This is a genomic window from Siccibacter turicensis LMG 23730 (assembly GCF_000463155.2).
GTDB classification, from domain to species: Bacteria; Pseudomonadota; Gammaproteobacteria; order Enterobacterales; family Enterobacteriaceae; genus Siccibacter; species Siccibacter turicensis.
The window spans coordinates 115,343-173,013 of the sequence record NZ_AWFZ01000017.1 but is presented as its reverse complement, the minus strand read 5'-3'; the positions used below and the strand labels follow the sequence as shown (position 1 = coordinate 173,013).

At 59.2% G+C, this 57,671-nt stretch carries 48 protein-coding genes and 1 riboswitch (2 of these 49 running past the window's edge); of the genes, 27 read left to right on the top strand and 21 right to left on the bottom strand.

The genetic code is table 11. The annotated features are described in order from the left end of the window. The 5 genes from carB to folA all read left to right on the top strand — a co-directional run. Positions 1 to 1,306, top strand: partial view of a carbamoyl-phosphate synthase large subunit gene (gene carB / locus DW58_RS02625; protein WP_024550450.1) — the 3' portion only. Its footprint begins 1,919 nt before the window's first position; only the last 1,306 of its 3,225 coding nucleotides appear in the window; its start codon lies off the left edge, out of view; its stop codon occupies positions 1,304 to 1,306. A 151-nt stretch (positions 1,307 to 1,457) separates the two neighbouring features. Next, entirely contained in the window at positions 1,458 to 1,691 is a 234-nt protein-coding gene (locus tag DW58_RS02620; protein WP_024550449.1) for a YgdI/YgdR family lipoprotein, read from the top strand. 132 nt (positions 1,692 to 1,823) lie between these two features. After that, positions 1,824 to 2,354: a glutathione-regulated potassium-efflux system oxidoreductase KefF gene (gene kefF / locus DW58_RS02615; RefSeq protein ID WP_024550448.1), complete on the top strand. Its 531-nt coding sequence runs from the start codon at positions 1,824 to 1,826 to the stop codon at positions 2,352 to 2,354. Further along, positions 2,347 to 4,212 (top strand): glutathione-regulated potassium-efflux system protein KefC, encoded by a 1,866-nt coding sequence (kefC, locus tag DW58_RS02610; RefSeq protein ID WP_024550447.1) that lies wholly within the window; start codon positions 2,347 to 2,349, stop codon positions 4,210 to 4,212. Before kefF ends, kefC begins: the two co-directional genes overlap by 8 nt. A gap of 155 nt (positions 4,213 to 4,367) precedes the next feature. Continuing rightward, entirely contained in the window at positions 4,368 to 4,847 is a 480-nt protein-coding gene (gene folA, locus DW58_RS02605) for a type 3 dihydrofolate reductase (RefSeq protein ID WP_024550446.1), read from the top strand. Between the two features lie 51 nt (positions 4,848 to 4,898). Here the strand turns inward: folA and apaH are convergent, their stop codons facing one another. From apaH to lptD, 6 genes are read right to left on the bottom strand one after another with little or no spacing between them, the layout of a single operon-like run. Next, complete coding sequence (apaH, locus tag DW58_RS02600; protein ID WP_029592376.1) at positions 4,899 to 5,744, bottom strand: bis(5'-nucleosyl)-tetraphosphatase (symmetrical) ApaH; 846 nt, start codon at positions 5,742 to 5,744, stop codon at positions 4,899 to 4,901. 4 nt (positions 5,745 to 5,748) lie between these two features. Beyond that, positions 5,749 to 6,126 (bottom strand): Co2+/Mg2+ efflux protein ApaG, encoded by a 378-nt coding sequence (gene apaG, locus DW58_RS02595; RefSeq protein WP_024550855.1) that lies wholly within the window; start codon positions 6,124 to 6,126, stop codon positions 5,749 to 5,751. Between the two features lie 3 nt (positions 6,127 to 6,129). Beyond that, positions 6,130 to 6,951, bottom strand: coding sequence for a 16S rRNA (adenine(1518)-N(6)/adenine(1519)-N(6))-dimethyltransferase RsmA (gene rsmA / locus DW58_RS02590; RefSeq protein WP_024550854.1), 822 nt, complete (start codon positions 6,949 to 6,951; stop codon positions 6,130 to 6,132). After that, the gene (gene pdxA / locus DW58_RS02585) at positions 6,948 to 7,937 is read right to left on the bottom strand and encodes a 4-hydroxythreonine-4-phosphate dehydrogenase PdxA (protein WP_024550853.1); all 990 of its coding nucleotides are present in this window, start codon (positions 7,935 to 7,937) and stop codon (positions 6,948 to 6,950) included. The genes rsmA and pdxA overlap by 4 nt, the downstream gene beginning before the upstream one ends. After that, positions 7,937 to 9,223 carry a peptidylprolyl isomerase SurA gene (surA, locus tag DW58_RS02580; protein WP_024550852.1) on the bottom strand — a complete coding sequence of 429 codons (1,287 nt, stop codon included), beginning with the start codon at positions 9,221 to 9,223 and terminating at the stop codon, positions 7,937 to 7,939. The genes pdxA and surA overlap by 1 nt, the downstream gene beginning before the upstream one ends. Positions 9,224 to 9,273: 50 nt before the next feature. Beyond that, positions 9,274 to 11,634 carry an LPS assembly protein LptD gene (lptD, locus tag DW58_RS02575; protein WP_024550851.1) on the bottom strand — a complete coding sequence of 787 codons (2,361 nt, stop codon included), beginning with the start codon at positions 11,632 to 11,634 and terminating at the stop codon, positions 9,274 to 9,276. Positions 11,635 to 11,818: 184 nt separating this feature from the next. Between lptD and djlA the strand changes: the two genes are divergently transcribed. Beyond that, complete coding sequence (gene djlA / locus DW58_RS02570; protein WP_024550850.1) at positions 11,819 to 12,631, top strand: co-chaperone DjlA; 813 nt, start codon at positions 11,819 to 11,821, stop codon at positions 12,629 to 12,631. Between the two features lie 72 nt (positions 12,632 to 12,703). On the opposite strand, the gene rluA is transcribed toward djlA, so the two are convergent. The 7 genes from rluA to araB all read right to left on the bottom strand — a co-directional run bounded on the left by rluA (position 12,704) and on the right by araB (position 24,054). Beyond that, complete coding sequence (rluA, locus tag DW58_RS02565; protein WP_024550849.1) at positions 12,704 to 13,363, bottom strand: bifunctional tRNA pseudouridine(32) synthase/23S rRNA pseudouridine(746) synthase RluA; 660 nt, start codon at positions 13,361 to 13,363, stop codon at positions 12,704 to 12,706. A gap of 12 nt (positions 13,364 to 13,375) precedes the next feature. After that, positions 13,376 to 16,282: an RNA polymerase-associated protein RapA gene (rapA, locus tag DW58_RS02560; protein WP_024550848.1), complete on the bottom strand. Its 2,907-nt coding sequence runs from the start codon at positions 16,280 to 16,282 to the stop codon at positions 13,376 to 13,378. A 132-nt stretch (positions 16,283 to 16,414) separates the two neighbouring features. Then, entirely contained in the window at positions 16,415 to 18,775 is a 2,361-nt protein-coding gene (gene polB, locus DW58_RS02555; RefSeq protein WP_029592359.1) for a DNA polymerase II, read from the bottom strand. Positions 18,776 to 18,846: 71 nt separating this feature from the next. Continuing rightward, positions 18,847 to 19,914 (bottom strand): type I restriction endonuclease, encoded by a 1,068-nt coding sequence (locus DW58_RS02550; protein ID WP_024548826.1) that lies wholly within the window; start codon positions 19,912 to 19,914, stop codon positions 18,847 to 18,849. Positions 19,915 to 20,073: 159 nt separating this feature from the next. Beyond that, positions 20,074 to 20,769, bottom strand: a complete 696-nt coding sequence (araD, locus tag DW58_RS02545; protein ID WP_024548827.1) for an L-ribulose-5-phosphate 4-epimerase — start codon at positions 20,767 to 20,769, stop codon at positions 20,074 to 20,076. Positions 20,770 to 20,834: 65 nt separating this feature from the next. After that, entirely contained in the window at positions 20,835 to 22,337 is a 1,503-nt protein-coding gene (gene araA, locus DW58_RS02540) for an L-arabinose isomerase (protein WP_024548828.1), read from the bottom strand. A 10-nt stretch (positions 22,338 to 22,347) separates the two neighbouring features. Further along, a complete protein-coding gene (gene araB, locus DW58_RS02535) occupies positions 22,348 to 24,054 on the bottom strand; it encodes a ribulokinase (protein ID WP_024548829.1) in 1,707 nt (568 codons plus the stop codon). A gap of 339 nt (positions 24,055 to 24,393) precedes the next feature. On the opposite strand from araB, the gene araC reads away from it, so the two are divergent. Both araC and DW58_RS02525 read left to right on the top strand, forming a co-directional pair. Continuing rightward, positions 24,394 to 25,245 (top strand): arabinose operon transcriptional regulator AraC, encoded by an 852-nt coding sequence (gene araC / locus DW58_RS02530; RefSeq protein WP_024548830.1) that lies wholly within the window; start codon positions 24,394 to 24,396, stop codon positions 25,243 to 25,245. Between the two features lie 121 nt (positions 25,246 to 25,366). After that, entirely contained in the window at positions 25,367 to 26,140 is a 774-nt protein-coding gene (locus DW58_RS02525; protein ID WP_024548831.1) for a DedA family protein, read from the top strand. Here the strand turns inward: DW58_RS02525 and thiQ are convergent. The 4 genes from thiQ to sgrR all read right to left on the bottom strand — a co-directional run bounded on the left by thiQ (position 26,134) and on the right by sgrR (position 31,249). Beyond that, on the bottom strand, positions 26,134 to 26,835 hold the full coding sequence (gene thiQ, locus DW58_RS02520; RefSeq protein WP_024548832.1) for a thiamine ABC transporter ATP-binding protein ThiQ: 702 nt from the start codon (positions 26,833 to 26,835) through the stop codon (positions 26,134 to 26,136). The two genes, DW58_RS02525 and thiQ, sit on opposite strands and share 7 nt — an antisense overlap. Further along, entirely contained in the window at positions 26,819 to 28,429 is a 1,611-nt protein-coding gene (gene thiP / locus DW58_RS02515) for a thiamine/thiamine pyrophosphate ABC transporter permease ThiP (protein ID WP_024548833.1), read from the bottom strand. The genes thiQ and thiP overlap by 17 nt, the downstream gene beginning before the upstream one ends. Further along, a complete protein-coding gene (thiB, locus tag DW58_RS02510) occupies positions 28,405 to 29,388 on the bottom strand; it encodes a thiamine ABC transporter substrate binding subunit (RefSeq protein WP_024548834.1) in 984 nt (327 codons plus the stop codon). The genes thiP and thiB overlap by 25 nt, the downstream gene beginning before the upstream one ends. Positions 29,389 to 29,419: 31 nt before the next feature. Beyond that, positions 29,420 to 29,521, bottom strand: a riboswitch (TPP riboswitch). A 69-nt stretch (positions 29,522 to 29,590) separates the two neighbouring features. After that, on the bottom strand, positions 29,591 to 31,249 hold the full coding sequence (sgrR, locus tag DW58_RS02505) for an HTH-type transcriptional regulator SgrR (RefSeq protein WP_024548835.1): 1,659 nt from the start codon (positions 31,247 to 31,249) through the stop codon (positions 29,591 to 29,593). Between the two features lie 89 nt (positions 31,250 to 31,338). Between sgrR and sgrT the strand changes: the two genes are divergently transcribed. After that, on the top strand, positions 31,339 to 31,518 hold the full coding sequence (gene sgrT, locus DW58_RS02500) for a glucose uptake inhibitor SgrT (RefSeq protein WP_024548836.1): 180 nt from the start codon (positions 31,339 to 31,341) through the stop codon (positions 31,516 to 31,518). A gap of 102 nt (positions 31,519 to 31,620) precedes the next feature. Continuing rightward, positions 31,621 to 32,799 carry a sugar efflux transporter gene (locus DW58_RS02495; RefSeq protein ID WP_024548837.1) on the top strand — a complete coding sequence of 393 codons (1,179 nt, stop codon included), beginning with the start codon at positions 31,621 to 31,623 and terminating at the stop codon, positions 32,797 to 32,799. 62 nt (positions 32,800 to 32,861) lie between these two features. Here the strand turns inward: DW58_RS02495 and leuD are convergent, their stop codons facing one another. Genes leuD through leuA form a run of 4 tightly spaced genes read right to left on the bottom strand, consistent with a single transcriptional unit; the run spans position 32,862 to position 37,543 of the window. Beyond that, on the bottom strand, positions 32,862 to 33,467 hold the full coding sequence (gene leuD, locus DW58_RS02490) for a 3-isopropylmalate dehydratase small subunit (RefSeq protein WP_024548838.1): 606 nt from the start codon (positions 33,465 to 33,467) through the stop codon (positions 32,862 to 32,864). A 10-nt stretch (positions 33,468 to 33,477) separates the two neighbouring features. Beyond that, the gene (gene leuC / locus DW58_RS02485; RefSeq protein ID WP_024548839.1) at positions 33,478 to 34,878 is read right to left on the bottom strand and encodes a 3-isopropylmalate dehydratase large subunit; all 1,401 of its coding nucleotides are present in this window, start codon (positions 34,876 to 34,878) and stop codon (positions 33,478 to 33,480) included. 2 nt (positions 34,879 to 34,880) lie between these two features. Continuing rightward, positions 34,881 to 35,972 carry a 3-isopropylmalate dehydrogenase gene (gene leuB, locus DW58_RS02480; protein WP_024548840.1) on the bottom strand — a complete coding sequence of 364 codons (1,092 nt, stop codon included), beginning with the start codon at positions 35,970 to 35,972 and terminating at the stop codon, positions 34,881 to 34,883. Beyond that, positions 35,972 to 37,543 (bottom strand): 2-isopropylmalate synthase, encoded by a 1,572-nt coding sequence (gene leuA / locus DW58_RS02475; RefSeq protein ID WP_024548841.1) that lies wholly within the window; start codon positions 37,541 to 37,543, stop codon positions 35,972 to 35,974. Before leuA ends, leuB begins: the two co-directional genes overlap by 1 nt. Positions 37,544 to 38,327: 784 nt before the next feature. Between leuA and leuO the strand changes: the two genes are divergently transcribed. The 17 genes from leuO to ftsQ form a co-directional block, all read left to right on the top strand. Further along, on the top strand, positions 38,328 to 39,272 hold the full coding sequence (leuO, locus tag DW58_RS02470; protein ID WP_024548842.1) for a transcriptional regulator LeuO: 945 nt from the start codon (positions 38,328 to 38,330) through the stop codon (positions 39,270 to 39,272). 402 nt (positions 39,273 to 39,674) lie between these two features. Further along, on the top strand, positions 39,675 to 41,399 hold the full coding sequence (ilvI, locus tag DW58_RS02465) for an acetolactate synthase 3 large subunit (protein ID WP_024548843.1): 1,725 nt from the start codon (positions 39,675 to 39,677) through the stop codon (positions 41,397 to 41,399). A gap of 2 nt (positions 41,400 to 41,401) precedes the next feature. Next, positions 41,402 to 41,893, top strand: coding sequence for an acetolactate synthase small subunit (gene ilvN, locus DW58_RS02460; RefSeq protein ID WP_024548844.1), 492 nt, complete (start codon positions 41,402 to 41,404; stop codon positions 41,891 to 41,893). A 179-nt stretch (positions 41,894 to 42,072) separates the two neighbouring features. Beyond that, positions 42,073 to 43,077: a catabolite repressor/activator gene (gene cra, locus DW58_RS02455; protein WP_024548845.1), complete on the top strand. Its 1,005-nt coding sequence runs from the start codon at positions 42,073 to 42,075 to the stop codon at positions 43,075 to 43,077. Between the two features lie 565 nt (positions 43,078 to 43,642). Next, positions 43,643 to 44,101, top strand: coding sequence for a division/cell wall cluster transcriptional repressor MraZ (gene mraZ, locus DW58_RS02450; RefSeq protein ID WP_024548846.1), 459 nt, complete (start codon positions 43,643 to 43,645; stop codon positions 44,099 to 44,101). A gap of 3 nt (positions 44,102 to 44,104) precedes the next feature. Beyond that, positions 44,105 to 45,046, top strand: coding sequence for a 16S rRNA (cytosine(1402)-N(4))-methyltransferase RsmH (gene rsmH, locus DW58_RS02445; RefSeq protein WP_024548847.1), 942 nt, complete (start codon positions 44,105 to 44,107; stop codon positions 45,044 to 45,046). Continuing rightward, positions 45,043 to 45,414 (top strand): cell division protein FtsL, encoded by a 372-nt coding sequence (gene ftsL / locus DW58_RS02440; protein ID WP_024548848.1) that lies wholly within the window; start codon positions 45,043 to 45,045, stop codon positions 45,412 to 45,414. Before rsmH ends, ftsL begins: the two co-directional genes overlap by 4 nt. 19 nt (positions 45,415 to 45,433) lie before the next feature. Continuing rightward, positions 45,434 to 47,200, top strand: coding sequence for a peptidoglycan glycosyltransferase FtsI (locus DW58_RS02435; RefSeq protein WP_024562436.1), 1,767 nt, complete (start codon positions 45,434 to 45,436; stop codon positions 47,198 to 47,200). Then, on the top strand, positions 47,187 to 48,674 hold the full coding sequence (gene murE, locus DW58_RS02430) for a UDP-N-acetylmuramoyl-L-alanyl-D-glutamate--2,6-diaminopimelate ligase (RefSeq protein ID WP_029696419.1): 1,488 nt from the start codon (positions 47,187 to 47,189) through the stop codon (positions 48,672 to 48,674). Before DW58_RS02435 ends, murE begins: the two co-directional genes overlap by 14 nt. Continuing rightward, a complete protein-coding gene (murF, locus tag DW58_RS02425; RefSeq protein WP_024548582.1) occupies positions 48,671 to 50,029 on the top strand; it encodes a UDP-N-acetylmuramoyl-tripeptide--D-alanyl-D-alanine ligase in 1,359 nt (452 codons plus the stop codon). The genes murE and murF overlap by 4 nt, the downstream gene beginning before the upstream one ends. Then, positions 50,023 to 51,105, top strand: a complete 1,083-nt coding sequence (gene mraY / locus DW58_RS02420; RefSeq protein WP_024548581.1) for a phospho-N-acetylmuramoyl-pentapeptide-transferase — start codon at positions 50,023 to 50,025, stop codon at positions 51,103 to 51,105. The genes murF and mraY overlap by 7 nt, the downstream gene beginning before the upstream one ends. A gap of 2 nt (positions 51,106 to 51,107) precedes the next feature. Beyond that, positions 51,108 to 52,424 carry a UDP-N-acetylmuramoyl-L-alanine--D-glutamate ligase gene (murD, locus tag DW58_RS02415; protein ID WP_024548580.1) on the top strand — a complete coding sequence of 439 codons (1,317 nt, stop codon included), beginning with the start codon at positions 51,108 to 51,110 and terminating at the stop codon, positions 52,422 to 52,424. Beyond that, entirely contained in the window at positions 52,424 to 53,668 is a 1,245-nt protein-coding gene (gene ftsW, locus DW58_RS02410) for a cell division protein FtsW (RefSeq protein WP_024548579.1), read from the top strand. Before murD ends, ftsW begins: the two co-directional genes overlap by 1 nt. Next, on the top strand, positions 53,665 to 54,732 hold the full coding sequence (gene murG, locus DW58_RS02405; RefSeq protein ID WP_024548578.1) for an undecaprenyldiphospho-muramoylpentapeptide beta-N-acetylglucosaminyltransferase: 1,068 nt from the start codon (positions 53,665 to 53,667) through the stop codon (positions 54,730 to 54,732). Before ftsW ends, murG begins: the two co-directional genes overlap by 4 nt. A 72-nt stretch (positions 54,733 to 54,804) precedes the next feature. After that, a complete protein-coding gene (murC, locus tag DW58_RS02400; protein ID WP_024548577.1) occupies positions 54,805 to 56,280 on the top strand; it encodes a UDP-N-acetylmuramate--L-alanine ligase in 1,476 nt (491 codons plus the stop codon). Next, on the top strand, positions 56,273 to 57,193 hold the full coding sequence (locus tag DW58_RS02395) for a D-alanine--D-alanine ligase (protein ID WP_024548576.1): 921 nt from the start codon (positions 56,273 to 56,275) through the stop codon (positions 57,191 to 57,193). The genes murC and DW58_RS02395 overlap by 8 nt, the downstream gene beginning before the upstream one ends. A 1-nt stretch (position 57,194) precedes the next feature. Beyond that, on the top strand, positions 57,195 to 57,671 hold the 5' portion of the coding sequence (ftsQ, locus tag DW58_RS02390) for a cell division protein FtsQ (protein ID WP_029696418.1). It continues 360 nt past the right edge of the window; 477 of the gene's 837 nt are visible here — the first part of the coding sequence; its start codon is at positions 57,195 to 57,197; its stop codon lies off the right edge, out of view.

Below are 57,671 nucleotides of genomic sequence, written 5' to 3'. Positions count from 1 at the left end.
CCAGTACGGCGGGCAGACGCCGCTGAAGCTGGCGCGCGACCTTGAAGCCGCAGGCGTGCCGATTATCGGTACCAGCCCGGACGCCATCGACCGCGCCGAGGACCGCGAGCGCTTCCAGCAGGCGGTGGACCGTCTCAAGCTGAAGCAGCCGGCGAACGCCACCGTCACCGCCATCGAGCAGGCGGTAGAGAAGGCCACGCAGATTGGCTACCCGCTGGTGGTACGCCCGTCCTACGTGCTGGGCGGACGCGCGATGGAGATCGTCTACGACGAAGTTGACCTGCGTCGCTACTTCCAGACCGCGGTCAGCGTCTCGAACGATGCCCCGGTACTGCTGGACCGCTTCCTGGACGATGCGGTGGAAGTGGACGTGGACGCGATCTGCGACGGCGAAATGGTGCTGATTGGTGGCATCATGGAGCATATCGAGCAGGCGGGCGTACACTCCGGCGACTCCGCCTGTTCCCTTCCGGCCTACACCCTGAGCCAGGAGATCCAGGACGTGATGCGCCAGCAGGTGCAGAAGCTGGCTCTCGAGCTGCAGGTCCGCGGCCTGATGAACGTGCAGTTCGCGGTGAAAGATAACGAAGTGTATCTGATTGAAGTTAACCCGCGTGCCGCGCGTACCGTGCCGTTCGTTTCCAAAGCGACCGGCATGCCGCTGGCGAAAGTGGCTGCGCGCGTGATGGCCGGTAAAACGCTGGCTGAGCAGGGCGTCACGAAAGAGATCATCCCGCCGTACTACTCGGTAAAAGAAGTGGTGCTACCGTTCAACAAGTTCCCGGGCGTTGACCCGCTGCTGGGGCCAGAGATGCGCTCCACCGGGGAAGTGATGGGCGTGGGCCGCACCTTCGCTGAGGCGTTCGCCAAAGCCCAGCTCGGCAGCAACTCCACCATGAAGAAATCCGGACGGGCGCTGCTCTCCGTGCGTGAAGGCGACAAAGAGCGCGTGGTGGATCTGGCAGCCAAGCTGCTTAAACAGGGCTTTGAGCTGGATGCGACCCACGGTACCGCTATCGTGCTGGGCGAAGCAGGCATCAACCCGCGCCTGGTGAACAAGGTGCATGAAGGGCGTCCGCACATTCAGGATCGTATCAAGAATGGCGAGTACACCTACATCATCAACACCACCGCTGGCCGCCAGGCGATTGAGGACTCCAAGCTGATTCGCCGCAGCGCGTTGCAGTACAAGGTGCACTACGACACCACCCTGAACGGCGGCTTTGCCACCGCGATGGCGCTCAACGCCGATGCCACCGAGAAGGTGACCTCGGTGCAGGAGATGCACGCGCAAATTACGAAGTAACAGGTGCTCTGCATAACAAACCCGCTACGGCGGGTTTTTTATGGCCGCGACCGGCGCCCTTAGGACTCCTCTGTTTCTCATTTTCCGTTGCGCTTGAGCCGCTATAGTTAACGTGTACGCGATAAATACACTGACATGCAGGGAGAAAACCATGCAGAAGAAATATCTGATCGCCCCAATTCTTGCCGCGTCCGCGCTGATGTTCGTCAGCGGCTGTTCATCCAATCAGGCGGTGAAAACCTCTGATGGCGGCACCATTGTGACCGACGGCAAGCCGGAAGTGGACAGCGATACCGGCCTCGTCTCCTATGAGAACGCCGAAACCGGTAAAACCGAGCAGATCAATCAGAACGAAGTGAAGTCCATGAGCGAACTGGACAACTAAGTCTGCTCCCGCAGCGGCGCCCGCTGCTGCGGTTTACTTCCCCTCTCTCTTTACGCCTCATATTGCCCTGTTAGCGCCGCGCTTATCTGTCTACACTCGGAGAGTGAAAATAATAAGCACTACAGGCAAACCATGATTTTGATTATTTATGCACATCCCTGGCCGCAGCGATCCCACGCAAACAAGCGCATGATCGAGCACGCAGGGACCCTTTCTGGCGTGGAAATCCGCTCGTTGTACGAGCTCTATCCTGATTTTGATATCGACATTGCCGCCGAGCAGGAGGCCCTGAGCCGGGCACGGCTGGTGATCTGGCAGCATCCGATGCAGTGGTACAGCGTACCGCCGCTGATGAAACTGTGGATCGATAAGGTGCTGACTCACGGCTGGGCCTACGGTCACGGCGGCACCGCGTTGCAGGGCAAAAGCCTGCTGTGGGCGGTGACCACCGGCGGCGGCGAGTCGCACTTTGCGCTGGGCGACCACCCGGGTTTTGCGGTGCTCGGGCAGCCGCTCCAGGCAACGGCGCTCTACTGCGGCATGACCTGGCTTCCTCCCTTTACCACCCATCACGCGTTCACCTGCGACGATGAGGTGCTGAGCGCCCAGGCGCGACACTATCAACAGCGCCTGCTGGCGTGGCAGGAGGCGAACCATGGATAGCCATAGCCTGATTCAGGCGCTGATCTACCTCGGGGCGGCGGCGCTGGTGGTGCCGATTGCCGTGCGGCTTGGGCTTGGCTCGGTGCTCGGTTATTTGATCGCCGGCTGCATTATCGGCCCGTGGGGGCTGCGGCTGGTAACCGACGCCAATGCCATTCTGCATTTCGCTGAAATCGGCGTGGTGCTGATGCTGTTTATCATCGGTCTGGAGCTGGATCCGCAGCGGCTCTGGAAGCTGCGGACGTCGGTGTTTGGCGGCGGGGCGGTGCAGATGGTGCTGTGCGGGCTGCTGCTGGCCGCGTTCTGCTTCGCGCTCGGGCTGAGCTGGAAGGTGGCGCTGCTCATCGGTCTGACGCTGGCGCTCTCCTCTACGGCTATCGCGATGCAGGCCATGAACGAGCGCAACCTGATGGTAACGCCGATGGGCCGCAGCGCCTTTGCGGTGCTGCTGTTTCAGGATATCGCCGCCATTCCGCTGGTGGCGATGATCCCGCTGCTGGCCACCAGCGGGGCGGCAACGACGCTCGGGGCGTTCACGCTCTCTGCCCTGAAAGTGGTGGGCGCGCTGGCGCTGGTGGTCGCGCTCGGCCGCTTCGTGGCGCGTCCGGCGCTGCGGTTCGTGGCCCGTTCCGGCCTGCGGGAAGTGTTCAGCGCCGTTGCGCTGTTCCTGGTATTTGGCTTTGGGCTGCTGCTGGAAGAGGCGGGGCTGTCGATGGCGATGGGCGCGTTTCTGGCCGGGGTGCTGCTGGCCAGCTCCGAGTACCGTCACGCGCTGGAGAGCGACATCGAACCCTTCAAAGGGCTGCTGCTCGGGCTGTTCTTTATCGGCGTCGGGATGTCGATTGATTTCGGCACCCTGGTGCATAACCCGCTGCGTATTCTGCTCCTGCTGGTCGGTTTTCTGATCGTCAAAACGCTGGTGCTGTGGCTTATCGCCCGGCCGCTGCGCGTGCCGGGCTCCCAGCGTATGCTGTTTGCCGCCCTGCTGGGCCAGGGCAGCGAATTTGCTTTCGTGGTGTTTGGCGCGGCGCATACGGCGCAGGTGCTGGATGATGACTGGTCAAAAGCCCTGACGCTGGCCGTGGCGCTCTCGATGGCGGCGACGCCGTTGCTGTTACTGGTGCTGGCGCGGCTTGAGGCGGCACGCCCGGCCCTGGCACGCGAAGCGGATGAGATAGACGAGGAGCAGCCGCGGGTTATCATCGCCGGGTTTGGCCGCTTCGGACAGATTGCCGGACGCCTGCTGCTGTCGAGCGGCGTGAAGATGGTGGTTCTCGATCACGATCCGGACCATATCGAAACCCTGCGTAAGTTTGGCATGAAGGTGTTTTACGGCGACGCCACCCGCGCGGATCTGCTGGAGTCCGCCGGAGCCGGTAAAGCGGAAGTGCTGATCAACGCCATCGACGATCCGGAAGGCAGCCTGAAGCTGACCGAGCTGGCGCAAGCGCACTTCCCCGGACTGAAAATCATCGCCCGCGCCCGGGATGTGGAACACTATATCCGGCTGCGCAAAGCCGGGGTCGAGGCACCGGAGCGTGAAACCTTCGAGAGTGCCCTGAAAGTGGGGCGCATGGCGCTGGAAGGTCTGGGCGTTGGGCGCTATGAGGCGCGCGAGCGGGCCGATCTGTTCCGCCGCTACAACCTGCAGATGGTGGAGGAGATGGCAGACGGCGAAACCGATACCAAAGCGCGCGCCGCCACGTTCCAGCGTACCAGCGATATGCTGACGGAGATTATCTCCGAAGACCGGGCGCATCTCTCGGTGGTGCAGCGCCACGGCTGGCAGGGTACCGATGAAGGGAAGCATACCGGCAATGCCAGCGATGAACCGGAGGTAGTACCACCGGTGCGATAAGGTTAACCCTCTGTTTATCCATACTATTCTGCTGTCCGCGTCGCGGTGCGGACAGCAGAACTGAAAAAATTGTGTAAGCTTAGGGAGTGACCAGTCGACGAAAGATTGCGCTTTCCGTATAGTGGCGGCAATTTTTACCACCTGAGATGTATTCAATGATCAGTCTGATTGCGGCGTTAGCGGTGGACCGCGTAATTGGTATGGAAAACGCCATGCCATGGGATTTGCCTGCCGATCTCGCCTGGTTCAAGCGTAACACCCTGAATAAGCCCGTTATTATGGGTCGCCTTACCTGGGAATCTATTGGTCGTCCGCTGCCTGGACGCCAGAACATTGTCATCAGCAGCCAGCCTGGGAACGACGATCGCGTGACCTGGGTTCGCTCAATCGATGACGCGCTTGCCGCCTGCGAGGGCGCGGAAGAGATCATGGTGATCGGCGGCGGTCGTGTATACGAGCAGTTCCTGCCGAAGGCGACGCGCCTCTATCTGACGCATATTGATGCTGAAGTGGAAGGGGACACTCACTTCCCGGATTACGATCCCGACGAGTGGGACTCCACCTTCAGTGAATTCCACGACGCCGACGAGAAGAACTCCCACAGCTACTGCTTTGAGATCTTAGAGCGTCGCTAAGCCGTACACCGGTTGAATAAAACAAAAATCCCCTCGGCTGAGGGGATTTTTTTATGAGGCGACGGCCGCTTCGTCGGCGTCATCCTGCCGGTTCGACGGCTGCACAAACCAGGCTTTATCTTCCCAGCGCAGACAGGTGAGATCGCCGCCCCAGCAGCAGCCGGTATCCAGGGCGTAAATGCCCTCCGGCGCGCCTTTTCCTTCCAGCGATGCCCAGTGACCGAAGACGATGCTGTACTCCTGCGCCACCGGACCCGGAAGGGCGAACCAGGGCTTGAGCGGGGCAGGGGCGTTTTCCGGCACGTCTTTGCAGTACATATCAAGCTGGCCGTTCGGGAAGCAGTAGCGCATGCGCGTGAAGGCGTTGCTGATAAAGCGCAGCCGCGCGAGGCCGCTCAGCTCCGGGCTCCAGTTGTTTGGCATGTCGCCATACATGGCATCGAGGAAAAACGGGTAGCTGTCGCTGGAGAGCACGGCTTCAACGTCGCGCGCGCACTGGCGCGCGGTGTCGATATCCCACTGCGGCGTGATGCCCGCGTGCGCCATCACCAGCTTCTTCTCTTCATCGACCTGCAACAGCGGCTGACGACGCAGCCAGTTGATCAGCTCATCGGCATCCGGCGCTTCCAGCAGCGGGGTTAAGCGATCTTTCGGCTTGTTGCGGCTGATGCCGGCAAACACCGCCAGCAGATGCAGATCGTGATTACCCAGCACCAGGCGCACCGCATCGCCAAGCGAACGGACGTAGCGCAGCACCTCCAGCGAACCGGGGCCGCGGGCGACCAGGTCGCCGGTCAGCCAGAGGGTGTCGCGCTCAGGCGAAAATTCGACCTGCGCCAGCAGCGCGATCATTTCATCGTAGCAACCGTGAATGTCGCCAATCAGGTAAGTAGACATTGTATTAATGGATCAGTGTGGGTACGGCAAGACGGAACACGGGAATGTCGATACGCAGGGCGTTACCCTGCGCGTCAACCATGTCGTAATACCCTTCCATGGTGCCCATCGGCGTCTCAATGATCGCGCCGCTGGTGTACTGGTATTCATTACCCGCTTCAATATGGGGCTGGACGCCGACTACGCCTTCGCCCTGAACCTCTGTCTCACGCCCGTTGCCGTTGGTGATCCGCCAGTAGCGGGTCAGCAGCTGCACAGGCGTGCGCCCGAGATTACGAATGGTGACGGTATACGCGAAGACATAGCGCTCTTCGTCAGGCGAAGACTGGGACTCAACGTAGTAACTTTGCACCTGCACGCAAACACGGGACGATTCAGACATAGGTTAGCTCTCCTTCGAGGCCTGGCGATCGGCCAGATAGTTAGCCATCTGACAGTATTGCGCCACGCTGATGTTCTCAGCGCGTTTGGTCACATCAACGCCCAGCGCTTCCAGCTCTTCGGCGCTGAACATATTGCCGAGGCTGTTGCGAATGGTTTTGCGGCGCTGGTTGAACGCTTCGGTGGTGATACGGCTCAGCAAACGCAGCTCTTTCACCGGGTGCGGCAGCGTGGTGTGCGGCACCAGGCGCACCACCGCCGACTCCACTTTCGGCGCAGGCGTAAAGGCAGTTGGCGGCACTTCAAGCACCGGGATCACCTGGCAGTAGTACTGCGCCATGACGCTTAAACGACCATACGCTTTACTGTTCGGCCCTGCAACCAGACGATTCACCACCTCTTTTTGCAGCATGAAGTGCATGTCTGCAATGGCGTCAGTATAGCTAAACAGGTGGAACATCAGCGGGGTGGAGATGTTATACGGCAGGTTGCCGAAGACGCGCAGCGGCTGGCCGAGCGTGGCCGACAGTTCCGCAAAGTTCATGGTCATCGCGTCCTGCTGATAGATGGTCAGCTTAGGTGCGAGGAACGGGTGCGTTTGCAGACGGGCCGCCAGATCGCGGTCCAGTTCGATGACCGTCAGCTTGTCGATACGCTCGCCGACCGGTTCGGTCAGTGCGCCAAGCCCCGGGCCGATTTCGACCATCGCCTGGTTTTTTTGTGGGTTGATAGCGGCAACAATGCTTTCGATAACGAACCGATCGTTGAGGAAGTTTTGCCCGAAGCGTTTACGGGCGAGGTGGCCCTGATGGACTCGATTATTCATTGACTATTAACAATCATTTTAATGGCGAGATTAAGCGCCGTAGTAAAACTGCCGACATCGGCGGTGCCCCGGCCCGCAAGTTCAAGCGCGGTGCCGTGGTCAACCGATGTGCGAATAAAGGGCAGACCGAGGGTGATATTCACCGCCCGGCCAAAGCCCTGGTATTTTAGCACGGGCAGCCCCTGATCGTGGTACATGGCAAGTACCGCATCAGCGTGGTCAAGGTATTTGGGTTGGAACAGGGTATCAGCCGGCAGCGGGCCGCTCAGGTGCATCCCCTCGCTGCGCAGCTGTTCAAGCACCGGCGCGATAGTATCAATCTCTTCGCGACCCATATGTCCGCCTTCGCCGGCGTGGGGATTGAGCCCACACACCAGAACGTGCGGCGCGGCGATGCCGAACTTCTGCTGTAAATCGCGATAGAGCACCTCCAGCACCTGACGAAGCGATTCCGCGGTGATGGCGTCAGCCACGTCGCGCAGCGGCAAATGGGTGGTGGCGAGCGCCACGCGCAACTCCTCGGTCGCCAGCATCATCACGACTTTTTCGCTGTGCGAGCGCGCTTCAAAAAACTCGGTATGGCCGGTAAACGGAATGCCGGCATCGTTGATGATGCCTTTGTGTACCGGGCCGGTAATCAGCGCGGCAAATTCACCGGACATGGCACCGTCGCAGGCGCGCGCCAGCGTGTCGACAACGTACTGACCGTTGCGGACATCAAGCGTGCCGGGGGTAACGGGCGTCTGGAGGGCAAGCGGGAGCAGCGTCAGCGTGCCCGCAGCCTGAGGCGCGGCGGGCTGCTGAGCAGCATAGGGAAGCAGCGTGAGCGGTAAACCGAGCAGGGCAGCCCGCTCGGTTAACAGAGTTGGGTCCGCGGCTATCACCAGTTCCACCGGCCAGTCCCGTTGGGCAAGCTGTACCACCAGGTCCGGGCCAATCCCGGCAGGCTCGCCGGGAGTGATGATAACGCGCGGAGTCATTGCCATCAGTTGCTCAGGATTTTCACGTAGGCGCTGGCGCGCTGTTCCTGCATCCAGGTTGCTGCTTCTTCAGAGAACTTACGGTTGAACAGCATACGGTAGGCGCGATCTTTCTGCGCCGCGTCGGTCTTATCAACGTTGCGGGTGTCCAGCAGCTGAATCAGGTGCCAGCCAAAGGAGGAGTGCACCGGGGCGCTGACCTGGCCTTTGTTAAGTTTCATCAGCGCATCGCGGAAGGCCGGATCGTACATATCCGGAGAAGCCCAGCCGAGATCACCGCCCTGGTTTGCTGAACCCGGGTCCTGAGAAAATGCCTTAGCGGCCGCTTCAAAGGTGGTTTTCCCGCTCTTGATGTCTGCGGCAATCTGTTCGATTTTCACACGTGCCTGCTCGTCGGTCATGATCGGTGACGGCTTAAGCAGAATGTGGCGCGCGTGCGCTTCGGTCACAGAGATATTCTGCGTCTGGCCGCGCATGTCGTTCACTTTCAGAATGTGGAAGCCAACGCCGGAGCGGATAGGACCGATGATGTCGCCTTTCTTCGCGGTGCTTAACGCCTGGGCAAAGATAGACGGCAGCTCCTGAATACGTCCCCAGCCCATCTGGCCGCCTTTCAGCGCCTGCTGGTCGGCAGAGTAGGAGATAGCAAGTTTACCGAAATCACCGCCGTTACGTGCCTGATCGATAATGCTACGCGCCTGGGTTTCCGCTTCGTCGACCTGCGCCGATGACGGGTTTTCCGGCAGGGCAATCAGGATATGGCTGAGGTTAAGCTCGGTGCTGGCATCGTTCTGGTTACCCACCTGGGCGGCAAGCTGCTCCACTTCCTGCGGCAGGATAGTGACGCGACGGCGCACTTCGTTGTTACGCACTTCAGAGATCAGCATCTCTTTACGGATCTGGCTGCGATAGGTGTTGTAGTTCAACCCGTCGTAGGCCAGGCGGCTGCGCATCTGATCCAGCGTCATGTTGTTCTGACGCGCGATATTGGCGATCGCCTGATCCAGCTGCTGATCGGAAATCTGTACGCCCATCTTCTGGCCCATCTGCAGCAGAATTTGATCCATGATGAGACGCTCAAGGATCTGGTGGCGCAGGGTGGTGTCATCCGGAAGCTGCTGACCCGCGCCGCTCGCATTGAGCTTCACAGACTGCATCAAACCATCAACGTCACTTTCCAGCACCACACCGTTGTTCACCACGGCTGCAACTTTATCGACGACCTGCGGAGCAGCGAAACCGGTATTCACCACGAATGTGATACCAAGAAGCAGCCTTTTCCAGTTCTTCATACTATTTCCATTCTGTTTAACCGCATTGCGGACTGTTTAAATCGACTGCCTTACAGCGAGCTCTGGTACGGCAGAATGTTTGAACGCAACATTTCGGTCGTGCCGAGGCCATAGTTGGAGCTCAGGCCGCGTAGCTCAATGTTGAAGCCAAACACGTTATCATATTTGCTTTGATTGTTTTCCCAGCCGTTCAGCTTGCGCTCGTAACCGACGCGAATCGCATAGCAGCAGGAGTTGTACTGCACGGCCAGCATCTGGTCGGCCGCTTTGTTGGTGTTGGTGTCATGATAATAGGCACCCACCACGGACCAACGGTCGACAATCGGCCAGCTGGCGGTGGCACCGACCTGCGAAATACCTTTGTTGTACTGCTCTGACGACGCATAGCGCGGCAGCGTTGCCTGGATGTATTCCGGGCTGGCGTAACGGTAGTTCAGCTGTACCAGACGGTTTTCATCGCGACGATACTCGATGGCGCTGCTGCCGGTGGCGACGTTGTCGAGGCGGGTGTCGTACTGCACGCCGCCGCGCAAGCCCCAGCGATCGCTGATGCGCCACATGGTATCCCCGGCCCAGACAACGGACCCGGTCTGCTTGTCTTTTTCCCAGTTGATGTTGTCATCACCGGTACGGGACTCGGTGAAGTAGTAGATTTGACCCAGCGACACGTTAAAACGTTCCACGGAGGCGTCATCATAAAAACGACTGGTCACGCCGGAGGTCAACTGGTTGGCTGACGCGATACGGTCAAGCCCGCCGTAGGTACGGTCGCGGAACAGGCCAGAGTAATCAAACTGTAACAGCGTTGAGTCATAGTTATTGATGCTGCTCTGGTCGCGATACGGCACGTAGAGGTATTGCAGACGCGGCTCCAGCGTCTGGGTATAACCCGGCGCCAGGTTTACATCGCGTTCGAAGACCATTTTGCCGTCAACTTTAAACTGCGGCATCACGCGGTTAACCGAATCTTTCAGTGCCGTCGCGGCAGCGCTATTTCCGGTATAAGCGCGATACTCTTCAAGGTTTTTCTGCTCGTAGTGCGTTGCGTAAAGCTTTGTCTCGGTGTTGATGCTTCCCCAGGCATTGGAGAGCGGCAGCGAGATGGTCGGCTCCATATGCAGACGCGTCGCTTCCGGCAGATTGTCATTGACGTTGGTGAAGTGCACCGCTTGGGTATACAGACGGGTATCGAACGGCCCGAGGTCGTTCTGATAGAAGTTCACGTCAAGCTGCGGTTCGGCGCGATAGGAGTCGCGGTTGCGCTGGGTGTCGAACACCTGGAACTGACGGGTGGAGACGGTGGCATCAAAGTTTTCAACCGCGTAGCCGACGCTGAATTTCTGCGTGGCGTAGCCGTCGGTACTGGTACCGTATTCCGAGTCGAAATCGTTAAAGTAGCGCTCGTCGCTGACCTTGGTGTAGTCAACGTTAAAGCGCCACACCTGATCCATCACGCCATGATGCTGCCAGTAGTACATCCAGCGGTGGCTTTCACCGTCCTGGGCGTATTCATTACCGTACAGTTTATCGGACGGCAGGTAGTCGAACTCCATCAGACCCGCACCGGCCTGGGTCAGGTAGCGGAACTCGTTCTGCCACATGATGCTGCCGCGCTTGTCGATATAGTGCGGTGTGATGGTGGCATCAAAGTTTGGCGCGATGTTCCAGTAGTACGGCAGCGTAAACTCGAAGCCGTTTTTGGAGCCGTACTTGGCGTTAGGGATCAGGAAGCCGGAGCGGCGTTTGTCACCGATCGGCAGCTGTAAATAGGGGCTGTAGAAAATCGGCACCGGGCCCAGCTTGAAGCGGGCATTCCAGATTTCAGCGACCTGCTCTTCGCGGTCCTGAATAACCTCGCTGCCCACCACGCTCCAGGTATCAGAGCCCGGCAGACAGGTGGTGAAGGTGCCGTTTTCCAGAATGGTGTAACGGTTTTCGCCGCGCTGTTTCATCAGGTTCGCGGTACCGCGGCCCTGGCGGCCCACCATCTGGTAGTTACCTTCCCAGACGTTGGTATCTTTGGTGTTCAGGTTAGACCAGGCTTTCGGGCCTTTCAGGATCACCTGATTGTCGTCGTAATTAACGTTGCCGAGCGCATCAACGGTGCGCACCGGTTCAGGCTGGCCTTCCACCTGTTTCTGGTGGAGCTGCACCTCGTCTGCCAGCAGTCGGCTGTTGCCCTGCTGGATATCGACGTTGCCGGTGAATACCGCGTCATCGGGATAATTGCCTTTGGCATTATCGGCGGTGATGGTGACGGGCAAGCTATTAGCGTCACCCTCGACCAGAGGGCGATTGTAACTGGGAACGCCGAGCATACACTGCGAGGCGAGGTCAGCAGCCATACCTTGTTGGCTATACAGGGCTGCGCCAATCATGGTGGCCAGCAAGGTGGGAATACGTTTTTTCATACGTGTTATTCGTTGTTCCGTCATCAGTGGCGTCGCGCCGGCAAACGGTCAGAGACTAACTTACTCATCACCCCAGCGCCAGTGTTAATCCTGCCCGTTTTACGCCTGGTATGTTAGGCATGGCTAAGAATGACGGGTATGATAAAGCAAATTCTAGCCGACGGCATGACGATTTGGGGAGTATATGCAGTATTGGGGAAAAGTGATTGGAGTCGCGGCCGCGCTAATACTGGGCGGCGGCTTCTGGGGCGTGCTGCTGGGCCTGCTGATAGGCCATGCTATTGATAAAGCGCGCAGCCGCCGCACCATCTGGTTTGCCAACCAGCAGCAGCGTCAGTCGTTGTTTTTTAGCACCACCTTTGAAGTGATGGGGCATCTCACCAAATCGAAGGGGCGCGTCACCGCCGCCGATATCCAGATTGCCACCTTATTAATGGATCGTATGGATCTGCACGGCGATTCGCGTACCGCAGCGCAGCACGCGTTTCGCGTCGGTAAAGCAGATAACTACCCGCTGCGTGAGAAAATGCGCCAGCTGCGAAGCGTCTGCTTTGGCCGGTTCGATCTGATTCGGATGTTTCTGGAAATCCAGATCCAGGCCGCGTTCGCGGACGGCTCGCTGCACCCTAACGAGCGCGACGTGCTGTACGTGATTGCCGAGGAGCTGGGGATTTCACGCATGCAGTTCGACCAGTTCCTGCGCATGATGCAGGGCGGGGCGCACTTTGGCGGCGGCTATCAGCAGCAGGGCGGTGGAAACTGGCAGCAGGCCCAGCAGGGGCCCACGCTGGAAGACGCCTGCAACGTGCTGGGGGTGAAACCGTCGGATGACGCCACCACCATCAAACGCGCCTACCGTAAGCTGATGAGCGAGCACCATCCCGATAAGCTGGTGGCGAAAGGGCTGCCGCCGGAGATGATGCAGATGGCGAAGCAGAAAGCGCAGGAAATCCAGAAAGCCTATGACCTGATTAAAACCACCAAAGGCTTTAAGTAACGCCTGCCGATAAGCCCGCGATAAAAAAGGCAGCGCCCTTGGGCGCTGCCTTTTTGTTTTTCCGACGCCGGTTCAGAAATCAGCCGGGGCGTTGAAGGTCATCGGCGTACCGTACTCGGGATGGGTGATGGTCAGCATCTCGGCATGCAGCAGGAGACGCGGCGCGCGGGCCAGCGCCTCTGGCGTGGCATAAAACCGATCGCCCAGGATCGGATGCCCCAGCGCCTGCATATGCACCCGCAGCTGATGCGAGCGGCCGGTGATCGGCTTCAGGCGCACGCGTGCGGTGTTATCGTCCGCATACTCCAGCACCTGATAGTCGGTCTGGGCTGCTTTGCCGGTCTCGTAGCACACCTTCTGCTTCGGACGGTTCGGCCAGTCGCAGATAAGCGGCAGATCCACCTGCCCCTCCTCCTGCTCCGGATGGCCCCACACCCTCGCCAGATACTGCTTTTTCGGCTCGCGCTCGCGGAACTGACGCTTTAGCTCGCGTTCAGCCGCCTTGGTCAGCGCCACCACGATCACGCCGCTGGTCGCCATATCAAGACGATGCACCGATTCAGCGAGCGGGAAGTCGCGCTGAATACGCGTCATCACGCTGTCCTTGTGATCGTCAAGCCGGCCGGGCACCGACAGCAGCCCGCTCGGCTTGTTGACCACCATAATGTGGTCATCCTGATACAGCACCACCAGCCAGGGCTCGGTGGGCGGATTGTAGGGTTCCATCAACATGGCCGGCAGTCCTTACTGATGCGTGACGACGATAAGCCGCAGCGCATCGAGGCGCCAGCTGGCCTGGCCCAGGCTCTCAAGCACCTGCTGGCGGTTGCTGTCGATGGCTTCCAGTTCATCCTCGCGGATGTTCGGGTTGACCGCCTTCAGCGCCTCAAGGCGGGAGAGCTCGGCAGAGAGTTTCTCGTCGGCCTCGCGCCGCGCCGCGGTAATCAGCTCCAGCGCCGCCTTCTCCGCCTGGCTTTCCGCCAGTTGCAGAATTGCGTGGACTTCCGGCTGCACCGCGTTGACCAGCTTGCTGCCGGTATGGCGGTTTACCGCGCTGAGCTGGCGGTTGAAGCTTTCGAACTCGACCTGACCTGCCAGGTTGGTACCGTTTTTGTCCACCAGCATACGCACCGGGGTCGGCGGCAGGAAACGGTTGAGCTGGAGCTGCTTCGGCGCTTTCGCCTCCACCACGTACATCAGTTCAACCAGCAGCGTCCCCTGCGGCAGCGCCTTATTCTTCAGCAGCGACAGCGCGCAGCTTCCGGTATCGCCGGAGAGGATCAGATCCAGACCGTTGCTGATGAGCGGGTGCTCCCAGGTAATAAACTGCGCATCCTCGCGCGACAGGGCGACGTCGCGGCTGAAGGTAATGGTGCAGCCATCTTCCGGCAGACCCGGGAAGTCCGGAACCAGCATGTGATCTGACGGCGTCAGGACGATCATGTGCTCGCCGCGGTCGTCCTGGTTGATGCCGATGATATCGAACAGGTTCATGGCGAAATTCACCAGACCCGGATCGTCATCCTGTTCGGCAATGCTGTCGGCCAGCGCCTGGGCTTTTTCGCCGCCGTTGGAGTGGATCTCCAGCAGGCGATCGCGTCCCTGCTCCAGGGCGCGCTTCAGGGCATCGTGCTGCTCGCGGCAGTCGGCGATCAGATCGTCGAAGCCCTCGGTGTTATCCGGCGCGGCAAGGTAAGCGATCAGTTTGCTGTAGACGCTGTCATAGATGGCGCGTCCGGTAGGGCAGGTGTGCTCGAACGCATCCAGCCCTTCATGATACCAGCGCACCAGCACGGCCTGAGCGGTGTGCTCCAGGTAGGGGACGTGGATCTGAATATCATGCGCCTGGCCGATACGATCGAGACGGCCGATACGCTGCTCAAGCAGATCCGGGTTAAACGGCAGATCGAACATCACCAGGTTGCTGGCGAACTGGAAGTTACGGCCTTCGGAACCAATTTCAGAGCACAGCAGCACCTGCGCGCCGGTGTCCTCCTCCGAGAACCAGGCCGCGGCGCGGTCGCGCTCGAGAATCGACATGCCTTCGTGGAACACCGCCGCGCGGATGCCTTCACGCTCGCGCAGCACCTGCTCCAGCTGTAATGCGGTGGTGGCTTTGGCGCAGATTACCAGCACCTTTTGAGAGCGGTGGCTGGTCAGATAACCCATCAGCCACTCAACGCGCGGATCGAAGTTCCACCAGGTACCGGTATCGCCTTCGAACTCCTGATAGATCTGCTCCGGATAGAGCAGGTCGCGGGCGCGATCCTCTTCGCTTTTGCGCGTGCCCATGATGCCGGACACCTTGATGGCAGTCTGGTACTGGGTCGGCAGCGGCAGCTTGATGGTGTGCAGCTCGCGTTTCGGGAAGCCTTTCACGCCGTTACGGGTGTTGCGGAACAGCACGCGGCTGGTGCCGTGGCGGTCCATCAGCATGTCGATCAGCTCCTGGCGCGCATCGGCGGCACCGTCGCGATCGCTGTTCGCGGTTTGCAGCAGCGGCTCGATATCCTGCTCGCCAATCAGCTCGCTCAGGGTATTGAGATCGGCATCGCTCAGGTGGTTGCCGGCCAGCAGCAGGGCCACCGCATCGGCAACCGGGCGGTAGTTATTCTGCTCTTCAACAAACTGGGCGAAATCGTGGAAGCGGTTCGGGTCGAGCAGGCGCAGACGCGCAAAGTGGCTCTCCATCCCGAGCTGTTCCGGGGTGGCGGTGAGCAGCAGCACGCCGGGCACCTGAGAGGCCAGCTGTTCAATGGCCAGATATTCGCGGCTTGGCTCTTCAAGGCTCCACACCAGGTGGTGTGCTTCATCGACCACCAGCAGGTCCCACTCGGCGTCACACAGATGCTCCAGGCGCTGCTTGTTGCGGCGCACGAAATCCAGCGAGCAGATCACCAGCTGTTCGGTTTCAAACGGGTTATCCGCATCGTGCGCGGCTTCGGCGTAGCGCTCATCATCAAACAGCGAGAAGCGCAGGTTGAAGCGGCGCAGCATCTCGACCAGCCACTGGTGCTGGAGGGTTTCCGGCACCACGATAAGCACGCGCTCGGCGGCGCCGGAGAGCAGCTGCTGATGCAGGATCATCCCGGCTTCGATCGTTTTGCCCAGCCCCACTTCGTCCGCCAGCAGCACGCGCGGCGCATGGCGACGGCCCACGTCATGGGCGATGTTGAGCTGATGCGGGATAAGATTGGTACGCTGGCCGCGCAGACCGCTCCAGGGCATACGATACTGTTCGCTCTGGTATTTACGGGCGCGGTAGCGCAGCGCAAAGCGATCCATGCGGTCAAGCTGGCCCGCAAACAGGCGATCCTGCGGTTTGCTGAACACCAGTTTGCTGTCGAGCAGCACTTCACGCAGCGTTACGCCGCTCTCTTCGGTGTCCAGGCGGGTGCCGGTGTACGCGAGCAGGCCATCTTCTTCCTTTACGTCATCTACTTTCAGCTGCCAGCCTTCATGGCTGGAAACAATATCACCCGGATTGAACATCACGCGGGTGATAGGGGAGTCATTTCGGGCATACAGACGATTTTCACCGGTGGCAGGGAAAAGCAGGGTCACCATGCGCGTATCAATCGCAACGACAGTGCCCAGTCCCAGTTCGCTTTCGGTATCGCTGATCCAGCGTTGACCAAGGGTAAATGGCATAGGTATTCGGCTCTATTCAGTATCAAATTTCAGGCAAAAGTATGACCTCCACCACGAGTGGCGGGCTGTCAGAAAAGGAACCTGGATTGGAAAGGGCGCTATGGTACTGGAAGGCAATGGATTCGTCACCTGTCAAAAAAGCCCCAGCTGCCCAGTCATAAGTGTAGCAAAATCATCGGCCATGAAGGGCAGTATTCCCTCCGCAACCGGCTGAAGCTGCCGCGTCAGATAGTGATCGTAGTCCAGCGGCGAGCGCTGATAATCCACCGGCTCCGGCCCGCTGGTGGTCCACACGTACTTGATGCTGCCGCGATTCTGGTACTGCGCCGGACGGCCGCGGCGCGCGTTCTCTTCGTCGGCAAGACGCGCAGCACGCACGTGGGGCGGAACGTTGCGCTGGTATTCGCTGAGCGGGCGGCGTAGCCGCTTGCGGTAGACCAGCTGCGCATCCAGCTCGCCCTCCAGCAACTGCCGGATGGTCTCGCGGATGTAATCCTGATAGGGCTCGCGGCGGAAAATACGCAGATAAAGGTTCTGCTGAAACTGCTGCGCCAGCGGCGTCCAGTCGGTACGCACCGTCTCGAGCCCTTTAAACACCATGCGCTGACGGTCACCCTCCTGAATCAGCCCGGCATAGCGCTTTTTACTGCCGGTCTCCGCCCCGCGGATGGTCGGCATCAGGAAGCGGCAGAAATGGGTTTCATACTCCAGCTCCAGCGCGCTCTCCAGCCCAAATTCGTGGTGCAGGTGCGTCTGCCACCAGGCGTTGACGTGCGTCACCAGCGCCTGGCCGATACGGGCTGCGTCCACCTCGCTGTGGGCCTGCTTCAGCCAGACAAACGTGGAGTCGGTGTCACCGTAAATCACGTCGTAGCCCTGGCGCTCAATCAAGAGTTTGGTCTGACGCATGATCTCGTGACCGCGCATGGTAATCGAGGACGCAAGACGCGGATCAAAGAAGCGGCAGGCGCTGGTGCCGAGCACGCCATAGAAGGCATTCATGATGATTTTCAGCGCCTGAGAGAGCGGCTTATTTCCGTGGCGCTTGGCCGCCTCCCGGCCGTGCCAGATCTGGCTGACTATCTCCGGCAGGCAGTGGGTTTCGCGCCCGAACCAGGCGCCGAGAAACCCCTCCACGCTGTGTTCCTTATCCGGATGCGCCATGCCCTCCACCAGCCCGACCGGGTCAATCAGGAAGGTGCGAATAATCGACGGATAGAGGCTTTTATAGTCCAGCACCAGCACCGAGTCATACAGACCGGGACGCGAATCCATCACATAGCCGCCGGGGCTTGCCTGGGGTGCGACGTCTCCGAGGTTCGGCGCGACGTAGCCGGCGCGATGCATACGCGGAAAATAGAGGTGGCTGAATGCCGCGACCGAACCGCCATGCCGGTCGACCGGCAGCCCGTTGACCGTGGCGCGCTCCAGCAAAAAGGGCATCAGCTCGGTGTGGTGAAAAATGCGCGTTACCAGCTCGCAGTCTTTCAGATTGTAGGTAGCAAGCGCCGGTTTATCTTCGTTGAAGCGACGCTCAATCTCGTCCATTCGATGCCAGGGATCGTCGATGGATTTCCCTTCGCCGAGCAGCTCCTGGGAGACCCTCTCCAGCGAAAACGAGGAGAAGTTCCAGAAGGCGGATTTCAGCGCTTCGATGCCGTCAACGATCAGCCGGCCTGGCGCCTGGGCGAAAAACACGCCGTTTTTAAAGCCGTGCTCGCGCCACTCCAGCGGCGTGTTGCCGCGCCCCCAGGTCAGCGGCACGCCGTAGCGTTCGGCATGCTTTTGCAGCACCCGCAGATCGAACTGCACCAGGTTCCAGCCGATGATGACGTCGGGATCGTGCTCGGCAAACCAGGCGTTCACTTTTTGCAGCATCAGCGGCCGGCTGGCGACATAGTGCAGTTCGAAATCGAGCGTGCTGGCATCGCCGTTTTCCGGTCCCAGCATGAACACCACGCGCTGCCCGCAGCCTTCCAGCCCGATGCAGGTCACTTCACCGTGGCGGGTGGTTTCAATATCGAGCGACACCCACTTGAGCGGCGGGCGGTAGTCCGGGGCGGGTTTAAGACGAGCGTTTATCAGCGTGTCGCCCTGCGCCTCGCCATCAACCCATACCGGGGCTGTGATAAAGCGCTCCATCAGGAAACGTTCCGGAGGACGGATATCGGCTTCGTATACCGTGACACCATTCTCGCGCAGCAGTTTTTCCAGACGCATCAACTGACGATGCTGGGCGCAGTAGAGGCCAAACACCGGCTGGCGCTGAAAGTCGCGCAGTGAAAGCGGCGTGAGGCGGACATTTTTCTCGCCAGCAAGCAGCGTCTCAACGTTAGCGCGCTGCTGTTCAGGAATAAACGCCACCGACTCTTGAGGAGGAAGCACAACCCGGAGCGGCCCGGCATCGGTCGCCAGCCAGAATTCCACTTCGGTGCCTTGCGGCGTATCCCGCCAGTGGCGAGTAAGAATAAAACCCTGACGCGCCTGTGACACGCTGCTCTCTCAGTCAGTCAAACCAGCGGGAAGTATAGCTGGTTTGACTGATTTTATATACAGTGTTTTAGTTACAGATAAGTGGTTGCAGCTAATCTTAGATGCTCACTAAAGTCGTAAATTCCATCAATGCTATCAATTGGATGACGGGTTTCATTTTTATCGCTATCGAAGAGACCAATATATTTTTGCGTGCGATTGAAATGGAGTCGGCACACAGGCTTTCTATTATTATCGTCTATAATCACCCCAAAATAACTTTTTGTATCACGATGAGCGATACGCTGTGGGTCAATTACGGTGCGTATAATGCCCTTAACAATATAATACCCCTCTAACTCTTCTTCAGTAGTTTGAACCTCAATGTCATTGGTGCTTTCAAGAATGGCCTTTTCTTCTGGGGTGTCACTGTTTTTTTCTACTGTCCCTGAAATGGCGGATTTGAGTCTTTCGTTTATTTGGTCATTAAGAAATTGGCTGCTGGCTTTTTTGGTAAGAGCTGAAAATGTTTCTTTTACCTTTGACGTCAGCATCCCATCGTATACCCGTGATGCGAAAAATTTTACAAAATCCTCCTCTGGCGCCAAAAATTGATTGGCGATGATTTTTTTAATCTGACTTACATACTTTAACTCGCCCGCTGCATTTAGAATCGATTCTATATCGAACGCTGACTTAGTCAGTTTTTTTAGCTCGGGGATAAGATTGTCATCTATATTAAGTAAATCAAATTCCAGGAATGGTTTTTCATCCATTTTATTTGGAGCGTCCAGATCAGTATAGAATTGGTAGACCTGACCATTGGTTAAAATGGAAATTCTGGCATTTGTTACATGGAAATATCTGAACAGTTGCGAAGCATGATTTATCTGTAAGGGTTCTCCTATTTTCTTACATTCTATTAAAACTTGTACTTCACCCTCTCTCATTATTGCATAGTCTATCTTTTCTCCTTTTTTTGTCCCCACGTCACATATGAATTCGGGCTTTACTTCTGTTGGGTCAAATACATCATATCCAAGAATGTTATGAATGAAGGGCATAACAAAAGCATTTTTTGTAGCCTCTTCAGTCTCGATAACACTTCCCTGCTGTTTGATTTTATTGGCCAGGTTAATTAGTTTTTCTAAAAAGTCCATGCTTGATTTCCTGTGTGTAAAACAAATAATTAAATTATGAAAAGCACACAAGTATGTCAGTGATCTAACTCATTTTTTTGGGATATATTTTGAGCGTAATTAACTTTATTAATCAAAGAAAGGAGAGATGACTGAGCAGGGTAACCTGCTCAGTTAAGATTACTGCCCGTAATACGCTTTTGCGCCGTGCTTGCGCAGATAGTGTTTATCGAGCAGGGTTTGCTGCATAGGGGGGAGTTGCGGGGCAAGCTGGCGGGTGAAAATTCCCATGTAGGCGATCTCTTCGAGCACGATAGCGTTATGCACCGCGTCGGCGGCGTCTTTTCCCCAGGTGAACGGGCCGTGGGAGTGCACCAGAACGCCGGGCATCTGCATCGGGTCGATTCCGGCCTCGCGGAAGGTTGCAACAATCACTTCCCCGGTGTCCCATTCGTATTCACCGTTGATTTCCGCATCGGTCATTTTGCGGGTGCAGGGGACCGGGCCGTAAAAGTAATCGGCATGGGTGGTACCCGTTGCCGGAACCGGTAAACCCGCCTGCGCCCAGATGGTCGCATGACGCGAATGGGTGTGCACAATGCCGCCAATATCCGGGAAAGCCTGATACAGCAGGCGGTGGGTAGGGGTATCGGAAGAGGGCTTTTTGGTCCCTTCGACCACCTCTCCGGTTTCCAGGCTCACCACCACCATATCCCCGGCGGTCATCACCCGGTAATCCACGCCGGAAGGTTTGATAATCAGCACGCCGCGCTCGCGGTCAACGGCGCTGACGTTTCCCCAGGTCAGGGTCACCAGATTATGCTGCGGCAGCGCCAGATTGGCCTCCAGCACCTGACGTTTTAACTCTTCTGACATAGCAAGTCCTTACTCTGTTGACGGATCGTCGCGGAGGCGGCATCGGCGCCCCCGCGACGCAGGGGTTAGCGTTTCAGGCCGTAGTAGATCTCGTTCCAGCGCAGTGCATCTTTGAAGGCGGGCAGACGGGTGTCGTTATCAATCACCGCCACTTCAATGCCGTGCAGCTCGGCGAACAGACGCATGTCGTCGAGGTTCAGAGACTGGCTGAACACGGTGTGGTGTGCACCACCGGCCAGGATCCACGCCTCAGAGGCGGTTGGCAGATCCGGCTGCGCTTTCCACAGGGCGTTGGCCACCGGCAGCTTCGGCAGATCGTGCGGGGTTTTCACCGCATCGACGCAGTTGACCAGCAGGCGGAAGCGATCCCCAAGATCGATCAGGCTGGCGTTGATGGCCGGGCCGGTGGTGGTGGAGAAGATCAGGCGCGCCGGATCGGCTTTGCCGCCGATACCGAGGTACTGCACGTCGAGGATCGGTTTCTCATCGGTAGCGATGCTCGGGCACACTTCCAGCATGTGGGAGCCGAGCACCATGTCGTTGCCGGATTCGAAGTTGTAGGTGTAGTCCTCCATAAAGGAGGTGCCACCCGGCAGCCCGGCAGCCATCACTTTCATGATGCGCAGCAGCGCGGCGGTCTTCCAGTCGCCTTCCCCGGCGAAGCCGTAGCCCTGCTGCATCAGACGCTGCACCGCCAGGCCCGGAAGCTGCTTCAGGCCGTGCAGGTCTTCAAAGGTGGTGGTAAAGGCGTGGAAACCACCCTGCTCAAGGAAGCGTTTGATACCCAGCTCGATACGCGCCGCGTCAATCACGTTCTGACGCTTATCGCCGTTCACCTGGGCGGCGGCGGTCAGGCGGTAGCTGCTTTCATACTCGTCGATCAGCGCGTTGATATCGCCGTCGCTCACCTCATTGACCACGGCCACCAGATCGCCCACGCCCCAGGTGTTCACCGAGAACCCGAACTTGATCTGCGCGGCGACTTTATCCCCTTCGGTCACTGCCACTTCGCGCATATTGTCGCCGAAGCGCGCCACCTTCAGCTGGCGGGTGTCCTGTTTCGACACGGCCTGGCGCACCCACGCGCCGAGGCGTTTCTGCGCTTCTTTATCCTGCCAGTGGCCGGTAACCACGCTGTGCTGCAAGCGCATACGCGCGCCGATAAACCCGAACTCGCGGCCGCCGTGCGCCGTCTGGTTGAGGTTCATAAAGTCCATATCAATGCTGCCCCACGGGATCTGCGCATTGAACTGGGTGTGGAACTGCAGCAGCGGTTTATTGAGGATAGTCAGGCCGTTAATCCACATTTTCGCCGGCGAGAAGGTATGGAGCCACACCACCAGACCCGCGCATTTTTCGTCGTGGTTTGCTTCGCGGCAGATCGCGGTGATCTCATCCGGCGTGGTACCGAGCGGCTTGAGCACCAGCTTGCACGGCAGGTTGGCTTCGGCGTTCAGGGCATTCACCACCTGGCCGGCGTGATCGTTTACCTGGCGCAGCGTTTCCGGGCCATAGAGATGCTGGCTACCGATGACGAACCACACTTCATACTGAGAAAAAATGCTCATTATCTTGTCCTTAATGTGTCAGGGCGTTCTGGCCTGCGGCGGCAGGCTGTGACGTGGCGGAAGGGGAGTAGTGCTGCTCGGCGCTGGCGGCCCACTGCTGGTAGCGCTGGTAAAGGCGCTGGAAGCGGGCGGCCTGGGCGGCGTCGGGCTGCAACGTGTTTTCGATACGGCTGGCCATGACCTGCTGGGCGGCGGGAATATCCGCATGCACACCTGCGGCGACGGCGGCAAAAATCGCCGCGCCGAGGGCGCAGCACTGATCGGAGGCGACGATTTGCAGCGGACGGTTAAGCACATCGCAGCACGCCTGCATGATGACCGGGTTTTTGCGAGCGATGCCGCCAAGCGCCATCACGTCGTTAACCGCAATACCCTGGTCGGTGAAGCACTCCATGATGGCGCGTGCGCCAAAGGCCGTTGCCGCCACCAGGCCGCCAAACAGCGCCGGGGCATCAGTGGCGAGGCTGAGATCGGTGATCACGCCCTTCAGACGCTGGTTGGCATCCGGGGTGCGGCGGCCGTTAAACCAGTCAAGCACTACCGGGAGATGGTCAAGCGAGGGCTGCTTCGCCCAGGCGGCGGTGAGCGCTGGCAGCAGTGCTTTTTTACTGGCGGCAATCTGCTCGCGCAGTTCAGGATGCTGTGCGGCCAGCTCGTCCAGCGGCCAGCCCAGTACCCTGCCAAACCAGGCATAGATATCGCCGAACGCCGACTGGCCCGCTTCCAGACCGATAAAGCCCGGTGTGACGCTGCCGTCCACCTGACCGCAAATGCCCTTAACCGCGCGATCGCCCACGCTGTGGTAATCCGCAATCAGGATGTCGCAGGTGGAGGTGCCGATGACTTTAACCAGCGTGTTGGGCTGTGCGCCCGCACCCACCGCGCCCATGTGGCAGTCGAACGCGCCGCCGGAGATGGTGACGTTTTCCGGTAAGCCTAAACGCGCGGCCCACTCGGCGCTGAGCGTGCCGACCGGCACATCCGCAGTCCAGGTATCACGGAAAAGCGGCCAGCTGAGGTGCTGATTAATGATGGGATCAAGCTCGTCAAAGAAGCTGGCCGGCGGCAGGCCGCCCCAGCTCTCATGCCACAGGGATTTATGGCCCGCGCTGCAGCGTCCGCGGCGAATATCCGCCGGACGCGTGGTACCGGAGAGCAGCGCCGGTACCCAGTCGCACAGCTCGATCCAGGAGGTGGCAGCCTGCGCCACCGCGCTATCGGCACGGGTGACGTGAAGGATTTTGGCCCAGAACCATTCGCTGGAGTACACCCCGCCGATGTAGCGGGAGTAATCCACGTTGCCGGGCTGGTGGCACAGGCGGGTGATGGCTTCGGCTTCCTCAACCGCGGTGTGATCCTTCCACAGCACGAACATGGCGTTCGGGTTGTCGGCGAACTCCGGGCGCAGCGCCAATACGCGGCCTTCGTCGTCTATCGGTGCCGGGGTGGAGCCGGTGCTGTCAACGCCGATGCCGACGATGTCCCGGCGTGCGTCCTCGGGTAGCGAGGCCAGCACCGCCAGCAGCGCTTTCTCCATTGATTCGATGTAGTCGAGGGGGTGATGACGAAACTGATTGTGGGCGGCATCGCAGAAGCGGGCCTCCATCCAGCGCGGGTACCACTCAACCGAGGTGGCCAGCTCTGCACCGGTGGCGCAGTCCACTGCCAGTGCGCGTACCGAATCACTACCAAAATCCAGGCCCAGGGCGATTGCCATCTTTCAGTGCTCCATGAACAAACAGACATGGATGAACAGTAGTTTTTGAGGCTGAAAACCGTCAGGGGAAATCGGCTTATCTTATGGACTAAAATGCTATGGGTCTGGAAACTGTGACGCCACGCAAATATTGCATGTGGACATTTCTGCCGCTGTTATAGACACTCCTGTTATCCGCTTCACCGGGTTATTCCGCCCGTTTGCAGAACGAATCACTGCGATTAAGCGGACTTATCCCTCGATTCCAGGCACCATGCTCCTTCCGAAGCGTGCTGCCATGGCGATCGAAGGGGATATGGACAATTGGTTTCCTTCTTTCTCGTCGGAGCGCTGCACAATATGGCTGAAATGCAAAACGATCCGCTGCTGCCGGGCTACTCATTCAACGCCCATCTGGTGGCCGGACTGACGCCCATTGAGGCGGACAGCTACCTGGATTTCTTTATCGACAGGCCGCTGGGGATGAAGGGCTATATCCTGAACCTGACGGTGCGTGGTGAAGGCGTGGTGAAAAACCAGGGGCAGCAGTTTATCTGCAAGCCTGGCGACATGCTGCTGTTCCCGCCGGGCGAGATTCACCACTATGGCCGCAGCCCCGGCGCTCAGGAGTGGTATCACCAGTGGGTCTACTTCCGCCCACGGGCCTACTGGCACGAGTGGCTGAACTGGCCCGCCATCTTTGCCCATACCGGATTTTATCGCCCGGACGAAGCGCACGCCGCGCAGTTTGCCAGCCTGTTCCAGCAAATCATTGAGGCCGCGCAGGGCGAGGGGCGCTACTCGGAGCTGCTGGCGATCAATCTGCTGGAGCAGGTGCTGCTGCGGCGCGTGGAGGTGATCAGCGAATCGCTGAAAGCCCCGCTGGATCATCGGGTGCGTGAGGCCTGCCAGTATATCAGCGACCATCTGGCCGACAGCAGCTTCGACATCGCCGGTGTCGCCCAGCACGTCTGCCTGTCGCCGTCACGGCTCTCCCATCTGTTCCGCCAGCAGCTGGGCGTCAGCGTGCTGAGCTGGCGCGAAGACCAGCGTATCAGCCAGGCTAAACTGTTACTGAGCACCACGCGTATGCCCATCGCCAGCGTCGGACGCAACGTCGGTTTTGAAGATCAGCTCTACTTTTCCCGGGTGTTTAAAAAGTGCACCGGCGCCAGTCCGAGCGAGTTCCGCGCCGGGTGCGAGCAGGCGTAGCTAAACAAAGGGCTAATCAACGGCGAAATCTTCTCTCCGTGACGGTTTTCAGGAGGACGGGAGCTTGACGGGGCGCGGCGGGCTCAGGAGAATCCCCCTTCCTCACACTGACGGATACGTTATGGAAGCTTTTCTGGATCACTTTATTACGCAGTCTGTGACGTATTCGCTGATTGCCGTGGCGCTGGTGGCGTTCCTTGAGTCGCTGGCGCTGGTGGGGCTGCTGTTGCCCGGCACGGTACTGATGGCGGGGCTTGGCGCGCTGATTGGCAGCGGCGAGGTCAACTTTTACCAGGCGTGGATGGCGGGCATCGTAGGCTGCTTCCTCGGCGACTGGATCTCCTTTGGCCTCGGCTGGCGCTTTAAAAAGCCGCTCCACCGCTGGTCATTCCTCAAGAAGAACAAAGCGCTACTGGATAAAACCGAGCATGCCCTGCATCAGCACAGCATGTTTACCATTCTGGTCGGGCGCTTTGTCGGTCCCACGCGTCCGCTGGTGCCGATGGTGGCGGGCATGCTGGATCTGCCGGTGCGCAAGTTTGTGCTGCCGAATGTGATTGGCTGCGTGCTCTGGCCGCCGTTTTACTTCCTGCCCGGTATTCTTGCCGGCGCGGCGATCGATATTCCCGATGATATGCAGAGCAGCTGGTTCAAGTGGCTGCTGCTGGGCGTCGCGCTGCTGCTGTGGGTAGCCGGCTGGCTATGCTGGCGCTGGTGGCGCAGCGGTAAGGGAAGCACCGATCGGCTGGCGGCGTACCTGCCGCGCGCGCGCCTGCGCTGGCTGGCACCGTTAGTCAGCGTGACCGCGCTTGGGTCGCTGGCCGCGCTGCTGAACCACCCGCTGATGCCGGTTTATCTCGGCATCCTGCGCAAGGTGGTCACCGGCGGTCACTGAGGCGCGATCCCCAGCAGCGATGAGGCGCTGGTTTCCCCGCGCACCAGCGCGCCCGTGTCGCCATCCCAGGCGATGCGTCCATCCACCACCACGATGCTGCGGGGCGCAATGCGCACCGCGTCTTCAATGCTGTGCGACACCATCAGCAGCGTCAGGCGACGGCTGTCGCACAGCGTCTCCAGCAGGGTCAGCATCTCCTGACGCAGCGCCGGATCGAGCGCCGAAAAGGGTTCATCCAGCAGCAACACCGGCTGGTCGCGCACCAGACAGCGGGCCAGCGCCACGCGCTGCCGCTGACCGCCTGACAGCTCGCCAGGCAGCCTGTCGAGCAGTGGTTCAATGGCCATCTGTCGGGCGATAGTCATCAGGCTGTCGCGCTGCGCGGCGTTCAGCTTCAGCCCCGGATGCAGGCCCAGGCCGATGTTCTGCCGCACCGTCAGGTGGGTGAACAGGTTGTTCTCCTGAAACAGCATCGACACCGGGCGCTGGGCTGGCGGGGTATGGGTGTGATCCACGCCGTTAAGCGTAATGTGCCCGGAGGCCGGTTCAAGAAAACCCGCCACCAGGCTCAGCAGGGTGCTTTTCCCGGCTCCGCTCGGGCCAAGTACCGCCACCCGTTCGCCGGCGTTCATCCTGAGGTTAAAGCGCAGCGGCAGATGCTGGTAAAGCCAGGTTACATCAGTGAGAGTCAGCATGGCGCCCCGGTAGTTTTTCAATCACGGTAAACAGCAGGAAACAGAGCAGCAGCAGCAGCAGGGCGGTGACCGCGCCGTCCTCGCTGCGGTAGGAGCCGATTTGCTGGTAGAGATAGTAGGGCAGGGTGCGGAAATCGGCGTTGCCGAACAGCGCCACCACCCCGAAATCGCCGATGGAGAGTACGCAGGCAAAGGCCAGCGCCTGACCGAGTGGCCTTCGCAGGGCGCGCCATTCAATCCAGCGTAGCCGGTTGACGCCCTGCATATTAAGCGACTGGCAGAGCAGGCCGTAGCGAGCCGCAACGTCGCGCATCGGGTGATCCAGCACCTTCATCGCATAGGGCACCGCCATCAGCGCATTGGTGAAGATGACGATGGCGTCGGCCTGCTGGGGCAGGCCCACCGAGGCATTGAGCAGCAGGAAGAAACCGGTGGCCAGCACGATGCCCGGCATCGCCAGGATCAGCATCCCGCTCAGCTCCAGCAGTTGGCCTGCGGTTGCCCGCTGGCGCAGGCGCAGCTCGCGTGAGCTCCACAGCAGCATCACGGTGAGGATGACGCACAGAAGCCCGGCGCCGAGGGCAATGCGCAGCGAGGTGACCAGCACCTCCCACAGCACCGGATCGGCCAGCACATGGCCCATGCTGCGGTTCAGCCCATCGACGATAACCGCCAGCAGCGGAGGCAGCAGCAATAGCAGCGCCAGGCCAATCAGCAGGGCATCGACGGCCCGGCTGCGCAGGCTGTCCTGCGGATCGCGCCAGCCCGATACCGCATTGCTGCCCACCGGGATCGCCTTGCTGAGCCGCTGGCTGAGCATCACCAGCCCCAGGCAGCAGACCATCTGCAGCAGCGCCAGCAGCGCGGCGCGGGCCGGGTCGTAATCAAAGCTGAGCGCCTGGAAGATAGCCAGTTCAATGGTGGTGGCCTGCGGCCCTCCGCCCAGCGACAGCACGGTGGCGAAGCTGGCGAAGCAAAGCATGAAAATCAGCGCCGCTACCGGAGCAATCTGGCGACGCAGCCACGGCCACTCCACGTAGCGAAAGAAGTGCCAGCCGCGCATATTGAGCTGGGCGGCGATCTGACGCTGCTCGCCGGGGATCTGCTCGAGGGCGAGCAGCAGCAGGCGCGTCGCCATTGGTAAATTAAAAAAGACGTGCGCCAGCAGAATGCCCTGCAGGCCGTAGGGCGAGAAACGCCACTCGATGCCGATCCACGCGCAGAGCGACGCCAGCCAGCCCTGGCGACCATAGACGCTCAGGATGCCGAACACCGCCACCAGCACCGGTAGCACCAGCGTCATGGCGCACAGGCGCAGCAGCGTCTCGCGGCCGGGGAAGCGGCGGCGGTAAAGCGCCCGGGCGAGAAAGATCGCCGGCACCACGGAAAGCAGGGCGGAGAGAAACGCCTGCCAGAAGGAGAAGCGCACCACGTGCCACAGGTAGCTGTCGTGCAGCAGGGCGCGCGCGTCGCCGGGCGGGGCGTTGAACCACAGCGCCGCGAACGCCGCCAGGGCAACCGCCACCAGCAGCGTGGCGGCGCACAGGCCAGGCCACAGCCAGCCGGGGATCAGCGGCTGACGGCGCGTTGCCATTCACTGATCCAGCCGGCGCGCTGCGCGGCAACCTCGGCGGCGCTGTACTCCAGCGTGGTCTGCGGCTTAGGCAGGGCAGAGAAACCCTCTGGCAGCGTCACGTCGCTCACCGGGTACATCCAGTTGCCGGTGGGGATGGCACTCTGGAAGGCCGGGGTGAGCATAAATTTCAGGAACTTATCGGCCAGCTCCGGCTGTTTGCTGCCCGCCAGACGCCCGGCGACCTCCACCTGCAAATAGTGGCCTTCGCTGAAGCTGGCGGCGGCGTAGTTCGCTTTCTTCTCTTCGATGATGTGGTACGCCGGGGAGGTGGTATAGCTCAGCACCAGGTCACTCTCCCCTTTCAGGAACAGGCCATAGGCCTCGCTCCAGCCCTTGGTCACGGTAACGGTTTTCGCCGCCAGCTTCTGCCAGGCCTGCGGCGCATTGTCGCCGTAGACCTTTTGCATCCACAGCAGCAGGCCCAGGCCCGGCGTACTGGTGCGCGGGTCCTGATAGATCACGCGCCACTTCTCATCGCTCTCCACCAGCTCTTTCAGGCTTTTCGGCGGATTTTTGAGTTTATTCTTGTCATAGACAAAGGCGAACCAGCCGTAGTCGAACGGAACGAAAACGTCGTTTTTCCAGCCGCCGGGTACCTTGACCGCGTCGGCGGGAATGCCGCTCTTCGCGAACAGACCGGTTTTCGTTGCCGCTTCCAGCAGGTTGTTATCCAGCCCCAGCACCACGTCTGCCTTGCTGTTTTTGCCTTCCATGCGCAGGCGGTTGAGCAGCGACACGCCGTCCTCAAGCGCCACCAGCTTCAGCTCGCAGCCGCAGTCGGCTTCAAAGGCTTTTTTAACCGCAGGCCCGGGGCCCCAGTCGGCGGCGAACGAGTCGTAGGTGTAGACGGTCAGGACCGGTTTAGCGAAGACGGGCGCGGCAAGCAGCGCCAGGAGAGGAATCAGTTTTTTGAGCACTTTGCACCTTTTATTCAGGGGGCAAAGGATTTTGAGCGGTAGCCTCAAATCCCTTCGCCGGCGTTATCCGGATCAGGTTCGACGGGTATTATCTCAGCGCCAGTCGGTTGACAGGGCACCCCGTTGAGAACGACTTGCATTGTAATGATTTGGTTAATTAATGAAAGCGCTCGCTGCATTATTCGCAGCGGGCGTCGGCGGCTCAGGGCTCCGGTGGGGCAAACCACGCCGATTTAAAGTCGAACCAGCCCAGCGTGTTCATGCGCACCCCGCGCATGCTGCGCTGTCCCTGGATGGTGAGCCAGTGATGGATCAGCGGAAAAATATCGAGCCGCTCAATGCGCTGCTGACACCACTGGGGCAGATCCAGTTCACCGGCGCGCCAGCGCTGCGCGTCCTGCTCCCAGTCGAGGGAAATGCACTGGTGCATCAGCGGCATCTCATACAGATGGGCGAACAGCGAGAACGGCAGCGGCAGGGTGAAATTGGCGCTGTTAAGCCAGATATCGCTCACCTCGTCGCCCTGATGCCAGGCTTCGTAGCTGACTTCGTTGATTGTCAGGTGCACGCCATGCTGCGCCAGCAGGGTTTCCATCACCTGGGCAATCACCCGGTGCTCGACGTGATCGCGGTAGAAGGTCAGGGTGAGGCGCTCCAGTCCGGCCGGGCGCGGATGATCTGCCATGCGCGGCGCATGGTGCCAGCGTGGCAGCAGGCCATAGGCGGGGAACCAGTAGCGCTGGTTGTGGGTACTGGCGTGCCAGATAAGATTGACCGGAGAGAGCACCTGGCTTACCCAGCGGCGCACCGCGTCACTGGCGCCGCAGTGGGAGCGGGCATCAAACAGCAGGTAGTAGCATCCCTCCTCAAGACGGCTTTCGACGGCGGTTTCATCCTCCGCTGCGCCTTCCAGATGCACGCCGCTGCTTACCTCTTCGCTGATGTCCGGCAATACCCAGAAATTCACTTCATCGATCAGCGCCCGGTAGCCGAAGTAGTCGTCAAAGGCGTGGATCTTCAGCTGGTTGCTGTTATTGCGTACCACGGCGTAGGGGCCGGTTCCCACCGGACGACTGGCGTAATTCGGCATGGTGTCCCACTCCTGCGGCAGGATCATGGCCGCCACGCTGCCCATCAGCCAGGGCAGCCATTTGTCGGGCTGGGTCAGGTGGATGTCCAGCGTCCAGGCCGTGGGGGAGTGGATCTGCGCGATATGGGCATAGAGCGCCAGCGAACGGATGCGCTCCAGCGAGGCGATGACGTCCTGCATGGTCAGTTCGCGGCCGTGATGAAAATGCACCCCGGGTCGCAAAAAGAAGCGCCAGTGAAGCGGGGTAAGCTGCTGCCAGTGGTGGGCAATATCCGCTTCGATTTCCCCGTTTTCCTCGTTTATCAGGGTCAGGCCGCTGAAGATCTGCCGCACGATGTGGGTCTCCGAGCGGCGCAGGGCGCTGCCGGGCAGCAGGTTCTGCAGCGGGCGGTAGTAGAGCACGCGCAAAATGTGGCGCCCCTGGCGAAAGCTGCGGCCCAGATGGGACACTACCATGCGGCGCACCGCGGCTTTGTCGCCGACGATCTGCAACAGCTGGTCGAGTTTATCCTGCTCCAGCAGATCGTCGGCGCGCTGCTGCTGTAGCGCCAGGCCGGTATAGATAAAGGTGAGTGCCGAGCGTTTTCCACGTCCCGCTTCGGCCTGCCAGCTGAGCCATCCCTCAGCCTGCATCGCGTTGAGCAGATTGCGCATGTGGCGGCGCGAACAGTTCAGCCGGGCGGCCAGCTCGCTGAGCGTGGTGTGCTGGGGCTGCCCGTCGCAGCACTGCCAGAGGCGGATAAATTGTTGTTGCAGGCGAGTGGAGGACATAAAAGGGGAACTCCTGATGCAAAATTCATCAATTTAATTATCCCCATATTACGTCAATACTTACCGGCGATGAAAGCGAGGAGGTGTCGATGAACGGGTCATCTGCAAAGTCATTCTGGCTGGCGTATTTTACCGCCACCCAGCACGTGTTGCCGTCATGGCTGGCACGCCTGAGTGCAGCACAGCGCGTGGGGATGCTGAATGAACTGCTGCAGTGGGAGGTTACTGCCCGCCGGCCCGTTGACCCTGACAGCAATCGTCATGTGTGACTGAGTATTGGTGTGAATAAACACCCGCCAGCAGTGTGCTACTGCTGGCTTTTTTCGTTTATGCTGCACCCCTTTATTCCACTCTTTTTCCAGGGATCTCCGATGCTGTGGTTATTAACGACAGGTCGCCGTCTGAACGGGGTTTATCTCGCGTTCATGGTGGTTTCTTTCATGATGGGCGTGGCCGGTGCGCTCCAGGCTCCCACGTTAAGCCTGTTTTTGAGCCGTGAGGTGGAAGTACGCCCCTTCTGGGTCGGTCTGTTCTATACGGTCAACGCCATTGCCGGCATCGGGGTCAGCCTGTGGCTGGCGCGCCGTTCGGATCGCCAGGGCGATCGTCGCAAGCTTATTATGTTTTGCTGCCTGATGGCAGTAGGCAATGCGCTGCTGTTTGCCTTTAACCGCCACTACCTGACGCTGCTGACCTGCGGAGTGCTGCTGGCCTCGGTGGCCAATACCGCCATGCCGCAGCTGTTCGCCCTGGCGCGTGAATATGCCGATCGCTCCGCCCGGGAAGTGGTGATGTTCAGCTCGGTCATGCGCGCCCAGCTTTCGCTGGCCTGGGTTATCGGGCCGCCGCTGGCCTTTATGCTGGCGCTGAACTACGGCTTCACCACCATGTTTCTTATCGCCGCCGGGATTTTTGCCACCAGCCTTGCGGTGATCGCCTTCTCTCTGCCGGCGGTGGAGCGTATTCCGCAGCCAGCTGATATGCCATTGACCGAGGTCAGCGGCTGGAAAGATCGCAACGTGAGGCTGCTGTTTATCGCCTCCACCCTGATGTGGACCTGCAACACCATGTACATCATCGATATGCCGCTGTGGATCAGTGCCGATCTGGGGCTGCCTGATAAGCTCGCCGGTATCCTGATGGGCACCGCGGCAGGGCTTGAGATCCCGGCGATGCTGCTTGCCGGCTACTACGTTAAGCGCATCGGCAAACGCCGAATGATGGTCACCGCAGTGGCTGCCGGGGTGCTGTTTTATGCGGGGCTGATTCTGTTTCACACCCGGGAGGCTCTGCTGTTGCTTCAGCTGTTCAACGCGGTGTTTATCGGCATTATCGCCGGAATCGGCATGCTGTGGTTTCAGGATTTGATGCCGGGTCGTGCCGGGTCGGCCACCACGCTATTTACCAACAGTATTTCTACCGGCGTGATTCTGGCAGGCGTAATGCAGGGGGCGCTGGCGGAAAGCTTTGGTCACTACGCGGTGTACTGGGCGATTGCCGGGTTGTCTTTGATAACGCTGTTCATCACCACGCGGGTGAAGGATGTGTGATTTTGAAGGCGCGTTGAGGGCGTAAATGTGTTTGCAGTGGCCCGCGCGGGCCACTGCGCTTTTTAGCCCATAAACGCAGGCTGCTTCTGCTCGTACGCGCTGATGGCATCGTCGTGCTGCAGCGTCAGGCCAATACTGTCGAGGCCGTTGAGCATGCAGTGACGGCGGAAGGCGTCAATACTGAATCGGTAGGTTTTGTCGCCGGCCTTCACCACTTCCGCTTCCAGATCCACTTCGAAACGGATACCCGGATTCGCGTTAACCAGGGTGAACATCTCGTCAACTTCCGCGTCGCTGAGCGTGACCGGCAGCAGCTGATTGTTAAAGCTGTTGCCGTAGAAAATATCGGCGAAGCTCGGGGCAATAATCACCTTAAAGCCATAGTCGGTCAGCGCCCAGGGGGCGTGCTCGCGCGACGATCCGCAGCCAAAGTTCTCACGTGCCAGCAAGATAGACGCACCCTGATACACCGGGAAGTTAAGCACGAATTCCGGATTCGGCTGCTCCCCTTTGTCATCCAGAAAACGCCAGTCGTTAAACAGGTGCGCGCCAAAACCGGTGCGGGTGACCTTCTGCAAAAACTGTTTCGGGATAATCGCGTCGGTATCCACGTTCGCGGCGTCCAGCGGGACAACCAGGCCGGTATGCTGAGTAAATTTTTCTGCCATGGTAGGTTCCTTATTTCAGACCACGAATGTCGGCGAAGTGCCCGCTGATGGCGGCGGCGGCGGCCATTGCCGGGCTGACCAGATGGGTGCGGCCCCCGCGGCCCTGACGGCCTTCAAAGTTGCGGTTGCTGGTGGAGGCGCAGCGCTCGCCGGGGTTCAGGCGATCGTTGTTCATCGCCAGACACATGGAGCAGCCCGGCAGGCGCCACTCAAAGCCAGCGTCGATAAAGATCTTATCCAGCCCTTCGGCTTCGGCCTGCGCTTTGACCGGACCGGAACCCGGTACTACCAGCGCCTGTACCCCCGGCGCGACTTTGCGTCCGCGGGCGACGTCGGCGGCGGCGCGTAAATCTTCAATACGTGAGTTGGTGCAGGAGCCAATAAACACTTTGTCGATAGCGACATCGGTCAACGGCACGCCCGGCGTCAGCCCCATGTAGGCCAGCGCTTTCTCGGCGCTGGCGCGCTCCACCGGATCGGCGAAGGACGCCGGATCGGGAATCGCGTCGGTCACCGAGATCACCTGACCCGGATTGGTGCCCCAGGTAACCTGCGGGGCGATGTCTTCGGCCCGCAACGTTACCACGCTGTCAAACTGCGCGCCCTCGTCGGTTTGCAGGGTTTTCCAGTAGGCTACCGCCTCGTCGAAATCATCGCCTTTCGGGGCGTGCAGACGGCCTTTGACATAGTTAAAGGTGATCTCATCCGGTGCTACCAGGCCCGCTTTGGCACCCATCTCAATCGCCATGTTGCACAGCGTCATGCGGCCTTCCATGCTCAGTGCGCGAATCGCGTCACCGCAGAACTCGACCACGTGCCCGGTGCCGCCAGCGCTGCCGGTTTTCCCGATGATCGCCAGCACGATATCTTTTGCCGTGATGCCAGGGGCCGCCACGCCGGTGACCTCAATCTTCATGGTTTTCGCCCGGCCCTGCTTCAGGGTCTGGGTGGCCAGCACGTGCTCCACTTCGGAGGTGCCGATACCGAAGGCCAGCGCGCCAAACGCGCCGTGGGTCGCGGTGTGGGAGTCGCCGCAGACGATGGTCATGCCGGGCAGGGTGATGCCCTGTTCCGGGCCCATCACGTGGACGATACCCTGATAAGGGTGGTTCAGGTCATACAGCTCGACGCCGAATTCGTTGCAGTTCTTAATCAGTTCCTGCATCTGAATGCGCGCCATCTCGCCGGAGGCGTTGATGTCTTTCGTCTGGGTAGAGACGTTATGGTCCATCGTGGCGAAGGTTTTTTGCGGCTGGCGCACCGGTCGATTGTGCGCGCGCAGGCCATCAAACGCCTGAGGTGAGGTCACCTCATGCACCAGGTGGCGATCGATATAAAGCAGCGGCGTTTCATTTTGCGCTTCATACACCACGTGGGCATCAAACAATTTTTGATACAGCGTCTTAGCCATGATTACACCCCTTCGGCGATGTAGCGGGCGATGATGTCGCCCATCTCATCGGTGCTGACTGCCTGGCCATCGCGGGCCAGATCGTTTGTACGGATACCTTCTTCCAGCGCCCGGTTAATCGCCTGCTCAATGGCGCACGCGGCGTCTTCGGCTTCCAGGCTGTAGCGCAGCAGCAGCGCCAGCGACAGCACCTGGGCAATCGGGTTGGCGATATTCTTGCCAGCGATGTCCGGCGCGGAACCGCCGGCGGGCTCATACAGGCCGAAACCCTGCTCGTTCAGGCTGGCGGAGGGCAGCATGCCCATCGAGCCGGTGATCATCGCGCACTCATCGGACAGGATGTCGCCAAACAGGTTGGAGCACAGCAGCACGTCAAACTGGGAAGGATCTTTAATCAGCTGCATGGTGGCGTTGTCGATATACATATGCGCCAGTTCAACGTCCGGGTATTCGCGAGCGATGTCGTTAACGATTTCACGCCACAGCAGCGAGGTTTGCAGCACGTTGGCCTTATCAATCGAGGTCACTTTCTGGCGACGCTTGCGGGCAGATTCGAAGGCGATGCGCGCGATGCGTTCAATTTCAAAGCGGTGATACACCTCGGTATCGAACGCTTTCTCATGCATGCCGCTGCCTTCACGCCCCTTCGGCTGTCCGAAATAGATACCGCCGGTCAGTTCGCGCACGCACAGGATATCGAAGCCGCGGGCGGCGATATCGGCACGCAGCGGGCAGAACGCTTCCAGCCCGGAATAGAGCTTTGCGGGACGCAGGTTGCTGAACAGCTTGAAGTGCTTACGCAGCGGCAGCAATGCGCCACGCTCGGGCTGCTGGGCCGGGGGCAGATGCTCCCATTTCGGGCCGCCGACCGAGCCGAACAGAATGGCATCGGCCTGCTCACAGCCTTCAACCGTCGCCGGCGGCAGCGGGTTACCGTGGCGATCGATAGCGATCCCGCCCACGTCATAGCTGCTGGTGGAGATGCGCAGGTCAAAACGCTGACGCACGGCGTCCAGTGCTTTCAGGGCCTGGGACATAACTTCCGGGCCAATCCCGTCACCCGGCAAAACGGCAATATGATAAGTTTTTGACATCACACGGTTTCCTGATTGTTTTCTTTATTCTGTGCTTTACGCTGCAGCTCTTTTTCGACTTCGCTCGCCCGCCAGATGTTATTCAACACGTGGACCATGGCGCGGGCAGACGACTCGACGATGTCGGTGGTCAGGCCCATGCCGTGGAAGCGGCGACCGTTGTAATTCACGACGATATCCACCTGGCCCAGGGCATCTTTACCGTGCCCTTTGGCGCTCAGGCCGTACTTCACCAGTTCAATGTTGTAGTCGGTAATGCGGTTGATTGCCTGGTAAACCGCATCCACCGGGCCGTTGCCGTTCGCCGCTTCGGCCTTCACATCCTCACCGCACACCAGGCGCACCGAGGCGGTCGCAATGTCGTTGGAGCCAGACTGCACGCTGAAGTAGTCGAGGCGGAAGTGCTCCGGCTCCTCCTGCTGTTTATTGATAAACGCCAGCGCTTCCAGATCGTAGTCGAAGACCTGGCCCTTTTTGTCGGCCAGTTTCAGGAAGGCGTCGTACAGATCGTCCAGGCTGTAGTCGTTTTCGTGGTAGCCCATCTCTTCCATGCGGTGCTTCACCGCCGCGCGGCCAGAGCGTGAGGTCAGGTTCAACTGCACCTGGTTCAGACCGATCGACTCCGGCGTCATGATTTCGTAGTTTTCACGGTTTTTCAGCACGCCGTCCTGATGAATGCCGGAGGAGTGGGCGAAGGCGCCGGAACCAACCACGGCTTTGTTCGCCGGGATCGGCATGCTGCAGATCTGGCTGACGGTCTGGCTGGTGCGCCAGATTTCATGGTGGTTGATTTGGGTGTGGACGTTCAGCATGCTCTGGCGCAGTTTAATCGCCATGATGACCTCTTCCAGCGCGCAGTTCCCGGCGCGCTCGCCAATGCCGTTCAGGGTACCTTCAACCTGACGCGCACCGGCGTTAACGGCGGCCAGGGCGTTGCCAACGGCCATTCCCAAATCGTCATGGGTATGAACGGAGATAATGGCTTTATCGATGTTTGGCACGCGCTCGTACAGGCCGGTGATGATGTTGCTGAATTCGAAGGGCAGGGTATAGCCGACGGTATCCGGAATATTGATGGTTCTGGCACCGGCGTTGATGGCGGCTTCCACCACGCGTGCCAGATCGGCAATCGGGGTGCGACCGGCGTCTTCGCAGGAGAACTCCACGTCGTCGGTATAATTGCGGGCGCGTTTGACCATATAGACCGCGCGCTCGATAACCTCATCCAGCGTGCTGCGCAGCTTGGTGGCAATGTGCATCGGCGAGGTGGCAATAAACGTATGGATGCGGAACGCCTCGGCCACTTTCAGGGATTCTGCGGCAACGTCGATATCCTTCTCCACACAGCGCGCCAGGGCGCAGACGGTGCTGTTTTTTACCTGGCGGGCAATGGTCTGGACAGATTCGAAATCGCCTGGTGAAGAAACCGGGAAGCCAACTTCCATCACATCAATACCCATACGCTCAAGCGCGAGTGCGATTTGCAGTTTCTCTTTAACGCTCAGACTGGCCTGTAATGCCTGTTCACCGTCACGTAACGTGGTATCGAAAATGATGACTTGCTGGCTCATAAGTGTGGGTCCTTGTCGTTTACTTCGCGCCGGGCAGCGGGCATAAAAAAACCCGCGCAGCGGCGCGGGTTTTTTGATCTGTTGATTCGACTCAGTGTTAATTGTCGCCCAACAGTCTACCGCGCGCAGTGAAGGCGTTTAGTAGTAGACCGAGTAGGCGAACGGTAATGAACATGAATCAAACCTCAATGAATTCGTGAATATACCTTTAGAGGTACTTGATAGCGCCGGGTGTGTCAACCCTTGTTTTAACCGGCGCGCTACATTCCCGGCGGTAACGGCGGCGTGCAGTTCAGGGGAATCTTCTGGATAAAAGTGCAAATAAAGCGATATCTAAAAATCCGGCTTCGAGGCCAGCAAAGGCGTTGTAAATGCTCTTTTTTATTATTCCGTATTCAGGAAAAAATAAGAATTAAACTATATGTTATTTGGATGGGTATAATGCTTTAATACTCTTCCTTTATGTAATGACGCGTTTTACCGCATTCCGCAGTTATTCACCTTTGGGTATTCACAGGGCTGATTGTTGAGCCGCAATATATAATGAAATTGATTATTAGCGCTGCCTGTATTTAGCGTCAGCTAAACAGCGTGAAGTGTCAGTTCATTACTGTAGTGCCGCCATTTTCATTCACTCTGTTCAGCCTGCTTAACCGCAGGCCGTTAGCGGTTTCAGAAATTATTTAGAGATATGCCGTCGCGATGGAAGTATGCGCGACGCGGTGTTAATGGCAAGGTCAGTGCGTTGCTGGCCAGGGAAGAAAGTCGATCAGTGGAGTGGACTATGTCTGAAGATCATAATGAGCAGCACCCGATTCAGGAAGAGATCAAGTCGCAGCTGCGGATGGTGGATCTCAATTTGCTTACCGTGTTTGATGCGGTGATGCAGGAGCAGAACATCACCCGCGCGGCCCACCAGCTGGGGATGTCGCAGCCTGCGGTAAGTAACGCCGTTGCCCGTCTTAAGGTGATGTTCAACGATGAGCTGTTCGTCCGCTATGGGCGTGGCATACAGCCTACGGCGAGGGCCTATAAACTGTTTGGTTCAGTGCGCCAGGCGTTACAGCTTATTCAAAACGAACTGCCTGGGTCGGGGTTTGAACCCATCAGCAGCGAGCGCCAGTTTAATCTTTGCGTCTGCAGCCCGCTGGATAATTTATTAACCTCACTGATATATAATCGTATTCGCGATATTGCCCCGAACATTCACCTGATATTTAAATCCTGTCTGAATCAGAATATTGAGCATCAGCTGCGTTATCAGGAGACGGAATTTGTTATTGGCTATGATGAGTTTCGTCGTCCCGAGTTTTCCTGCGTCCCACTGTTTAAAGATGAAATGGTGCTGGTGTGCAGCCAGACGCATCCGCGCATGACCATGCCGATGCGTGAAAGCGATGTTTATAACGAGCAACACGCGGTGGTTTCATTAGATCGATTCGCCTCATTCAGTTTGCCCTGGTATGACACGCCGGATAAGCAGGCGTGTATTGCCTATCAGGGGATGGCGATGACCAGCGTATTAAATGTGGTCTCCCAGACCCAGCTGGTGGCCATTGCGCCGCGCTGGCTTGCCGAGGAGTTTGTCGACAGCCTGCACCTGAAGATAAGCCCGCTGCCGCTGAAGCTTAACAGCCGGACCTGCTATTTATCCTGGCATGAAGCAGCAGGCCGGGATAAAGGGCATCAGTGGATGGAAGAGTTACTCACCACTATCTGTCGTAAATAACCGTTGCGGCCTTTCTGTGCAAACCGGGGTATTCCCCGGTTTTTTGCTATCTGAGATTCATTAAGTAGTTTTTTATGCTGAGTACTCGTTAAGGCGTGTTGCCGCGCTGCGTTAAACCCGAGAAATTTGCATTAACGCTACGCTCGTCGGCATTCATAACATTTTCTGTCATTACTTTTGCTTATTTCTTATAGATAACTCGGTTCATGCTGCTTATTACCTCTGGCGGCAACGGGGCAGGGCGCCTGCACGCGGCAAGCTGCCAATTGCCTGCCAGATTTTGAGCGGTTATGTTAAAGCAATGATAACAACGATAGCGCAGGATGAATGGCCTGCGGCCCGAGACAGTGCGGAGATGCGTTTCGCAGTCCGTCAATAACAATAACAGCCTGGAGGCAAACCATGGAGATGTTGTCAGGAGCCGAGATGGTCGTCCGATCGCTTATCGATCAGGGCGTAAAGCAGGTATTCGGCTACCCCGGAGGCGCGGTCCTCGATATCTATGATGCGCTACATACCGTTGGCGGGATCGATCACGTGCTGGTACGCCATGAGCAGGCGGCGGTACACATGGCCGACGGCCTCGCCCGCGCCACCGGCGAGGTGGGCGTGGTGCTGGTGACCTCTGGCCCTGGCGCCACCAACGCTATCACCGGTATTGCAACGGCTTACATGGACTCTATTCCGCTGGTAGTGCTGTCAGGGCAGGTGGCGACCTCGCTTATTGGCTATGACGCCTTCCAGGAGTGCGACATGGTGGGCATCTCCCGCCCGGTGGTAAAGCACAGCTTCCTGGTGAAACAGACCGAAGACATTCCTGGCGTATTGAAAAAAGCCTTCTGGCTGGCGGCCAGCGGACGTCCGGGGCCGGTGGTAGTAGATCTGCCAAAAGATATTCTTAACCCGGCGAACAAGCTGCCTTACCTGTGGCCGGAATCCGTGAGCATGCGCTCCTACAACCCGACCACTCAGGGCCACAAGGGGCAGATCAAGCGCGCCCTGCAGACCCTGCTGGCGGCAAAGAAACCGGTTATCTATGTGGGCGGCGGGGCGATCAATGCGCACTGCGAAGCGGAGCTGCGCACGCTTGCCGAAAAACTCAACCTGCCAGTGGTCTCCTCCCTGATGGGGTTAGGGGCATTTCCGGGAACGCACCGTCAGGCGTTGGGGATGCTCGGCATGCACGGCACCTATGAAGCCAATATGGTCATGCACAACAGCGATGTGATTTTTGCCGTGGGCGTGCGCTTTGACGATCGCACCACCAATAATCTGGCGAAGTACTGCCCGAACGCTACCGTGCTGCACATTGATATCGACCCGGCGTCCATCTCCAAAACCGTGAATGCCGATGTTCCTATCGTGGGTGATGCGCGCCAGGTGCTGACCCAGATGCTTGAGCAGCTCGGCCAGGAAGAGACGCCGCAGCCGCTGGATGAGATCCGCGACTGGTGGCAGCAGATTGAGCAGTGGCGCGCCCGCCAGTGCCTGGCCTGGGACCGCGAGAGCCGCGCCATAAAGCCACAAGCGGTGATCGATGCGGTGTATCGTCTGACCCACGGCGAGGCCTATGTGACCTCCGACGTCGGCCAGCATCAGATGTTCGCAGCGCTCTACTACACCTTCGATAAACCGCGCCGCTGGATCAACTCCGGTGGTTTGGGCACCATGGGCTTTGGTCTGCCCGCGGCGCTGGGTGTGAAGCTGGCCCTGCCGGACGAAACGGTTATCTGCGTCACCGGCGACGGCAGTATCCAGATGAACATTCAGGAGCTGTCCACCGCCCTGCAGTATGAGCTGCCGGTACTGGTGCTGAACCTTAACAACCGCTACCTCGGCATGGTGAAACAGTGGCAGGACATGATCTACTCCGGCCGCCATTCGCAGTCGTATATGGAATCCCTGCCTGATTTTGCGAAGCTGGCAGAAGCCTACGGGCACGTGGGGATCAACATCACCCAGCCAGAAGAGCTGGAGAGCAAGCTCGCTGCCGCGCTTGAACAGGTCCGCAACGGTCGTCTGGTGTTCGTGGATGTCACGGTTGATGGCACCGAACATGTCTACCCGATGCAGATCCGCGGTGGTGGTATGGACGAAATGTGGTTAAGCAAAACGGAGAGAACCTGATTATGCGCCGGATATTATCAGTACTGCTGGAAAATGAATCGGGCGCACTGTCCCGCGTGATCGGCCTCTTCTCCCAGCGCGGCTACAATATAGAGAGCCTCACCGTGGCGCCGACCGACGATCCCACGCTGTCGCGCATGACGATCCAGACCGTGGGCGATCAGAAGGTGCTTGAGCAGATCGAAAAGCAGCTGCATAAGCTGGTGGACGTGCTGCGGGTCAGCGAACTGGGCCAGGGGGCGCACGTTGAACGTGAAATCATGCTGGTTAAGGTGCAGGCCAGCGGGTACGGGCGCGAAGAGGTGAAGCGCAACGCGGAAATTTTCCGTGGGCAGATCATCGACGTAACGCCCTCTATCTATACCGTACAGCTTGCCGGTACCAGCGAGAAACTCGACGCCTTCCTGGCAACCATCCGGGAAGTCGCCAAAATTGTTGAAGTAGCCCGCTCGGGCGTCGTGGGGCTGGCCCGCGGTGAGAAAATCATGCGTTAAGGCGAAACGGCAATAACCTGATAAAGCCCGGAGCCCGTTTCCGGGTTTTTTTTCGCCAAAAGCTTTGCCGCTGGCGCAAAAGCGGTTGCCCCTGTTACTTTTCTGCGCTTAGATGTTACAGGATTTACCCTATAACCTTATTTTGGTTATGGATAACACACTCATCGCAAGGGGCAACTGTGAAACTGGACGAAATCGCGCGGCTTGCTGGCGTATCACGCACCACGGCAAGTTACGTCATCAACGGCAAAGCGAAGCAGTATCGCGTCAGTGACAAAACCGTTGAGAAAGTCATGGCAGTGGTACGCGAGCATAACTACCACCCTAACGCTGTGGCTGCCGGCTTACGCGCCGGACGAACGCGCTCTATCGGCCTGGTTATCCCGGATCTGGAGAACACCAGCTACACCCGCATCGCCAACTACCTTGAGCGTCAGGCCCGCCAGCGCGGCTACCAGCTGCTGATCGCCTGCTCTGAAGATCAGCCGGATAACGAGATGCGCTGTATCGAACATCTGTTGCAGCGTCAGGTTGATGCCATCATTGTGTCGACGTCGCTGCCGCCGGAGCACCCGTTCTACCAGCGTTGGGCCAACGACAGCTTCCCCATCGTGGCGCTCGATCGCGCCCTCGATCGCGAACACTTCACCAGCGTCGTCGGGGCCGATCAGGACGATGCCCAGATGCTGGCGGAAGAGCTGCGCAAGTTCCCGGCAAAAGAGGTGCTCTATCTCGGCGCGCTGCCTGAGCTGTCGGTGAGTTTCCTGCGCGAGCAAGGGTTCCGCGCTGCCTGGAAGGACGATCCGCGCGAGGTGAAATACCTCTATGCCAACAGCTACGAGCGCGAGGCCGCCGCCCAGCTGTTTGAAAAATGGCTGGAAACCAACCCCATGCCCCAGGCGCTGTTCACTACGTCGTTTCCTTTATTACAGGGCGTCATGGACGTGACGCTCAAGCGTGAGGGCCAGCTGCCGACTGAGCTTGCTATCGCCACGTTTGGCGACAACGAACTGCTCGATTTCATCCAGTGCCCGGTGCTGGCGGTGGCGCAGCGCCATCGCGAGGTCGCCGAGCGCGTACTGGAGCTGGTGTTGGCGAATTTAGACGAACCGCGCAAGCCAAAACCGGGTCTCAGCCGCATTAAACGCAGCCTTTACCGACGCGGAAGCTTAAGTCGGGTATAAATAAACGGCAGCCTGGCTGCCGTTTTTTATATTCCGACAAATCTGCAGCAGATTATTTTTGTATCCTTCCTTTAAATATTTTTTAACATCACGCCCGTTATATTTCCCTTAAGGCGTAAGGATTCATTGCGCTGGTATTGTTTTGTTACACATGAAGCGTCGGCTATTTATGGATTTATCCGGGCGCGAGCCACGGCCCGCCGGACTAACCAGAGATTGAACCCGTCAAACGCGGGTAGCTAACATCTGGTGCTGTCCTCGCGACGCGTTATGGCTTAAAATGCTGCCCGCGTCGCAAACTGAATACTAATTTAGCGTAAGTGGTATTTAGGTTGGTTTTAACGGTTCCCTGTCTATGCGTCATTTTCTTACAAATATTCATAGCGTTAATTTTGCCTCGCCCGTTTTGCAGTATTAATTCCGGCCTTAATCACCTGTTAAAGCAGAAACAATTGCCGATGTCGGCGTGGGTGCCGTCTTGACAAGCTTTTCCTCCGCTCCGTAAACTCGTGGTGGGATTTTGTGGGGTAAAGTGGTATTTGGGTCCATCAAGGGTGAGGCTGACATGTTCCGTGGGGCAACAGTAGTCAATCTCGACAGTAAGGGGCGGTTATCCGTGCCCACCCGTTATCGGGAAACGCTGATTGAGGCCGCTTCGGGTCAAATGGTTTGCACCATTGACATCCACCACCCCTGCCTGCTGCTTTACACCCTCCCGGAATGGGAAATTATTGAACAGAAATTGTCGCGTTTGTCGAGCATGAACCCCGCCGAACGCCGCGTACAGCGTTTGTTATTGGGACATGCCAGTGAGTGCCAGATGGACAGCGCGGGTCGGCTGCTTTTAGCCCCCGTACTACGGCAACACGCAGGGCTGACAAAAGAAGTGATGCTGGTCGGGCAGTTCAATAAGTTTGAACTGTGGGATGAAACGACCTGGTATCAACAAGTCAGGGATGATATTGACGCTGAACAGTCGTCATCGGACGCCTTGTCCGAGCGGCTTCAGGATTTATCGCTATAAATCATGATGGATACTTTTAAACACACCACGGTGCTGCTGGACGAAGCGGTAAACGGTCTGAACATTCGTCCCGACGGCATTTACATTGATGGCACGTTTGGCCGTGGTGGACACTCACGCCTTATTTTGTCGCAGCTTGGCGAGCAGGGGCGTCTTATCGCGATCGATCGCGACCCGCAGGCTATTGCCGCCGCGCAGGCGATCGACGATCCGCGTTTCTCCATCGTGCATGGCCCATTTTCTCAGCTTGCTGACTACGTCAGCGAGCTCGATCTCGTCGGCAAGATCGACGGCATTTTGCTCGATCTTGGCGTCTCTTCTCCTCAGCTTGACGATCCCGAACGCGGGTTCTCTTTCATGCGCGATGGCCCGTTGGACATGCGTATGGATCCAAGCCGCGGTCAGTCGGCAGCGGAATGGCTGCTGAAAGCCGAAGAGGCGGACATTGTCTGGGTGTTGAAAACCTTTGGCGAAGAGCGTTTTGCCAAACGCATCGCGCGCGCCATCGTTGAGCGCAACCGCGAGCAGCCGATGACGCGTACCAAAGAGCTGGCGGACGTCGTGGCTGCCGCCACGCCGGTCAAAGACAAGTTCAAGCATCCCGCCACCCGCACGTTCCAGGCGGTACGTATCTGGGTGAACAGCGAACTGGAAGAGATTGAACAGGCGTTGAAAGGCTCGATTGCCGCGCTGGCCCCGGGCGGGCGGCTGTCGGTGATCAGCTTCCACTCGCTGGAAGACCGCATTGTGAAACGCTTTATGCGTGAACAGAGCCGCGGCCCGCAGGTGCCGGCCGGGCTGCCGATGACCGAAGCCCAGCTCAGCAAGCTCGGTGGTCGCCAGCTGAAGGCGTTAGGCAAATTGATGCCGGGCGAAGAAGAAGTGGCGGAAAATCCGCGCGCCCGTAGCTCGGTTCTGCGTATCGCGGAGAGGACTGAGGCATGATCGGAAGAGTGTCGGAGACGCTGAGCAGGATCACCGGATCGCTTGGCAGCACCGAACGTCACGCCTTACCGGGCGTGATCGGCAGCGATCTCCTGCGTCAGGGGAAACTGCCACTCTGTCTGTTCATCGCCATTATCGTTACCGCCATTATTGTCGTCACCACCGCGCACCACACGCGCCTGCTGACCGCACAACGCGAGCAGCTGGTGCTGGAGCGCGATGCGCTGGACATTGAGTGGCGTAACCTGATTCTGGAAGAGAACGCGCTCGGCGATCACAGCCGGGTTGAACGGATCGCCACGGATAAGCTGCAAATGCAGCATGTCGATCCTTCTCAGGAAAACATTGTGGTTCAAAAACAGGAATGACGTAAGCCATGGTAAACGCATGAAAGCAGCGGCAAAGACGCTAAAACCAAAACGTCAGGAAGAGCAAGCCAACTTTATCGGTTGGCGTTTTGCGTTGCTGTGCGGCTGTATTCTTCTCGCGCTCGCGTTTTTGCTGGGCCGCGTCGCCTGGCTGCAAATTATTAACCCCGAGATGCTGGTGCGGCAGGGCGACATGCGCTCCCTGCGCGTGCAGGAAGTGGCAACCTCGCGCGGTATGATTACCGATCGCTCCGGGCGACCGCTTGCGGTCAGCGTGCCGGTAAAAGCCATCTGGGCGGACCCGAAAGAGCTGCACGATGCCGGTGGAATTACGCTGGATAACCGCTGGAAAGCGCTGTCCGACGCGCTCAAGATCCCGCTCGATCAGCTGGCGGCCCGCGTTAACGCTAACCCGAAAGGGCGCTTCATCTATCTGGCCCGTCAGGTTAACCCGGACATCGGCGACTACATCAAAAAGCTCAAGCTGCCCGGTATCCACCTGCGCGAAGAGTCGCGCCGCTACTACCCTTCCGGTGGCGTCACCGCGCATCTGATTGGCTTTACCAACGTCGACAGCCAGGGGATTGAAGGCGTCGAGAAAAGCTTCGACAAGTGGCTCACCGGCCAGCCGGGCGAGCGCGTGGTGCGTAAGGATCGCTACGGCCGCGTTATCGAAGATATCTCCTCAACCGACAGCCAGGCCGCGCACAACCTGACGCTCAGCATTGATGAGCGCTTGCAGGCGCTGGTGTACCGCGAGCTCAACAACGCCGTGGCGTTCAACAAAGCCGAGTCCGGGACTGCCGTGCTGGTGGACGTAAGCACCGGCGAAGTGCTGGCCATGGCCAACAGCCCGTCCTACAACCCGAACAATCTCGCCGGTACGCCGAAAGATGCGATGCGTAACCGCGCCATCACCGACGTGTTCGAACCGGGTTCCACCGTCAAGCCGATGGTGGTGATGACCGCGTTGCAGCGCGGTGTGGTGCAGGAAAACTCGGTGCTCAACACCGTTCCCTACCGTATTAACGGTCACGAAATTAAAGACGTGGCGCGCTATAGCGAACTGACCCTGACAGGGGTTTTACAGAAATCGAGTAACGTCGGTGTATCAAAGCTGGCGTTAGCGATGCCGTCCTCGGCGTTAGTAGATACTTACTCACGCTTTGGGCTGGGAAAGGCGACCAATTTGGGGTTGGTCGGAGAACGCAGTGGCTTATATCCTCAAAAACAACGGTGGTCTGACATAGAGAGGGCCACCTTCTCTTTCGGCTACGGGCTAATGGTAACGCCGTTACAGTTAGCGCGTGTCTACGCAACCATCGGCAGCTACGGCATCTATCGCCCGCTGTCGATTACCAAAGTTGATCCCCCGGTACCGGGGGAACGCGTATTCCCTGAATCGCTGGTGCGCTCCGTGGTCCACATGATGGAAAGCGTGGCGCTGCCGGGCGGCGGCGGCGTCAAGGCCGCCATCAAGGGCTACCGCATTGCGATCAAGACCGGTACCGCTAAAAAAGTCGGGCCGGACGGCAAATACATCAATAAATATATTGCTTACACCGCGGGTGTCGCGCCAGCCAGCCAGCCGCGTTTTGCGCTGGTCGTGGTTATCAACGATCCGCAGGCAGGTAAATACTACGGCGGTGCCGTGTCAGCACCGGTGTTCGGCGCCATCATGGGCGGCGTTCTGCGCACCATGAACATCGAACCGGACGCGCTGGCAACGGGTGAGAAAAACGAATTTGTAATTAATCGAGATGAGGGAACAGGTGGCAGATCGTAATTTGCGCGACCTTCTCGCTCCGTGGGTAGCCGGGCTACCTGCGCGAGCGCTGCGAGAGATGACACTCGACAGCCGTGTGGCTGCCGCAGGCGATCTTTTTGTGGCAGTAGTCGGTCATCAGGCGGACGGGCGTCGTTATATCCCGCAGGCGATAGCGCAAGGTGTAGCGGCCATTATCGCGGACGCGCAGGGCGAGGCGACCGACGGCGAAGTGCGTGAAATGCATGGCGTGCCGGTTATCTATCTCAGCCAGCTGACGGAGCGACTCTCCGCGCTGGCCGGGCGTTTCTATGATGAGCCGTCTGACCGTTTGCGCCTGATTGGCGTTACCGGTACCAATGGCAAAACCACCACCACCCAGCTTCTGGCGCAGTGGGCGCAGCTGCTTGGCGAAACCAGCGCCGTGATGGGCACCGTGGGTAACGGCCTGTTGGGCAAAGTCAGCCCAACGGAAAACACCACCGGCTCGGCGGTCGATGTACAGCAAGTGCTTGCTAACCTTGCAGGGCAGGGCGCAACGCTGGCGGCGATGGAAGTCTCTTCCCACGGTCTGGTACAGCACCGCGTGGCGGCGCTGAAGTTTGCCGCCTCGGTCTTTACCAACCTCAGCCGCGATCACCTTGATTACCACGGCGATATGACGCAGTACGAAGCCGCGAAATGGCAGCTGTTCTCCAGCCACCATTACGGCCAGGCCATCATCAACGCCGACGATGAGGTCGGGAACCGCTGGCTGGCTAATCTGCCCGACGCGGTGGCCGTCTCGATGGAAAACAACATTAATCCCGCCTGCCGTGGCCGCTGGCTGCGTGCCGATGCGGTGACCTACCACGACAGCGGCGCGACCGTTCGCTTCTCATCAAGCTGGGGCGACGGCGAAATCAACAGCCGCCTGATGGGCGCATTTAACGTCAGCAATCTGCTGCTGGCGCTCGGCACCCTGCTGGCGCTTGGTTACCCGCTGGATGCGCTGATGGCGAGCGCGTCGAGCCTGCAGCCGGTCTGTGGACGCATGGAAGTGTTCAGCGCGCCGGGCAAACCCACCGTGGTGGTGGATTACGCCCATACTCCTGACGCGCTGGAGAAAGCGTTGCAGGCCGCGCGCCTGCACTGCACTGGTAAACTGTGGTGCGTATTTGGCTGCGGCGGCGATCGCGACAAGGGCAAGCGCCCGCTGATGGGGGCTATTGCCGAAGAGTTTGCCGACGTGGTGGTCGTGACCGACGACAACCCGCGTACCGAAGACCCGAAAGCCATCATCAACGATATTCTCGCCGGCATGGTCGATGCAGGGCGGGCGCGCGCCGTTGAAGGCCGCGCCGAAGCCGTGACCAACGCCATCATGCAGGCGCAGGAAAATGACGTGGTGCTGATTGCCGGAAAAGGGCATGAGGATTACCAGATCGTCGGCAATCGCCGCCTCGACTACTCCGATCGCATCACCGCAGCCCGGCTGCTGGGAGTGGTGGCATGATCCGCGTACTGCTTAGCCAGCTTGCCGGCGCGCTGCGCGGTGAGCGTCATGGCGCTGATGTGGCTGTCGATAACGTCACTACCGATACCCGAAAAATTACCCCCGGCTGTCTGTTCGTTGCGCTGAAAGGTGAGCGGTTTGACGCTCACGACTTTGCGCAGCAGGCCAAAGAGAGCGGCGCGGGTGCGCTGCTGGTCAGTCGTTTACTGGACGTCGATTTGCCACAGCTGGTGGTGAGCGATACCCGCCTGGCGTTTGGTGAGCTGGGCGCGTGGGTGCGCCAGCAGGTGCCGACTCGCGTGGTGGCGCTGACCGGCTCGTCCGGCAAAACCTCCGTTAAGGAGATGACCGCCTCGATTCTGAGCCAGTGCGGCAACACGCTCTATACCGCCGGCAACCTCAACAACGACATCGGCGTCCCGATGACGCTGCTGCGCCTGACGCCGGAGCACGACTATGCGGTGATCGAGCTGGGGGCCAACCATCAGGGCGAAATTGCCTGGACCGTGAGCCTCACCCGCCCGGAAGCGGCGCTGGTCAATAACCTGGCCGCCGCGCATCTGGAAGGCTTCGGCTCGCTGGCGGGCGTTGCGAAGGCAAAAGGTGAGATTTTCACCGGCCTGCCTGCGGACGGCATCGCCATCATCAACGCCGATAACAACGACTGGCTGAACTGGCAAAGTGTGATTGGCGATCGTAAAACCTGGCGCTTCTCACCTAACGCGGCGCAGAGCGATTTCACCGCCACCGACGTGCGTATGACCACACACGGCACCGAGTTCACGCTGCAGACGCCGGTGGGCAGCATCGACGTCACGCTGCCCCTGCCGGGCCGTCACAATATCGCCAACGCGCTGGCGGCAACCGCCCTGGCAATGGCAGTTGGTGCATCGCGTGAAGCGATAAAAGCCGGGCTGGCGACTCTCAAAGCGGTACCGGGGCGTCTGTTCCCGATCCAACTGAGCGACACGCAGCTGCTGCTGGACGACTCCTACAATGCCAACGTGGGGTCAATGACCGCCGCCGTGCACGTGTTGAGCGAGATGCCGGGTACGCGCGTGCTGGTGGTAGGCGATATGGCAGAGCTGGGCGACGAAGCGCTGGCGTGCCATCGCCAGGTGGGTGACGCGGCGAACGCGGTCGGTATCGACCGGGTGTTGAGCGTCGGTACCCTCAGCGAAGCCATCAGCAGCGCCAGTCTGAATGGCGAACACTTTACTGATAAGCGCGCGCTGATCGCGCGTTTGCAGCAGCTTATTGCTGAACATTCCCCGATCACCATCTTAGTGAAGGGTTCACGCAGTGCCGCCATGGAAGAGGTAGTACATGCATTACAGGAGAACAGGACATGTTAGTGTGGCTGGCCGAACATCTGGTCAAATATTATTCCGGCTTTAACGTCTTTTCCTATCTGACGTTCAGGGCCATCGTCAGCCTGTTAACTGCGCTGTTTATCTCACTGTGGCTGGGGCCGCGCCTGATCGCGCGTCTGCAGGAGCTCTCGTTTGGTCAGGTCGTGCGTAACGACGGTCCGGAGTCGCACTTCAGCAAGCGCGGCACGCCGACGATGGGCGGCCTGCTGATCCTGTTCTCCATTGTGGTGTCGGTGCTGCTGTGGGCCTACCCGTCGAACCCGTACGTCTGGTGCGTGCTGTTCGTGCTGGTGGGCTACGGCGCTATTGGGTTTGTCGATGACTACCGCAAAGTGGTACGCAAAGATACCAAGGGCCTGATCGCACGCTGGAAATACTTCTGGATGTCGGTTATTGCGCTGGGCGTAGCGTTTGCGCTCTATCTGGCCGGGAAAGACACGCCGGCCACCGAGCTGGTGGTGCCGTTCTTCAAAGACGTGATGCCGCAGCTTGGCCTGTTCTACATCCTGCTGGCGTACTTTGTGATTGTCGGCACCGGCAACGCGGTCAACCTGACCGACGGGCTGGACGGCCTGGCGATTATGCCCACCGTGCTGGTGGCCGCCGGTTTCGCGCTGGTAGCCTGGGCGACCGGTAACATGAACTTCGCCAACTATCTGCATATTCCCTATCTGCGCCACGCCGGTGAGCTGGTGATTGTCTGCACCGCCATTGTCGGGGCAGGGCTGGGCTTCCTGTGGTTCAACACCTATCCGGCGCAGGTCTTTATGGGCGACGTCGGTTCGCTGGCGCTGGGTGGCGCGCTGGGCATCATCGCGGTGCTGCTGCGTCAGGAGTTCCTGCTGGTGATCATGGGTGGCGTGTTTGTGGTGGAAACCCTGTCGGTTATTTTGCAGGTGGGCTCGTTCAAGCTGCGCGGCCAGCGTATTTTCCGTATGGCACCGATTCATCACCACTATGAACTGAAAGGCTGGCCGGAGCCGCGCGTCATCGTGCGCTTCTGGATTATTTCGCTGATGCTGGTGCTGATTGGCCTGGCAACCCTGAAGGTGCGTTAACTATGTCTGCTTACCAGGGCAAAAACGTCGTGATTATTGGGCTGGGGCTGACCGGGCTTTCCTGCGTGGATTATTTCCTCGCCCGCGGCGTGACGCCGCGCGTCATGGATACGCGCACTGCGCCGCCGGGGCTGGACAAGCTGCCTGAAAACGTTGAGCGCCATCTGGGTAGCCTCAACGATGACTGGCTGCTGGCGGCGGATCTGATCGTGGCAAGCCCTGGTATCGCACTGGCACATCCATCGCTCAGCGCGGCGGCTGACGCCGGTGTGGAGATCGTGGGTGACATCGAACTCTTCTGTCGTGAAGCCCAGGCGCCCATCATCGCCATCACCGGCTCAAACGGTAAAAGCACCGTGACGACGCTGGTAGGCGAAATGGCGAAAGCCGCCGGCATCAATACCGGCGTTGGCGGTAACATTGGCCTGCCGGCCCTGATGCTGCTGGATGACGACCGCGAGCTTTACGTGCTGGAGCTGTCGAGCTTCCAGCTGGAAACCACCAGCAGCCTGAAAGCGGTGGCCGCGACGATCCTCAACGTCACGGAAGATCACATGGATCGCTATCCGTTTGGCCTGCAGCAGTATCGCGGCGCCAAGCTACGCGTCTACGAAAATGCCGTTACCTGCGTGGTGAACGCCGACGATGCACTGACCATGCCGGTACGCGGCGCCGACGCGCGCTGTGTCAGCTTCGGGATCGACGTTGGCGACTACCATCTCAATCGTCAGCAGGGTGAAACCTGGCTGCGGGTGAAGGGCGAAAAAGTCCTGAACGTGAAAGAGATGAAGCTGGTGGGGCAACACAACTACACCAACGCGCTGGCCGCGCTGGCGCTGGCGGATGCCGCCGGCCTGCCGCGCGCCAGTAGCCTGACCGCCTTAACCACCTTTACCGGTCTGCCGCACCGTTTCCAACTGGCCTATGAGCACAACGGCGTGCGCTGGGTTAACGACTCCAAAGCGACCAACGTCGGCAGCACCGAGGCGGCGCTCAACGGATTACAGGTTGAGGGAACGCTGCACCTGCTGCTGGGGGGCGACGGAAAATCGGCGGACTTCACGCCGCTGCGCCGCTATCTTGGCGGAGACAACATTCGCCTCTGGTGCTTCGGGCGTGACGGCGCGGAGCTTGCCGCACTGCGTCCTGAGGTGGCCGTGCAGACCGACACCATGGAGCAGGCGATGCAGCGTCTTGCCGCACAGCTTCAGCCGGGCGACATGGTGTTGCTCTCTCCGGCCTGCGCCAGCCTCGACCAGTTTAAAAATTTCGAACAGCGCGGTGACGTATTCACCCGCCTTGCGAAGGAGCTCGGGTGATGCGTCTTTCTCTCCCACGTCTTCGCGTGCCGCGCGTACCAGGGGCCGGGCTTCTGGTATGGCTGTTTTCGGCGCTGAAAGGCTGGGTCATGGGCTCGCGTGAAAAAGATACCACCAGCCTGGTCATGTATGACCGCACGCTGCTGTGGCTCACGTTTGGTCTGGCGGCGATCGGCTTCATCATGGTCACCTCGGCATCAATGCCGGTGGGGCAGCGCCTGGCGGACGATCCCTTCCTGTTTGCCAAGCGTGATGCGCTCTATCTGCTGCTGTCGTTCATGCTGGCGATGATCACGCTGCGCCTGCCGATGTCGTTCTGGCAGCGCCACAGTGCATTTATGCTGATCGCTTCTATTATTATGCTGCTCATCGTTCTGGTGGTGGGTAGCTCGGTAAACGGGGCGTCGCGCTGGATTTCATTCGGCCCGCTGCGTATTCAGCCTGCGGAGCTCTCGAAGCTGTCGCTGTTCTGCTATCTCGCCAACTACCTGGTACGTAAGGTGGACGAAGTGCGCAACAACCTGCGCGGCTTCTTAAAACCAATGGGCGTGATCCTGGTGATGGCGGTGCTGCTGCTGGCCCAGCCTGACCTTGGTACCGTGGTGGTACTGTTTGTCACCACGCTGGCGATGCTGTTCCTGGCCGGGGCAAAGCTCTGGCAGTTCCTCGCCATCATCGGTATGGGGATCTCGGCGGTGGTGCTGCTTATCCTTGCCGAACCTTACCGTATGCGCCGCGTTACCTCCTTCTGGAATCCGTGGGAAGATCCCTTCGGCAGCGGTTATCAGTTGACCCAGTCGCTGATGGCGTTTGGCCGCGGTGAATTGTGGGGGCAGGGGCTGGGGAATTCCGTGCAAAAACTGGAGTATCTGCCGGAAGCACATACCGACTTTATCTTCTCGATTATCGGGGAAGAACTCGGATATATCGGTGTGGTACTTGCATTATTGATGGTATTCTTCGTCGCTTTCCGTGCGATGTCCATCGGGCGTCGCGCACTGGAGATCGATCAGCGTTTTTCAGGTTTTCTTGCCTGCTCGATCGGCGTCTGGTTCAGCTTCCAGGCACTGGTAAACGTAGGCGCGGCGGCGGGGATGCTGCCGACCAAAGGTCTGACGCTGCCGCTTATCAGTTACGGTGGTTCGAGTCTGCTTATCATGTCGACGGCCATCATGTTTCTGTTACGCATAGATTATGAAACGCGTCTGGAGAATGCCCAGGCGTTTACACGAGGTTCACGATGACAGGGCAAGCGAAACGGTTGATGGTGATGGCAGGCGGTACCGGCGGACACGTGTTCCCCGGGCTTGCCGTTGCGCACCATTTGATGGTCCAGGGCTGGCAGGTTCGCTGGCTGGGTACCGCCGATCGTATGGAAGCCGACCTGGTGCCGAAGCACGGCATTGAGATTGATTTCATTCGTATTTCTGGCCTGCGCGGGAAAGGCCTCGGCGCGATGCTGATGGCGCCGGTTCGCATTTTCAACGCGTGGCGCCAGGCGCGCGCCATTATGAAGCGCTTCCGGCCTGACGTCGTGCTGGGTATGGGCGGGTATGTATCCGGGCCGGGCGGGCTTGCCGCCTGGTCTTTAGGGATCCCTGTCGTGCTGCATGAGCAGAATGGCATCGCCGGCCTGACCAACAAATGGCTGTCGAAGCTTGCCAAAAAAGTGATGCAGGCGTTTCCTGGCGCATTCCCGAATGCGGATGTGGTAGGTAACCCGGTACGTACGGACGTGCTGGCGCTCCCGCTGCCGGACGCGCGTCTGGCCGGACGCGAAGGGCCGATTCGGGTGCTGGTAGTTGGCGGGTCCCAGGGCGCGCGCATCCTTAACCAGACCATGCCGCAGGTGGCTGGAAGGCTTGGCAATCGCATTACCGTCTGGCATCAGAGCGGTAAAGGCGGGCTGGAGGCAGTACAGGCAGCCTATGCCGCCGCCGGGCAGCCGCAGCATAAAGTGACCGAATTTATCGACGATATGGCGCAAGCCTACGGCTGGGCCGACGTCGTGGTATGTCGCTCCGGCGCGCTGACGGTCAGTGAAGTGGCCGCCGCCGGGTTGCCCGCGCTGTTTGTGCCCTTCCAGCATAAGGATCGTCAGCAGTACTGGAACGCGCTGCCGCTGGAGAAAGCCGGCGCGGCAAAGATTATTGAGCAGCCACAGTTCACGGTGGATGCGGTTACCAACACCCTTGCGGGCTGGGATCGCGCCACGCTGATGACCATGGCGGTTCACGCCCGTGCAGCATCGATTCCCGATGCCACCGAGCGGGTAGCAAACGAAGTCCGCGCCGCTGCACTGGCGTAACGACATCGCCTGGCCGATGGCCGGGTGTGATTTTGATGTTTTTTTTGGCGCACTGCGCCGCAGGTTTAATGAATGAATACACAACAACTGGCGAAACTGCGTTCTATCGTACCCGAGATGCGTCGCGTCCGGCACATTCACTTTGTTGGCATCGGCGGCGCCGGTATGGGTGGTATTGCCGAAGTGCTGGCCAACGAAGGCTATCAGATAAGCGGGTCCGATCTGGCTCCGAACCCGGTGACGCAGCAGTTGACGCAGCTTGGCGCGACCATTTATTTCAACCATCGCCCGGAAAACGTGCTGGATGCGAGCGTGGTGGTGGTATCCAGCGCGATCTCTGCGGATAACCCGGAGATTGTCGCAGCACGCGAGGCGCGTATTCCGGTGATCCGCCGCGCGGAGATGCTCGCCGAGCTGATGCGTTTTCGCCACGGCATTGCGGTGGCAGGCACGCACGGGAAAACCACGACCACGGCGATGGTGTCCAGCATTTATGCAGAAGCCGGGCTGGATCCGACCTTTGTTAACGGCGGACTGGTTAAGGCGGCGGGAACGCATGCGCGCCTTGGACACAGCCGCTACCTGATTGCCGAAGCGGATGAAAGCGACGCCTCGTTCCTGCATTTGCAGCCGATGGTGGCGATTGTGACCAATATCGAAGCCGACCACATGGACACTTACCAGGGCGATTTCGAAAATTTAAAGCAGACGTTCATCAACTTTTTGCACAATCTGCCGTTTTATGGACGGGCGGTAATGTGCATCGATGATCCGGTGATCCGGGAGCTGCTGCCGCAGGTTGGCCGTCAGACCACCACCTATGGCTTCAGTGACGATGCAGATGTGCGCATTGAGGGCTACAGCCAGAGCGGTGCGCAGGGTCGGTTCACCATTGTGCGCCAGGATAAACCGGCGCTGCAGGTGACGCTGAACGCCCCGGGCCGCCACAATGCGCTGAACGCCTCGGCGGCGGTCGCGGTGGCGACGGAAGAGGGCATTGAGGACGACGCCATCCTGCGTGCGCTGGAGAGTTTCCAGGGTACCGGGCGCCGCTTCGACTTCCTGGGCAACTTCCCGCTGGAGCCGGTAAACGGTAAAGCGGGCAGCGCGATGCTGGTGGATGACTACGGGCACCATCCGACTGAGGTGGATGCCACCATCAAAGCGGCGCGCGCCGGCTGGCCGGATAAAAATCTGGTGATGATCTTCCAGCCGCACCGCTATACGCGTACCCGCGATCTCTATGATGATTTCGCCAACGTGTTAACGCAGGTTGATGTGCTGCTGATGCTGGACGTGTACCCGGCGGGCGAAGCGCCGATCCCGGGGGCGGACAGCCGCTCGCTGTGCCGCACGATTCGCGCACGCGGCAAGATTGACCCGATTCTGGTGCCGGATGCCGCGCATGTGGCGGAAATGCTGGCCCCGGTGCTGACCGGCAATGATTTGATTCTGGTGCAGGGTGCCGGAAATATCGGCAAAATCGCCAGAAATCTGGCTGAGATCAAGCTGCAGCCGCACACGCCGGAGGATGACGCGCATGAGTGATAAGATCGCTGTGCTGTTTGGCGGCAACTCCGCCGAACGCGAGGTTTCATTGCAGTCCGGTGCGGCGGTGCTGGCCGGGCTGAAAGAGGCGGGCCTGAACGTTCACGCGGTAGATACGCGGGATGTTCCGGTGACAACGCTTAAAGAGCAGGGCTTTACCAAAGTCTTTATTGCGCTGCATGGTCGCGGCGGCGAAGACGGTACGCTGCAGGGCGTGCTTGAGCTGCTGGAGCTGCCCTACACCGGCAGCGGCGTGATGGCGTCGGCTATCGGCATGGACAAGCTGCGCACCAAGCTGCTGTGGCAGGGCGCAGGTCTGCCGGTGGCACCCTGGGTGTCACTGACCCGCACGCAATTCAGCGCCGGGCTTGATGCCGCTACCCAGCGCGCGATTGACGATCTCGGTTTACCGCTGATCATCAAGCCGGCGCATGAAGGCTCCAGCGTGGGGATGTCCCGGGTTGAGCATGCCGATGCGCTTGTTGCGGCGCTGGAACTCGCCTTTGAGCATGACAGCGAAGTGCTGATTGAAAAGTGGCTCAGCGGGCCGGAGTTCACAGTTGCGATGCTTGGTAACGATATTCTGCCGTCAATTCGTATTCAACCTGCCGGTATCTTCTATGATTATGAGGCGAAATATCTCTCTGATGAGACTCAGTATTTTTGCCCGGCAGGTTTAGAAGATGCGGACGAGCATGCGCTTGCCGATCTGGTACGTAGCGCCTGGGATACCCTGGGCTGCAGCGGATGGGGACGCGTGGACGTAATGAAAGACAGCGACGGGCAGTTTTATCTGCTTGAGGTTAACACCTCGCCGGGTATGACCAGCCACAGCCTCGTTCCGATGGCAGCACGTCAGGCCGGAATGACGTTCTCGCAGCTGGTGGTGCGCATTCTGGAGCTGGCTGACTGATATGTCTCAGGCGGCGCTGAACGCGCGAGCCCGTGCCGAGGAGCAGCAGAATGCTGCTTCCCGCCGGAATAATGGCACCCGTCTGGCAGGCATTATTTTCCTGCTAATGGTGGTGTGCACCATCTTATTTAGCGGCTGGGTCGTGCTGGGATGGATGGATGACGCACAGCGTCTGCCGCTGTCAAAGCTGGTGGTAACCGGCGAGCGGCACTACACGCGCAACGATGATATTCGTCAGTCCATTCTGGCGCTTGGCGCGCCGGGCACCTTTATGACTCAGGATGTAAATATCATTCAAAGTCAGATCGAACGTCTGCCGTGGATCAAGCAGGCGAGCGTAAGAAAGCAATGGCCGGACGAATTGAAGATTCATCTGGTTGAATATGTGCCGCTGGCAAGGTGGAATGATCAGCACATGATTGATGCCGACGGCAATTCGTTCAGCGTTCCGGCTGAACGAACCAGTAAACAGACGTTG

What these genes read in the sequence shown, in the direction of transcription:
- DW58_RS02620 (WP_024550449.1), top strand. Translation starts at nt 1,458, where the DNA reads ATGCAGAAGAAATATCTGATCGCCCCAATTCTTGCCGCGTCCGCGCTG.
- kefF (WP_024550448.1), top strand. Translation starts at nt 1,824, where the DNA reads ATGATTTTGATTATTTATGCACATCCCTGGCCGCAGCGATCCCACGCA.
- kefC (WP_024550447.1), top strand. Translation starts at nt 2,347, where the DNA reads ATGGATAGCCATAGCCTGATTCAGGCGCTGATCTACCTCGGGGCGGCG.
- folA (WP_024550446.1), top strand. Translation starts at nt 4,368, where the DNA reads ATGATCAGTCTGATTGCGGCGTTAGCGGTGGACCGCGTAATTGGTATG.
- apaH (WP_029592376.1), bottom strand. Translation starts at nt 5,744, where the DNA reads ATGTCTACTTACCTGATTGGCGACATTCACGGTTGCTACGATGAAATG.
- apaG (WP_024550855.1), bottom strand. Translation starts at nt 6,126, where the DNA reads ATGTCTGAATCGTCCCGTGTTTGCGTGCAGGTGCAAAGTTACTACGTT.
- rsmA (WP_024550854.1), bottom strand. Translation starts at nt 6,951, where the DNA reads ATGAATAATCGAGTCCATCAGGGCCACCTCGCCCGTAAACGCTTCGGG.
- pdxA (WP_024550853.1), bottom strand. Translation starts at nt 7,937, where the DNA reads ATGGCAATGACTCCGCGCGTTATCATCACTCCCGGCGAGCCTGCCGGG.
- surA (WP_024550852.1), bottom strand. Translation starts at nt 9,223, where the DNA reads ATGAAGAACTGGAAAAGGCTGCTTCTTGGTATCACATTCGTGGTGAAT.
- lptD (WP_024550851.1), bottom strand. Translation starts at nt 11,634, where the DNA reads ATGAAAAAACGTATTCCCACCTTGCTGGCCACCATGATTGGCGCAGCC.
- djlA (WP_024550850.1), top strand. Translation starts at nt 11,819, where the DNA reads ATGCAGTATTGGGGAAAAGTGATTGGAGTCGCGGCCGCGCTAATACTG.
- rluA (WP_024550849.1), bottom strand. Translation starts at nt 13,363, where the DNA reads ATGTTGATGGAACCCTACAATCCGCCCACCGAGCCCTGGCTGGTGGTG.
- rapA (WP_024550848.1), bottom strand. Translation starts at nt 16,282, where the DNA reads ATGCCATTTACCCTTGGTCAACGCTGGATCAGCGATACCGAAAGCGAA.
- DW58_RS02550 (WP_024548826.1), bottom strand. Translation starts at nt 19,914, where the DNA reads ATGGACTTTTTAGAAAAACTAATTAACCTGGCCAATAAAATCAAACAG.
- araD (WP_024548827.1), bottom strand. Translation starts at nt 20,769, where the DNA reads ATGTCAGAAGAGTTAAAACGTCAGGTGCTGGAGGCCAATCTGGCGCTG.
- araA (WP_024548828.1), bottom strand. Translation starts at nt 22,337, where the DNA reads ATGAGCATTTTTTCTCAGTATGAAGTGTGGTTCGTCATCGGTAGCCAG.
- araB (WP_024548829.1), bottom strand. Translation starts at nt 24,054, where the DNA reads ATGGCAATCGCCCTGGGCCTGGATTTTGGTAGTGATTCGGTACGCGCA.
- araC (WP_024548830.1), top strand. Translation starts at nt 24,394, where the DNA reads ATGGCTGAAATGCAAAACGATCCGCTGCTGCCGGGCTACTCATTCAAC.
- DW58_RS02525 (WP_024548831.1), top strand. Translation starts at nt 25,367, where the DNA reads ATGGAAGCTTTTCTGGATCACTTTATTACGCAGTCTGTGACGTATTCG.
- thiQ (WP_024548832.1), bottom strand. Translation starts at nt 26,835, where the DNA reads ATGCTGACTCTCACTGATGTAACCTGGCTTTACCAGCATCTGCCGCTG.
- thiP (WP_024548833.1), bottom strand. Translation starts at nt 28,429, where the DNA reads ATGGCAACGCGCCGTCAGCCGCTGATCCCCGGCTGGCTGTGGCCTGGC.
- sgrR (WP_024548835.1), bottom strand. Translation starts at nt 31,249, where the DNA reads ATGTCCTCCACTCGCCTGCAACAACAATTTATCCGCCTCTGGCAGTGC.
- sgrT (WP_024548836.1), top strand. Translation starts at nt 31,339, where the DNA reads ATGAACGGGTCATCTGCAAAGTCATTCTGGCTGGCGTATTTTACCGCC.
- DW58_RS02495 (WP_024548837.1), top strand. Translation starts at nt 31,621, where the DNA reads ATGCTGTGGTTATTAACGACAGGTCGCCGTCTGAACGGGGTTTATCTC.
- leuD (WP_024548838.1), bottom strand. Translation starts at nt 33,467, where the DNA reads ATGGCAGAAAAATTTACTCAGCATACCGGCCTGGTTGTCCCGCTGGAC.
- leuC (WP_024548839.1), bottom strand. Translation starts at nt 34,878, where the DNA reads ATGGCTAAGACGCTGTATCAAAAATTGTTTGATGCCCACGTGGTGTAT.
- leuB (WP_024548840.1), bottom strand. Translation starts at nt 35,972, where the DNA reads ATGTCAAAAACTTATCATATTGCCGTTTTGCCGGGTGACGGGATTGGC.
- leuA (WP_024548841.1), bottom strand. Translation starts at nt 37,543, where the DNA reads ATGAGCCAGCAAGTCATCATTTTCGATACCACGTTACGTGACGGTGAA.
- leuO (WP_024548842.1), top strand. Translation starts at nt 38,328, where the DNA reads ATGTCTGAAGATCATAATGAGCAGCACCCGATTCAGGAAGAGATCAAG.
- ilvI (WP_024548843.1), top strand. Translation starts at nt 39,675, where the DNA reads ATGGAGATGTTGTCAGGAGCCGAGATGGTCGTCCGATCGCTTATCGAT.
- ilvN (WP_024548844.1), top strand. Translation starts at nt 41,402, where the DNA reads ATGCGCCGGATATTATCAGTACTGCTGGAAAATGAATCGGGCGCACTG.
- mraZ (WP_024548846.1), top strand. Translation starts at nt 43,643, where the DNA reads ATGTTCCGTGGGGCAACAGTAGTCAATCTCGACAGTAAGGGGCGGTTA.
- rsmH (WP_024548847.1), top strand. Translation starts at nt 44,105, where the DNA reads ATGATGGATACTTTTAAACACACCACGGTGCTGCTGGACGAAGCGGTA.
- ftsL (WP_024548848.1), top strand. Translation starts at nt 45,043, where the DNA reads ATGATCGGAAGAGTGTCGGAGACGCTGAGCAGGATCACCGGATCGCTT.
- DW58_RS02435 (WP_024562436.1), top strand. Translation starts at nt 45,434, where the DNA reads ATGAAAGCAGCGGCAAAGACGCTAAAACCAAAACGTCAGGAAGAGCAA.
- murF (WP_024548582.1), top strand. Translation starts at nt 48,671, where the DNA reads ATGATCCGCGTACTGCTTAGCCAGCTTGCCGGCGCGCTGCGCGGTGAG.
- mraY (WP_024548581.1), top strand. Translation starts at nt 50,023, where the DNA reads ATGTTAGTGTGGCTGGCCGAACATCTGGTCAAATATTATTCCGGCTTT.
- murD (WP_024548580.1), top strand. Translation starts at nt 51,108, where the DNA reads ATGTCTGCTTACCAGGGCAAAAACGTCGTGATTATTGGGCTGGGGCTG.
- ftsW (WP_024548579.1), top strand. Translation starts at nt 52,424, where the DNA reads ATGCGTCTTTCTCTCCCACGTCTTCGCGTGCCGCGCGTACCAGGGGCC.
- murG (WP_024548578.1), top strand. Translation starts at nt 53,665, where the DNA reads ATGACAGGGCAAGCGAAACGGTTGATGGTGATGGCAGGCGGTACCGGC.
- murC (WP_024548577.1), top strand. Translation starts at nt 54,805, where the DNA reads ATGAATACACAACAACTGGCGAAACTGCGTTCTATCGTACCCGAGATG.
- DW58_RS02395 (WP_024548576.1), top strand. Translation starts at nt 56,273, where the DNA reads ATGAGTGATAAGATCGCTGTGCTGTTTGGCGGCAACTCCGCCGAACGC.